Source organism: Kitasatospora kazusensis (assembly GCF_039529945.1).
GTDB lineage: Bacteria > Actinomycetota > Actinomycetes > Streptomycetales > Streptomycetaceae > Kitasatospora > Kitasatospora kazusensis.
Map to the genome: position 1 here is coordinate 114,370 of NZ_BAAANT010000010.1, position 54,914 is coordinate 169,283.

Genomic DNA, 54,914 nt, shown 5'->3' on the forward strand with positions numbered 1-54,914 from the left:
ATCGAGCTGGACCAGAACGGGTGGGAGCTGCGCCCGTACCAGCAGCAGGCCGTCGAGGGCTTCTGGCACGGCGGCAGCGGTGTGGTCGTGCTGCCCTGCGGCGCGGGCAAGACGCTGGTGGGCGCGGCGGCGATGGCGGAGGCCAAGTCGACCACGCTGATCCTGGTGACCAACACCGTCTCGGCCCGGCAGTGGAAGCACGAGCTGGTCAAGCGCACCTCGCTCACCGAGGAGGAGATCGGCGAGTACAGCGGGACGCGCAAGGAGATCCGCCCGGTCACCATCGCCACCTACCAGGTGATGACGACCAAGCGGAAGGGCACCTACGCGCATCTGGAGCTGTTCGACGCCCGGAACTGGGGCCTGGTGGTCTACGACGAGGTGCACCTGCTGCCCGCGCCGGTCTTCAAGTTCACCGCCGACCTCCAGGCCCGCCGCCGGCTCGGGCTGACGGCGACGCTGGTCCGCGAGGACGGCCGCGAGGGCGACGTCTTCTCACTGATCGGGCCCAAGCGCTTCGACGCGCCGTGGAAGGAGATCGAGGCGCAGGGCTACATCGCGCCCGCCGACTGCTGCGAAGTCCGCGTCACCCTCACCGACTCCGAGCGGCTCTCGTACGCGACCGCCGAGCCGGAGGAGCGCTACCGCTTCTGCGCGACCACGGCCACCAAGCGGCGGGTGGTGGAGGCCCTGGTCAAGAAGCACGAGAAGGACCAGACCCTGATCATCGGCCAGTACATCGACCAGCTGGACGAGCTGGGCGAGGTGCTGAACGCCCCGGTGATCAAGGGCGAGACCAGTAACGCCCAGCGCGAGAAGCTCTTCGAGGCCTTCCGGACGAAGGAGATCAGCGTGCTGGTGGTCTCCAAGGTCGCCAACTTCTCGATCGACCTGCCGGAGGCGACCGTCGCCATCCAGGTCTCCGGCACGTTCGGCTCCCGGCAGGAGGAGGCCCAGCGGCTCGGCCGGGTGCTGCGGCCGAAGGCGGACGGACACTCGGCGCACTTCTACTCGGTGGTGGCCCGCGACACCGTGGACCAGGACTTCGCCGCCCACCGGCAGCGCTTCCTGGCCGAGCAGGGGTACGCCTACCGGATCATCGACGCGGACGACATCCTCTGAGCAGCCCGGCGCGTACCGTCGGCGGACGTGCCGGCGGCGGACCCGCCCGGTAGGGCCCGCCCGGCGGCGGCCCGGGGTGCCGTGTGCACCGCGGGCCCGCCCGGGGCGTCGGCCGGATTCAGAGTCTGACGCCGTCCCGACCGAGGAAGACGACGCGGGCCGCGGTATCGAGGACGATCCCGGTGTTGCGGACGACCCGGGCGAGCGGGCCCAGCCTGGGGGTGTCGGTGGGGACGGCGGTGCTGCCGCCCGCCGTGCGGGTGATGGTCTTCGGTGCGCGCACCCGGGGGTTCGTGGCCGCTGCCGGGGGCGCCGTGATGTGTACGGTGCTCATGCCTCAACAGTAGGTTTTCGGCCACCCGGACACATCCACCCAAAGGGCCGTACGTACCGGGACCTAAGTCGTCCTTGCGGCGTACGGAAGCCCTGACTCCTTCCGGGGCACGCCCGGGGAACCGCCGGGGAAAACGATTCGCCTCCCGCGCGCGGCGGGTCTAGGATCGCCGGTCTGCCCCCTCCCGAACCGTGGTGCCGTCGCCGGCAGCCGGGGGAGGTCCTGACCGCTCGGTAACCGGCCAGGGTCCTTCACTGTGAGCTACGACGAGACCGCTGCCCCGGCGAGGGGCAGCCGGGAAGGTTCGCTGTGCACGCCCCCACCACCGACCCCCTGCAGCGCGAGCGCGACCACCTGGCCGCCTCCCGGGCCGCGCTGACCGCCATGCGCGAGGACGTCGAGTCGCTCGACCTGCGCGACGTCACCGGCACCTGGGTCTCCGCCGCCGTCCTCCAGCGCCAGGTCACCGACCGGATCGCCGCGCTGGCCGACCTCGCGCACACCCCGCTCTTCTTCGGCCGCCTCGACTACCTGCACGCGATCAGCGAGGACCTGGCCGAGGGAGGGACGGGAGAGCAGTTCTACATCGGCCGCCGGCACGTGCACGACGCGGCCGGGGACCCGATGGTGATCGACTGGCGCGCACCCGTCTCCCAGCCGTTCTACCGGGCCAGCCGCACCGACCCGCTGGATGTCGAGCGCCGCCGCCGCTTCGGCTACACCGGCGGCGAGCTGACCGCGTACGAGGACGAGCACCTGACCGACCCCGCCGAGGCGGACAGCGCCTCCGCCCTGCTCGCGGCCGAGATCGAGAAGCCCCGTGTCGGCCCGATGCGCGACATCGTGGCCACCATCCAGCCCGAGCAGGACGAGATCGTCCGCGCCGAGATCGGCGGCACGGTCTGCGTCCAGGGCGCACCCGGCACCGGGAAGACCGCCGTCGGCCTGCACCGGGTCGCCTACCTGCTGTACGCGCACCGCGAGCGCCTCGCCCGCACCGGCACGCTGGTGATCGGCCCGAACTCCTCCTTCCTCAGCTACATCGAGCAGGTGCTGCCCGCGCTGGGCGAGCTGGACGTGGCCCAGGCCACCGTGCAGCAGCTGGTGGCGCACGTCGAGGTCCGCGGCGAGGACCCCTCGGAGGCGGCCCGGATCAAGGGCGACGCCCGGATGGCCGAGGTGCTGCGGCGCGCCGTCCGCTCCGGGATCACACTGCCCACCGAGCCGTGCGTGGTCGTGCGGGGCTCCCGCCGCTACCGCGTGCCGGTACAGGAGCTGACCGGGATCATCGAGGAGCTGGCGGGCCGTGAGATCCGCTACGGCGCGGCCCGGGAGGCGCTGCCGCAGCGGATCGCGCACACCGTGCTGCTGAAGATGGAGCAGGGCGGCGAGGCGCCGGACGACCGCGTGCAGGACGCGGTGGCCCGCAACCCGCAGGTCAAGGCCGTGGTGAAGGAGTGCTGGCCGCCGGTCGACCCGGCCAAGCTGGTGCACCGGCTGCTCACCGACGCCGCCTTCCTCGCGGAGTGCGCGCAGGGGGTCCTCGATGCCGGGGAGCAGGCCGCGATCCTGTGGACCAAGCCCGGACGCTCGGTGAAGACCGCCCGCTGGACGGCCGCCGACGCCGTCCTGGTGGACGAGGCGACGGACCTGGTGCAGCGCACCTCCTCGCTCGGCCACGTCGTCCTGGACGAGGCCCAGGACCTCTCCCCCATGCAGTACCGCGCGGTCGGCCGCCGCTGCACCACCGGCTCGGCCACCGTCCTCGGCGACCTCGCCCAGGGCACCACCCCGTGGGCGACCGCGAGTTGGCAGGACGCCCTGCACCACCTCGGCAAGGCCGGCGCGCACGTCGAGGAGCTCACCAAGGGCTTCCGGGTGCCCGAGGAGGTCATCGCGTACGCCTCCCGGCTGCTGCCCGCGATCGCCCCGGGCCTCGCCCCCGCCACCTCGATCCGCGACCTGCCCGGGTCACTGGCCGTCCGTCACGTCCCCTCCCCCGACGACCTGGTCGAGTCGGTGGTCGAGGCCTGCCGCCTGGCACTCGGGCACGAGGGCTCCACCGGGCTGATCGCCGCCGACGCGCGGATCCCGCTGTTCGCGGAGGCCCTCACCGCGGCGGGGCTGGCGTTCCTCGCCCCGGGCACCGAGACCAGCGCGGAGGCCCGCCTCACCCTCGTCCCCGCGTCGCTCGCCAAGGGCCTGGAGTACGACTACGTGGTCCTGGACGAACCGGCCGCGGTGGTCGCCGGCGAACCGGACGAGCGGACCGGCCTGCGCCGCCTGTACGTCGCGCTGACCCGCGCGGTGTCAGGGCTGCAGCTGCTGCACTCCGAGGCGCTGCCGGTGCAGTTGGGGGCGTAGCCCCCGCCCCCTCGGTGCACCCTCCGCACACGGGCAACCACCTCAGGGCACGGGGAACGGCGCGCGCAACCGTGCACCTCCGTAGAGGGCCGGTCGCGCAGTTCCCCGCGCCCCCAAAGGTTCACGCGACACGTACGGGCAACCACCTCAGGGGCGCGAGGAACGGCGCGCGCAACCGCCCACCCCCGTAGGGGCTGATCGCGCAGTTCCCCGCGCCCCCAGGGGCCCGTGCGTGGCCTCAGTTGTCGAGGAGGGTGCGCCAGTGGGCGACCTTCGCGGTGTCGACCGGGGAGTCCCAGCCGGCGACGCGGACTGCGCCGCCGATGTGGAAGGCGTCGAACCCGGCGGCGCGCAGGTCTGGGACGTGCTCGGCCAGCAGGCCGCCGCCGACCAGGATCTGCTGCCGGTAGCCGGGCTCGCCGGACTTCGCCAGCTCGGCCGTCAGGACCTCGCGGCCGGCTGCGACCCCGGCGGCCGAGCCGGCCGTCAGGAAGGTGTCCAGGCCGGGCAGGTGGCCGACCGCCGCCCGGACGGCGGCGCGGTCGGTGCTGTGGTCGAGGGCCCGGTGGAAGGTCCAGCGGCAGCCGGCCACGGCCTCGGCGAGGGCGCCGGTCGCGGCCAGGTCGACCGTGCCGTCCGCGCCCAGGAAGCCGAGGACGAACTCCTCCGCGCCCTCGGCCCGCAGCTCGGCCACCCGGGTGCGCAGTTCGTCCAGGCTGCCGGGGGTGAAGCCGTCCCTGATCCGGAGCATCACGCGGAGCGGGAGGTCCACGGCGGCACGGATCTTGGCGAAGTCCTCCGCCGAAGGCGTCAGCCCGTCGGCGGCCATGTCCGTGACCAGTTCGAGCCGGTCGGCGCCGCCGGACTCGGCGGCCTGGGCGTCCTGCGCCGTCAACGCGATGACTTCGAAGATTGGTCTAGACATATCGGCTACCCTGCCACATCCGGCACCGCCGCCGCGAGCCCCCTCCCCCGATCAGCCCGCGCTCGGGGGCCGCCTGCGGTCCGGAACGTCCGGGTGCCACAGCCGCGCCACGCCGATCACCAGGACCAGGCCCCCCAGCAGGATCAGCGCGGCCGTCCCACTGCTCCCCGTGGTGCTCCTCAGCACGGGCAGCGACAGCATGAGCGCCGCCGGCAGACCGGCGAGCGCCGCCGCCGCCGGGAAGAGCCACCCCCGCAGCAGGGCCGGCAGCGCCACCACCAGCAGCGGCCCTTCGACGCCCGCGAACAGCAGTACCAGCAGGGACGAGTCGACGGGAAGCCGGAACGGGTAGGAGAAGAGCGCCGAGGTGAAGACCACGCCGCCCAGCAGTACCCCGGCCAGCACCGCCGCGGCCCGCCGCAAGGTCGCGGGGCCGAGCAGGTCACGGGGCGCGGTGAGCGCCATCGCCGTCCACAGCAGCTGCAGACCCGGGTACAGGAAGATGCCCAACAGCACCCGTACGAGCGGATTGTGGGGCCCCGTGTGGGCCACTCCGGCCATCACCTGGGAGCTCGTCACGGTGAGGGCGGCCAGCAGTACCAGCCCCTTGGCCGCCGGCCAGCGTCCGAACAGCGCGGTCACGACGGCCAGCAGCGCCAGCACATCGCCGGCGAGCCACAGCCATCCCTCAAGGGTCGGGGACAGGACGCCGGTGTTCCCGTGCACCAGCGCCCGCGCCGCCACGAACAGCTCGAAGAGCGGCACCCCGGCCGCCGCCCCGACGGCGAACGGCGCGACGACGGCCGCGAGCCGGGCGGGGATCCCGCTGGAGGCGAGACCCGTCCGGACCCGCAGGCCGTGACCCGCCAGGTCGGCCAGCTCGCGGGCGGTCGCCAGGCGGCCCGCACCGGCCGTGGCGTCGGCGAAGACCCCGGCGATCTCGTCCCCCCACTCCCGGCGGTGGGCGGCCGGGTGCAGCGCGAGAGCGAACCGCAGCGCGAGTCCGCCACCGGATCCGGTGGCGCTGGTGGTGGTGCCGGCGGTGCTGGGCTCGGTCATGCGAAGGCCCCCTTGGCCACGGTACGGACCTTCAGGCGTCGCTGGGCCTCGGCCGCCACCGCGCGCAGCCGCTCGGCCTCCGAGGCGAGGAGCTCGCGGCCGGCGTCGGCGAGGGCGTACGTCCGGCGGGCCCGGCCGTCGACGATCTCCTCGCTCTCGACCCGGATCAGGCCCTGCTTGAGCAGCCGGTCCAGAGCTCCGTAGAGGGTGCCGGTGCGCATCGTGACCCGGCCGCCGGAGATCGCGGCGATCTCCTGGATGAGCGCGTAGCCGTGCCTGGGGGCGTCGGCCAGCGCGGTGAGCAGGAGCAGCGTGGGCTCCTGCAGGGAGCGTTCTGTCATGTGGCTATATATATCGGCGAACTGCATATGCTGTCCATCGGAATCGGTGGACAGCGTCGTCCGGCGGTCCAGAATGATCCCCATGCCTGATGCCCTGCTCGACCGCTGGACCGCCCTGCTGCACCGCTGCGGCGCCACCGTCGACCCCGAGCCCTACGGACGCGACCTGCTGGGGCGCTGGGCCGAACCCCAGCGGAAGTACCACACCACCGGGCACCTGCTGGCGATGCTCGACCACGTCGACGCCCTCGCCGGGCACGCCGACGACCCGGACGCCGTCCGGCTGGCCGCCTGGTTCCACGACGCCGTCTACCGCCCGGACCGCTCGGAGAACGAGGAGCGCAGCGCCCGGCTCGCCCTGCGCGCCCTGCCCGAGGCGGGCCTCGGCCAGGCGCTCACGGAGGAGGTGGCGCGGCTGGTCCGGCTCACCACCGGCCACCACCCCGAGCCCGGCGACCGCAACGGCGAGGTGCTCTGCGACGCCGACCTCGCCGTACTGGGCGGCTCGCCCGAGGCGTACGCGGCATACGCGGCCGCCGTCCGGGCGGAGTACGGGTTCGTCCCGGAGGACGCCTTCCGCGAGGGGCGGGCGGCCGTGCTGCGCCAACTGCTGGACCTGCCCGCGCTCTACCGGACCCCGGACGCCCACGCCCGCTTCGACGCCGCCGCCCGGGCCAACCTGGCGGACGAACTCAGGCTGCTCTCGTAACCTTCCGCCGCCGCAGCCCGGCGGCGGTCAGCCGGGCCACCAGCTCCTTGCTGCCGACGGGCCGCGCGCCGAGCCGGACGGCGTCCTCGTACCACTTCGCCGGAATGTCGTAGTGGTCCCGCTCGAACGCCTTCTCCGGCGCGCCGAGCAGCAGCGCGAAGGCGTGCAGTTCCTCGTACGAGACGTCGCTCACCAGGTGCGACCAGAGCTTGCCGTGGCCCGGCCAGGTCGGCAGGTCGATCAGGATCACGCGAGCTGCCCGACGGGCGCCACCACGGTGGCCTCCTTACCGCACACCCAGTGCGGCTCCGGCCCGAGCTCGGGCTCGACGCTCAACGCGTGCGGATCGCCGTCGACCGCGCACTTCTCGCACAGCGGCCAGCGCCCGTACGCCTCCAGCAGCGCGTCCTGCACGTCCTGCGCGATCAGCCCGAGCACGTACTCCGTCCCGTCCGGCCACTGCTCCAGCCACCAGCGGCGGTGCGTCACGGCGTCCTCGACCAGCGACACCACCGTCGCATCGGCGACGTCGCGCGCGGTCAGGTCGGCGAGGATCAGCGCCCGGGCGCTGTGCAGGGCGGCTTCGATGGCAGGAGTGGACGACATCCACCTATTGTCCCGTGCCGGCGACGGTACGGAGGAACCGGACCAGGTCCTCAGGGTCGTCGCCACCATCCCCCTCAGGGGTGAAAGCGCCGTGAGGGCGGCCCCCGTAACGGGGACCGCCCTCACGATCAAGACTGACCGATCCTCGGAGGAGGATCAGAAGTCCATGTCACCGCCCGGCATGCCGCCACCGGCAGCCGCGCCGGCCTTCTCGGGCTTGTCGGCGATGACGGCCTCGGTGGTGAGGAAGAGCGCCGCGATGGAGGCGGCGTTCTGCAGCGCCGAGCGCGTGACCTTGGCCGGGTCGATGATGCCCGCGGCGATGAGGTCGACGTACTCGTTGGTCGCGGCGTTCAGGCCGTGGCCGGCGGGGAGGTTGCGCACCTTCTCCACCACGACACCGCCCTCGAGGCCGGCGTTGACCGCGATCTGCTTGATCGGGGCCTCCAGCGCCACGCGGACGATGTTGGCGCCGGTGGCCTCGTCGCCCTCCAGCTCCAGCGTGTCGAACACGACACCGGCCTGCAGCAGCGCGACGCCACCACCGGCGACGATGCCCTCCTCGACGGCGGCCTTCGCGTTGCGGACGGCGTCCTCGATGCGGTGCTTGCGCTCCTTGAGCTCCACCTCGGTGGCCGCGCCGGCCTTGATGACGGCGACGCCGCCCGCGAGCTTGGCCAGGCGCTCCTGGAGCTTCTCGCGGTCGTAGTCCGAGTCGCTGTTCTCGATCTCGGCACGGATCTGGTTGACGCGACCGGCGACCTGGTCGCTGTCGCCGCCACCGTCGACGATGGTGGTCTCGTCCTTGGTGATGACCACCTTGCGGGCGGTGCCCAGCAGGTCGACGCCGGCGTTCTCCAGCTTGAGGCCGACCTCCTCGGAGATGACGGTGCCACCGGTGAGGATGGCGATGTCGCCGAGCATGGCCTTGCGGCGGTCACCGAAGCCCGGGGCCTTGACGGCGACGGACTTGAAGGTGCCACGGATCTTGTTCACGACCAGGGTCGACAGGGCCTCGCCCTCGACGTCCTCGGCGATGATGACGAGCGGCTTGCCGCTCTGCATGACCTTCTCCAGCAGCGGGAGCAGGTCCTTGACCGAGCCGATCTTGGAGTTGGCGATCAGGATGTAGGGGTCCTCGAACGAGGTCTCCATCCGCTCCAGGTCGGTGGCGAAGTACGCCGAGATGTAGCCCTTGTCGAAGCGCATGCCCTCGGTGAGCTCAAGCTCCAGACCGAAGGTGTTGCTCTCCTCGACGGTGATGACGCCTTCCTTGCCGACCTTGTCCATCGCCTCGGCGATGAGCTCGCCGATCTGGGTGTCAGCGGCGGAGATGGAGGCGGTGGAGGCGATCTGCTCCTTGGTCTCCACGTCCTTGGCCTGCGCGAGCAGCTGGTCGGAGACGGCCTTGACGGCCTTCTCGATGCCGCGCTTCAGGGCCATCGGGTTGGCGCCGGCGGCGACGTTGCGCAGACCCTCGCGGACGAGCGCCTGGGCGAGCACGGTGGCGGTGGTGGTGCCGTCACCCGCGACGTCGTCCGTCTTCTTGGCGACCTCCTTGACGAGCTCCGCGCCGATCTTCTCGTAGGGGTCCTCGAGCTCGATCTCCTTGGCGATGGAGACACCGTCGTTGGTGATCGTGGGGGCGCCCCACTTCTTCTCAAGGACGACGTTGCGGCCCTTGGGGCCGAGCGTCACCTTGACGGCGTCGGCAAGCTGGTTCATCCCGCGCTCAAGGCCGCGGCGAGCTTCCTCGTCAAACGCGATGATCTTTGCCATGTGAAGTGGTCCTCCGGGACGCGATCGACTGCACCGGACCGAAGGGTGCCCGCGACGGACGGCCCTGGTGTGCGGGGGTCCTGTCCCCTACCGCTCCCGGGGGCCTCACCGACCCGGTCCGTTGTCACTCTCAAGCTGTGAGTGCTAACGCCAATGATTAGCACTCTCGGGTGGCGAGTGCAAGCCCAATCGCCGTTCCGGCACCCGGTCCGCCGGACAGCAGTGGGCCCGTACGACGGGTGTCGTACGGGCCCACTGGTGAAGCCTTGAGCACCAGCTCGTGACCGAGCCGAGGCTCCGCAGGTCGGAAGATCAGACCGCCGGCGCACGGACCATGTCCGCCTGCGGGCCCTTCTGCCCCTGGGAGATCTCGAACTCGACCCGCTGGCCCTCTTCGAGGGTGCGGTAGCCGTCCATCTGGATCGCGCTGTAGTGGACGAACACGTCCGCACCACCGTCGACCGCGATGAAGCCGTAGCCCTTCTCCGCGTTGAACCACTTGACGGTGCCCTGAGCCATTCCGAACTCCCCTTGTACTGTGCTGGCCCTTCACGGACCCGCAGGGATTGCGGGTCCAGAGGTCTGGTAGGCCGACCCGAGGGAACCCCCCCTGGGCGTGGCCGTGCAGGCCGCAGACTCACCGCAGGGCCCACCGGGAGACGGTGGATCAGCGGGTGAATGCGTCGACCGCGGCTGAATGTATCCGGACAGACGCCCTCTGCAACAGGCCCAACTCCGCGGAATTCCAGGCAGCCGCGAGGGGATATTCCGGGGTGAAAGCGGCAGACGCCAGCAATTCGCACCGGGCATAGCGGACGAACGGCGCATACGGCCGACAAATTTCTGACGCCCGCCTGACATCTTTTGCTTCGTACCTCTGTGCGGCCGTCTCATCGGCCGGACGAGCCTTGCGTATGCGATCCGCCGACGGCGCGGGTGGCACCGGGCGGGAAACGGCCCGGGCACAGTGACGCAGAGTGAAAGGCCGGCGGAGGGAGCGCGCCGACAAGTCGCACTCTACTCCCCATCGAGCGCGGCAATTCCCACCGACATACGACAGGCCGCCGCCACATCCGGACATATGCATTCCGGATATGACGGCGGCCCGCACCGCACTGAAAGCAACGCGCCGAATGCGGCAGCACACCGAAACGCGCTGCTCAACGGCTCCGCCGGGCGGCGGCCGAAAGCCGCGGCCCGAATCCGGACGCCCCGGCCGGGCCGAGCCCGCCCGGACACCCGGTCACCCGGTCCGCCCGGCCGGACCGGAGGATCCGGTCAGCAGCCGCCGGCCACCGCCGGGATAACGGAGATGCTGGCGCCGTCCTTGATCGCGGTCTCCAGGCCCTGGTCGAAGCGCACGTCGTCGTCGTTGACGTAGACGTTGACGAAGCGGCGCAGCTTGCCCGTGTCGTCCAGGATCCGGGCGGCGATGCCGGGATGGTTGGCGTCCAGGTCCTGGATGACGGCGGCCAGGGTGGCGCCCTCGGCCGGCACCTCGGCGACGCCGCCGGTGTAGGTGCGCAGGATGGTCGGGATGCGGACGTTGGCACTCATGCTGGGGCTCCTTGCGAGGTTGCGGGAGAGGTCAGGCGGACGCGAGGCCGGCGGCGCGAAAGGAGTCCAGCGTCGGGCGGATGGTGGCGGTCAGACCGGCGTCGGCGACCGCGTCGAGGGTCTTCAGGCCGTCGCCGGTGTTGATCGCGACGGTCTCCTTGGACGGGTCCAGCTGACCGGTCTCGACCAGCTTCTTCAGCACGCCGATGGTCACCCCGCCGGCCGTCTCGGCGAAGATGCCCTCGGTGCGGGCCAGCAGCCTGATCGCCTCGACCACCTCGGTGTCGGTGACGTCCTCGACGGCGCCGCCGGTGCGGCGGGCGATGTCGAGCACGTACGGGCCGTCGGCCGGGTTGCCGATCGCCAGCGACTTGGCGATGGTGTCCGGCTTGACCGGGCGGATCACGTCGATCCCGGCCTTGAAGGCGGCGGAGACCGGGGAGCAGCCCTCGGCCTGGGCGCCGAAGATCCTGTACGGGCGGTCCTCGACCAGTCCGAGCTTGATCAGCTCCTGCAGCCCCTTGTCGATCTTGGTGAGTTGGGAGCCCGAGGCGATCGGGATGACGATCTGCTCCGGCAGCCGCCAGCCGAGCTGCTCGCAGATCTCGTACGCCAGCGTCTTGGAGCCCTCGCCGTAGTAGGGGCGGAGGTTGACGTTGACGAAGCCCCAGCCCTCGCCGGCCGGGTCGCCGATCAGCTCGGAGCAGAAGCGGTTCACGTCGTCGTAGTTGCCCTCGATGCCGACCAGCTCGCCGCCGTACACCCCGGCCATCACGACCTTGCCCTGCTCAAGGTCGTGCGGGATGAACACGCAGGACTTGAAACCGGCCCGGGCGGCGGCCGCGCCCACCGCGCCGGCCAGGTTGCCGGTGGAGGAGCAGGAGAGGGTGGTGAAGTCGAAGGCGCGGGCCGCCTCGATCGCGCAGGCGACCACCCGGTCCTTGAAGGAGTGCGTCGGGTTGCCGGAGTCGTCCTTGACGTGCAGCTGCGCGGTGAAGCCGAGCTCGCGGCCCAGGTTGTCGGCCTTGACCAGCGGGGTCCAGCCCGGGTTCAGGTTGGGCTTGGAGGCCACGTCGGCGGGGACGGGCAGCAGCGGGGCGTAGCGCCAGATCGAGGCCGGACCGGCTTCGATCCGCTTGCGCAGCTCCTCGGCGCTCTCGCTGCCGAAGTCGTACGCGATCTCCAGCGGGCCGAAGCACTCGACGCAGGCGAAGCTCGGGCCGAGCGGGAACCGGGTGCCGCACTCCCGACAGGACAGCGCGGCCGCGGGGCCGAGGTCGACGGTCTTGGGTGCGACAGGGGTAGCGGTAGCCATGATGGCGGAGTCCTCTTCTCCTCATCTTCCCCGTGGCGCGGTCGCGCCACAGGACGGAATTGGCACCTGTCCCGCCCGGGTCGATGACCGCGGTGCGAGAAGGTTGCCGGGACTTCGACGGGCCGTTCCCTCAGTCCCTCTGGATGAGCTCTGTGAAGTTGTGGTCATGCGCTGGGACCGACCCCGACGTGCGAAGGTCCGACCGCAGTACGAAGACTGTATCCGAAGGCGCCGCGCTCCAACGGGACCGTCCGACCCGCGAGATGACAATGTCCAGGCGTGACGGCGCCGGAACACCGGACCGCCCGATCACCTTGGACAACTGACCGGGACCACCACCCGACACGGTGCGTCACCCGACCGAACGCGAACACAAGGAGCGAGACAGTGCCAGAAGAGCTGCCCCCGGCTCTCCTCCCCGAGGTGGCGTCCTGGCTGCGCCGCCGCTCCTGGACGGCGGCCGACCGCCCGGCCGCCGCCCTGCTGGCCGCCAAGCGGGCGGCGGGCCCGGCCGGCACGGTGAGCGTGGTGCTGCCCGCGCTGGACGAGGAGCCCACGGTCGGCGAGATCGTCCGGGTGATCCGGCGCGAGCTGATGGAACGGCTGCCGCTGGTGGACGAGCTGGTCGTGGTCGACTCCGGCTCCTCCGACCGGACGGCCGAGCTGGCCGCCGCCGCCGGGGCCCGGGTGGTGCACCGGGACGAGGTGCTGCCGCAGCTGCCCGCCGCACCCGGCAAGGGCGAGGTGCTCTGGCGCTCGCTGCTGGCCACCTCCGGCGAGATCGTCTGCTTCATCGACGCGGACCTGCGCGAGTTCGACCCGGCCTTCGTCTCGGGGATCGTCGGCCCGCTGCTCACCGACCCGGCGATCCAGCTGGTCAAGGCGATGTACGACCGCCCGCTGGAGACCGACGGCGCGGTCGTCCCAGCCGGCGGCGGCCGGGTCACCGAGCTGGTCGCCCGCCCGCTGCTGAACCTGCACTGGCCGCAGCTGGCGGGTTTCGTCCAGCCGCTCGGCGGCGAGTACGCGGCCCGCCGCTCGCTGCTGGAGAGACTGCCCTTCCCCACCGGCTACGGGGTCGAACTGGGCCTGCTGGTGGACGCCCTGGACGCGGTCGGGCTGGACGCGCTGGCACAGGTGGACGTCGGCGTCCGGCACCACCGCCACCAGGACGGCCAGGCGCTCGGGCGGATGGCCGCGACCATCTACCGGACGGCCCTGGAGCGGCTCGACCGCACCCACCGGCTCAAGGCCGAGGACGATCTCGTCCGCCCGCTGCTCACCCAGTTCACCCGCGACCCGGCCACCCGCGAGTTCACCGCCCACACCCACCCGGTCGGCGCACTGGAACGGCCGCCGATGGCGACCGTCCCGGAGTACCGGGACCGCTCCTAGGGCCTGCGGCAGGCGCGGCGGCCGCGAGCCGAGTGGTTTGCCCGGGGGGAGGCGAGGCAAAGTTGGGAACATGGCCGATCTCGCGACCGAACGTTCGAATCAGTCCGGTGCCGCCCCGATCCTGGTGGCCTCCAACCGTGGGCCGGTGTCCTTCAGCAGTGGGGACGACGGCTCGCTCACCCTGCGCAGAGGGGGCGGCGGGCTGGTATCCGGCCTCTCGGCGATCGACGACCCGTCCGCCGTCTGGGTCTGCGCGGCCCTCGGCGAAGCCGACCGTACGGCCGTCCGGCAGTCCCCCGACGGGCGGCTCGACCTCGGCGGCTTCGACGTCGGCGGACAGGCTGTCCGGATGCTGGACATCGACCCCGGCACCTTCGCCCGCGCCTACAACGGCGTCGCCAACTCGACCCTCTGGTTCGTCCACCACCTGCTGTACGACACCCCGGTCTCCCCGGTGTTCGACGACCGCTTCCGCCGCGAGTGGGAGTCCTACCGGGTCTACAACGCCGCCTTCGCCGAGGCGCTCGCCACCGAGGCCGCGCCCGGGGCGGCGGTACTGGTCCAGGACTACCACCTCTCGCTGGCCCCCGCACTGCTCCGGGACCTCCGCCCCGACCTGCGGATCGGGCACTTCTCGCACACCCCCTGGGCCCCGCCCGAGTACTACCGGATGCTGCCCGACGACGTCGGCGCGGCCGTTCTGACCGGCATCCTCGGCGCCGACCGGGCCGCCTTCCTGACCCGGCGCTGGGCCCTCGCCTTCGCGGACTGCTGCGAAGTCGTCCTGGGCGCCGAGGTCGACCGGACGGCGCTGACCGTCACGCACGGCGGCCGGACCACCCGGCTCGGCGTGCACGGACTCGGCGCGGACGGCGACTTCCTCCGCGAACGGGCCCGCCGGCCCGACGTGGACGCCCGGTTGGCCGCCCTGCGGGAGCAGGTCGGCGACCGGCGGACGGTCGTCCGGGTGGACCGCACCGAGCTCAGCAAGAACATCGTCCGCGGCCTGCTCGCCTACCGGCACCTGCTGCGCTCCCGGCCCGAATGGCTGGACCGCGTCGTGCACATCGCCTTCGCCTACCCCTCGCGCCACGACCTGCCCGAGTACCGCGAGTACACGGCCGCCGTCCAGCGGATCGCCCAGGAGATCAACGACGAGTTCGGGACGGCGAGTTGGCAGCCGCTGATCCTGCACGTCAACGACGACTTCCCGCGTTCGCTGGCCGCCTACCGGCTCGCCGACGTCGCGCTGGTCAACCCGATCAGGGACGGTATGAACCTGGTCGCCAAGGAGATCCCGGTGGTCTCCGACGACGGGTGCGCCCTCGTGCTGTCCCGTGAGGCGGGTGCCCACGCCGAACTCGCCGAGGACGCCCTCGTGGTGAACCCGTACGACGTCATCGCCACCGCCGACGCCCTGCACCGGGCGCTCACCATGCCCGCCGCCGAACGCGCCGACCGCACCAAGCGGCTGGCCGACGCGGCGACCGCGCTGCCGCCGCAGCAGTGGTTCCTCGACCAGCTCAACGCCCTGCGCTGAGCCGCCCGGCCAGCGCGGCCAGCAGCGCGACCACGCCGGCCGGGCCCGGGACCACCAGGTCCGCCCGGTCGGCGAGTTCGCGGACGGGGGCCTCGCCGCCGGTGCTGTCGGCGTTGCCCGCGCTGCACACCAGCAGGCCCGGCAGACCGTCCGCCCGGCGCTTCTCGACGGCCGCGAAGGCGGCGAGGTCGCCCAGGTCGTCACCGGCGTAGAGCACGGCCCCGCCAATATGTGCGGTGTGTCCGGCGGCTTCGCGGGGTTCGGCCAGGAAGGCGGTGAGGGCCGCTCCCTTGTCCACTCCCGGCGGTCGCAACTCCAGTACGTAGCGGCCGGGTTCGACCACCAGGCCGTGCGCGGCGGCCAGCTCGGCGAGCGGCGCCCGGAGCCGCTCCAGCGCCGCCTGCGGGTCGCCGGTACGGCGGGTGTGCACGCCGAAGGCACGGCCCTTGTCCTCCAGCCAGGTACCGGCCGGGGCACCGGCCCGCTCCAGTGCGGCGGGCAGCAGGGCGCGTACGGCGGCGACGCCGGGCGGCGGCTCCGGAGCGGACAGCGCGCCCGTCCGGGCCTCCCAGCGCTCGGCGCCGTACTGCCCGAGGACGGTCAGGTGCTCCAGGCCGGGCGCCGCCGCGAAGCCGCCGTAGCGCACGGCCAGTTCGGCCGGCCGGCCCGTCACCACCACGACCGCGCCGACCAGCGGCGCCAGCGCGCAGAGTGCGGCGACGGCCCCGGGGTGCGCGCGGGCCTGCTCGGGATCGGGGACGATCGGGGCCAGCGTCCCGTCGAAGTCGAGGGCGACCACCGCCTCGGCGGGCGCGGCCAGCAGCGCGGCGAGGCCTGCGCGGCCGGCGGCGGTACGGGGCGCTTCCAGCTCAGGGATACCCATGCTTGGACCCTACCCAGGTACGGCGGCTCCAACAGAGAAGCACCGGAGCGACCACCCCACGGCCGCGTGCGGCCCCTCTCGGCCCGTACGCCCCCCAGCGGCCCGAACCGCACAGGACCGGCTACCGCCGGAGGCGGTTGCCCTCGCGGAGGCGCCGCAGGCGGTTGATCAGGACCGGAGCGTGGGCGAGTGCCTCCTGGCGATCGAGCAGGCCGTTCAGGAGCTGGTAGTAGCGGGTCGCGGAGAGGTTGAGCTCCTCGCGGACGGCACGTTCCTTCGCGCCGGCCGTGCGCCACTGGCGGGCCTCCAGCGCGAGCACCGCGCGGTCCCGTTCGGTCAGCTCGGCCACACCGTCCACCTCCTCGGAGCTACGAGGTGTCATTCTGCCCGGCCGGTCCGACACACTCTGCCGACCCCGTCGGCCGGGCGGTCCGGCTACCGTCGGCTGCATGACCAACAGCACCGGCAGCTTCGCCCTGCACATCGCCGACGTCGAGCTCGAACCCGACCCGCCGGCCCCGTCCCAGATCGTCTCGGGCAGCCCCGAGATCTCCGGGAAGGTGCTCTGGGAGTCCCCCGACGGCCGGCAGCTGCGCGGGATCTGGCAGATCACCCCGGGCGTGGTGACGGACACCGAGGCGGACGAGATGTTCGTGGTGCTCAGCGGCCGGGCCACCATCGCGTTCGAGGGCGGCCCGACCCTGGAGGTCGGGCCGGGCGACGTCGCCGTGCTGCGCGAGGGCGACCGGACCACCTGGACGGTGCACGAGACCCTGCGCAAGGTGTACTCGATCAACCTCTGAGCCGCCTCGGCACCGGCCGCCCGCTACTTGCGGGCCTGCGCCGCCGTCCGGGAGGCCTGCTGCTGGAGGGTGCCGAGCACCTGCCCGCCGCCGTCCCGGACGGCGCCGCCGATGTCCTTCTTGATCATGCCGCTGACGGCGTCCCAGGCCGGGTCGCCGAGCGGGTAGAAGCGCGCGGTGGGGAGCGCCGCGAGGAACTGCTTGAGGTCGTCGTGCTTCCCGGCGGTCATCGCGGCCAGGGTGTCCTGGGTGACCGGCAGCAGGTTGTACTGCTCGTCGAACTTCAGGGTGTTCTGCTCCTGGTAGACGTAGGAGAGGAACTTCTTGATCTCGGCGCGGTGCCCGTTGGCCTTGAACGCCATCATCCAGTCGGCCACGCCCAGCGTGGCCGGCTTGGCCTGCGGGTTCTTCTGCGGCAGCGCGGACGTGCCGTAGTCGACCTTCGCGCTGACGGCCTTCTGGATCAGCGACGGGTGACCGTCGAGCATGGCGACCCGGCCGGCGGCGAAGTCGTCGAAGGCGGTCTTGCGGTCCACCGAGCCCGGGTCCCGGTAGGTCAGTCCGGCCTGCACGAGGTCGGTCCGCAGCCAGCTGAAGGTGTCCTGGTTCTGCTGGCTGTCGATGGTGTAGTTGCCGCCGTCGTCGGCGAGACCGCCGCCGCCGCTCATCGTCCACATCATCGCCTCGGCCTGGGCCTCCTCCGGCCCGAGCGGCAGCCCGTACGGGATCACGCCGGGGACGGCGGCCTTGATCAGCTGGGCGTCGCGGCGCAGGTCGTCCCAGCTCGCGGGCGGCTGGGCGATGCCCGCCTTCGCGAAGATCGCCTTGTTGTAGAAGAAGGCGCGGGAGGAGGCGACGAACGGGATGCCGTACTGGGTGCCCAACACCTGGCCCGCCTTGGCGAAGACGTCGATCAGGTCGGCCTGGGCGTCGATCGTCAGCACGTCGCCGACCGGGTAGAGCCGACCGGCGGCGACCTGGTCGGCGTAGCCGCCGGTCTGCACGACGTCGGGCGAGGAGCCGGACTTGATCATGTCGGCGACGTGCTTGTCGATGTCGGTCCAGGGGACCACCTGCACCGAGATCCTGATCTTGGGGTTGGCGGCCTCGAAGGCCTTCGCCAGGTCGTTCCAGTACGGGGTGGAGCTGGTCGCCTCGCTGTCGCCGTAGTCGGCGGCGACCAGCTTCAGGGTGACGGTGTCGCCGCCGCCGAGGCCGAGCACCCCGCAGCCGCTGAGCAGCAGTGCCGCAGCCACCGGGAGGGCGAGCGAGGACCGGCGAAACATGCGGGCAGGGGTGTTCAACGCGGTTACCGCCTTCGTGAGGGTGAGCGGCGGCAACACTCTCAGCGCCCGCGGGGGTGGTCCAGACCTCTCGGGGGGTAGTTACCGAAGTGCCGGGTCACGTTGCGCCGACTGCAACGGAATCCCGGCATTACCGGACAGAACGCCGGTCCCCCACAGGTCCGTTCAGACCTTGACCACCCGCACGCCGGCCTCCGTGAAGGCGGCGGCCAGCTCCTCGCCGATGCCCTCGTCGGTGACCAGGGTGCCGATCCGCTCCAGCCCGCAGATCCGGGCGAAGGCCCGGTTGCCGATCTTGGAGGAGTCCGCCGCCACCACCACCCGGCGGGCCCGCTCGGCGAGCAGCCGGTTGACGCTCGCCTCGCCCTCGTGGTGCGCGGTCGCGCCGTGCTCGACGTCGAGCGCGTCGACCCCCAGCACCGTCACGTCCAGTGCCAGTTCCGCCAGCACCAGGCCGGCCAGCGGCCCGATCAGCTCGTACGACTGCGGCCGTGCGACGCCGCCGGTCAGCACGATCTTCACCTGCGGGCGGACGGTCAGCTCGTTGGCGATGTTCAGCGCGTTGGTGACGATGGTCAGCCGCTGCCCGACGCCGCCCCCGGCCCCGGCCTCCGGCCGGTCGGCCGACTCGGGGCGCACGGCGAGCGCGCGGGCCACCTCGGTGGTGGTCGTCCCGCCGTTCAGGCCGACCACCTCGCCGGGCGCGATCAGCCCGGCCACGGCCGCGCCGATCCGCTGCTTGGCGTCGGCATTGCGGGCGGTCTTGTAGCGCAGCGGCAGGTCGTACGAGACGTTGTGCGCCACCGCGCCGCCCCGCGTCCGGGTGACCATCTGCTGCCGGGCGAGCTGGTCCAGGTCGCGCCGGATGGTCGCGGCGGAGACCGCCAGCAGCTCGGCGGCCTCCTCGACCTCCAGCTTGCCGTGTTCGGCCAGCAGCTCCAGCAGTGCGTTCCAACGCTCGTATCTGGACACGCCGCCCCTCCCGAACCGCCCGAACCACCGCCGGAGCACCGCGCCCAGCTTTCCATATCCGCACCGCCACCGGGCCGACCGGCGGCCCGGACCCGCGGCGGCCGACCGGGCCGCGCGCTCCGGACGGCCCGAGCGTGCCCGCCGGAACGCCCCCGGACCGGACCGGCCGACCCCCGCGCGGGCCCGTCCGAACGGTCCGGGCCCACTCGGCCGACCCCCGCGCGGGCCCGTCCGGACTCCCGGCCGGGCCCGTCCGCGTCGCCAACTCCCGTTCCGGGTATCAGGAAAGAAGGTTGCCGCAAGGTCCGCAAAACCCCCAGCCGCCGCCAAAGGCGACAAACCTCACCCTCATGGACCAGACCAATAGCGCAACTGGACTAGACCTCTTCGACCTGGTCAAGGGAAACTGTCCCCCGTGAAGCACGTCATCGCACTCGATGTAGGCGGAACCGGCATGAAAGCCGCGTTGCTCGCCCAGGACGGCTCCGTGCTGTTCGAAGCACGCCGACCGACCGGGCGGGAGCACGGCACGGACGCCGTGGTCACCGCCATCCTCGACTTCGCCGCCGACCTGGCGGACGAGGGCCGGAGCCGTTTCGGCTGCCCGCCCCTCGCCGCGGGCGTCGCCGTGCCGGGGACGATCGACGAGAGGAACGGCATCGCGGTCTTCTCCGCCAACCTCGGCTGGCGGGACCTCCCGATCCGGGGGCTCCTCGGCGAACGGCTCCGCGGCGACGGCACCGACCCGATCCCGGTCGCACTCGGCCACGACGTCCGCTCCGGCGGGCTGGCCGAGGGCCGGATCGGCGCCGGCCAGGGCGTCTCCCGCTTCCTGTTCATCGCGCTCGGCACCGGCATCGCCGGCGCCATCGGCATCGACGGACGGATCGAGGCGGGCGCCCACGGCTACGGCGGCGAGATCGGCCACGTGGTGGTCCGCCCCGGCGGACCGCCCTGCGGCTGCGGCGCCCGCGGCTGCCTGGAGACCCTGGCGTCGGCCTCGGCCGTCTCCCGGGCCTGGGCCGCGGCGATCGGCGACCCGGCGGCGGACGCGGCGGCCTGCGCCGAAGCGGTCGAGGCCGGGGACGAGCGCGCGCTGGCCGTCTGGCACGGCGCCGTGGACGCCCTCGCCGACGGGATCGTGCTGGCCCAGAGCCTGCTCGACCCCTCCACCGTGATCGTCGGCGGCGGGCTGGCCGAAGCGGGCGACACCCTCTTCACACCACTGCGCGCGGCGGTCTCCGAGCGGCTGACCTTCCAGATGCCTCCGAAGGTCGTTCCGGCCATGCTCAAAGACACCGCCGCTTCCCTGGGCGCGGGCCTGCTCGCCTGGGATCTGCTCTCCAAGGAGGTGACCGCGTGACAACCGCGGACCGTAACCGCACCGCACTGGCCGGAGCCCGGCTGGTCCTGCCCGACGGCGTCGTCGAGAACGGCCGGCTGGCCGTCGAGGGCGCCCGGATCGCGGCGCTGGGCGGTGAACGGCGGCCCGACGACCTCGACCTCGACGGCTTCACCGTCGTCCCCGGCTTCGTCGACCTGCACGTGCACGGCGGCGGCGGCGCCTCGTACGCCTCCGGGATCGCCGAGGAGGCTCTGCTGGCCGCCCGTACGCACCTGGAGCACGGCACCACCACGACCATGGCGTCCACCGTCACGGGCGAGATCGACGAGCTCTGCCACCAGGCGGCGGTGCTGTCCGAGCTGGTCGAGGACGGGGTGCTCGCGGGCATCCACTTCGAGGGCCCGTTCATCTCGCACAACCGCTGCGGCGCGCACCGCCCGGACCTGCTGCGCGACCCGGATCCGGCGCTGGTGCGCAAGCTGGTGGACGCCGCCCGCGGCCACGCGAAGATGGTCACCCTGGCACCGGAGCTGCCGGGCGGCCTGGAGTCCGTCCGGATGCTGGCCGAGCTCGGCGTCGTCGCGGCGGTCGGGCACACCGACTCCGACTACGCGAAGACGCTGGAGGCGATCGAGGCGGGCGCGACCGTCGCGACCCATCTGTTCAACGCGATGCCGAGCATCCAGCACCGCGCGCCGGGGCCGATCGTCGCGCTGCTGGAGGACGAGCGGGTCACCGTCGAGCTGATCAACGACGGCGTCCACCTGCACCCCTCGGTGCTCGACCTCGCCTACCGGACGGCCGGTGCCGAGCGGGTCGCGCTGATCACCGACGCGATGGGCGCGGCCGGGATGGGCGACGGCCTCTACCCGCTCGGCCCGCTCCAGGTCAGGGTCGAGGACGGCGTCGCCCGGCTGGTCGAGGGCGGCTCGATCGCGGGCTCCACCCTCACCCTGGACGTCTCGTTCAAGCGCTCCGTCACGCTCGGCGGGCTGTCGCTCGACCAGGCCGTGCGGTCGCTGTCCACCGTCCCGGCCCGGCTGCTCGGCCTCGCCGACTCCGTCGGCTCGCTGGAGCCGGGCAAGAACGCCGATCTGGTGGTCGTCGACTCCGCGACGTACGACCTGGTCGCCGTGATGCGGCGCGGCGAGTGGATCATCGGCGCGGACCGCTTCGGCCCGGCCGCCCGGGCCTGATCCCCCGGGCCTGATCCCGGGCTCCCGGCGGACGGGCGGCGGTCCTGCGCCCCGCCGTTCACCCGCCGGGAGCAGGGGTGGTCACCAGCCCGCGGGCTTCGCCCCGGACCCGCTGGCGTCGGTGATGGCCACCTGGTCGAGCAGGAAGCCGCACTGGTCGCTCTGGCCGCACGACACCGAGATGGTGTGCTTGCCCGGCGCGGTGACCGTCCCGGAGACCCAGGACGGGTACCAGGAGGCCTCCGGCGGTGAACCGGCCGAGTAGTTGTTGAGCTTTATCGGCGTGAAGGTCGGTGTCCCGTCCACGCTGACCGTCGCGGTCGCGTTCGCCCCGGTGTTGTTGAAGCGGAGCCAGATCTGGAAGCTGGTCGCGCCGGACAGGTTCACGTCCCAGGAGACCGTCGAGCCGACGGTGTTCATCCCGTCCACGTACGTCCCGCCGGCGGACTTCGCGCCCGCCACCTGGTTGGCCTTCCTGCTGCCCCCCGAAAGGGTCATGCCGGAGGCGTCCCCCACGGTGGTGCCGCCCGCCCAGCTTCCGGCGGCGGACGCGGACGGCGAGGCGGACGGCGAGGCCGGGGCGGACGCGGAGCCGTGGGTGGCCGGCGCACCGGAGTGCGGGGCCGACGCGGTGTCCTTCTTGCCCGGGTCGCCGCCGGAGAGGGCGATGCCGGCACCGATCGCGATCGCGGCGACCACCGCCACCGCGCCGATCACGGCGGCCTTGCCCCGGCCGCCGCTCGGACGCTCCTCGCCCGGCTGCGGGCGCGAGCGCTCGGCGTACCGGCTCTGCTGCGGCAGCGGGCCGGTGGGCTGGGCGTGCTGCGGCGCGTGCGGCTGCTGCCCGGCGTGCTGCTGCGGGGCCCCGGCGTAGGGCGGCTGGGCCTGCGGAGGCTGCTGGCGGTACTGCGGCTGGCCGTACTGCGCGCGGCCGACCTCCATCGGGCGGGCGTAGGAGTTGCGCGGCTGGCTGGCCGCGGCCTCGCCCTCCGCGGGGCGGTAGAGGTACGCGAACGGGTCGTCGTCCGCCGGGTCCTCGGGGGCCCCGTTACTGCCGGCCGTGGTCACGGTGGTCAACTCCCCAGCGCAGTGGTGGACTCTACGTACCGGGGAACCCTACCTTCCGCACCGGACAGCGCGGAAAGGCGGCCGGACGTGCGGGTCAGCCCGCCCTGCGGTGCGAACGCTCGCCCCGGGCGCCCCTGGCGGCGCCGCCCCGGGCCCGCTTCTCGTCGTACATCCGCTCGTCCGCGGCGTGCAGCACCTCTTCGATGCTCATGCCGCAGCCCGCCCAGCCGATGCCCAGGCTGACGCCGACCCGGGTCGTCCGGGTGTCGATCCGCATCGGCGGGATGATCGCGTTGCGCAGCCGCCCGGCCAGGTCCTTGGCCTCCTCCCGGCCGATGCCGTCCGCCAGCACCACGAACTCGTCGCCGCCGAGCCGCGCGACGGTGTCACCCTCGCGGACCACCTGCTGCAACCGCCGGGCCACCTCGATCAGCACCGAGTCGCCGGCCTGGTGCCCGAACCGGTCGTTGATCGACTTGAAGCCGTCCAGGTCGCAGAAGAGCACCGCGAGCCCCTTCTCCGTCCCGGGCCCGCCGCCCCCGCCGCCCCGGAACGGCGCCGTCCAGGGGTCGCCCGCCGCCGGATCGCCGGGGACCACCGCGTGCACGTGGTCCGGCAGCACGTCACCGCACCCGAGCGCGCGCTCGGAGTCCAGGAAGTCCGCCCGGCCCCACTCCAGCGCGACCTGCTCGGAGCCGCCAGGCGCCCCGTAACCGTGCGAGAGGCCGTGCGGGACACCCGAGCCGTCGAAGGCGCTGTGCGCGCTGTACGAGACGCCCTGAGGGGCGTACGCGGGCGTGGCGTGGGCGGACTCGGCGAACTCGGACTCCCCGTAGGCCGGAGCCGCGTACGCCGGGTCCCCGTAGCCGGACTCCCCGTACGGGGACCCGGCGTACGCGGGCGTGGCGCCGTGCGCGGCCGCTCCGCCCGGCCCCTGCGGCTGGGGACAGAGCCGGCGGCCCAGCCGGGCCCGCAGCTCGGCGCTGTTCGGCAGGCCGGTCAGCGCGTCGTGGCTGGCCCGGTGGGCGAGCTGGAGCTCGTGGCGCTTGCGGTCCTCGATGTCCTCGACGTGGGTGAGCAGGAAGCTGGGGCCCTCCGCGGCGTCGGCGACCACCGAGTTGCGCAGGCAGACCCACTGGTAGCCGCCGTCGCGGCGGGACAGCCGCAGCTCGGCCCGGCCGCCTTCGGCGCTGGTGCGCAGCAGCAGTTCCAGGTCGTCGGGGTGCACCAGGTCGGTGAAGCACTGCTGTCTCAGGGTCGCCCGGGGGCGGCCCAGCAGGCGGCAGAGGGCGTCGTTGACGCGGGTGAGCTGGCCGCGCCCGGAGCCGTGCAGCTCGGTGATCGCCATGCCGCTGGGCGCGTACTCGAAGGCCTGCCGGAAGCTCTCCTCGCTGGCCCGCAGGGCCTGCTGCTCCTTCTCCAGCCGGGCCAGCGCCCGCTGCATCTCGGCCCGCAGGCGGGCGTTGCCGATCGCGATGGACGCCTGCAACGAGAACATCTCCAACGCCTCGCGGGTCCACGCGCCGGGCCGCTTGCCGCTGCGCGGGCGGTCCACCGAGAGGACGCCCAGCAGGTCGCCGCCCGCGCTGTACATCGGGGCGAGCAGCCCGTCGGCGGGGTGCCAGTCGTTGGCGTACACCGGCAGCGGGCCGTCACCCGTCCAGGTCGGGATGTCCGCGCCGACGGCCCAGCCGCGGTCGTGCGGCAGGAACCGCAGGGTGCCCCAGTGGTCGCTGACGCCGAGCAGCCGGTCCCAGGACTCCCGGGAGCCGACCTGGCCCAGCAGGACCGACGGGCCGCCGAAGGCGCTCTCCTCGACCTCCCAGACGGCGGCCACCACCAGGTCGCCGTCGGCGCGGACCAGGCTGACGGCGGCCGCGTCGAAGCCCAGCCCGTGCACGGCGCCCTCGACCACGGCCTGCAGCGTGCCCGCCAGACTGCGGGCAGCGTTGAGGTCCGCCACGACCCGGTGCAAGGTGCGGAGGGTCGCCAGGCGGACGTAGGGCTCCGACTCGGCTTCCATGCGGGGGCTCCCCGGCTGCTTCGGATAGTTCTTGAATGGTTATCGTCCGATTGCCAGAAGAACTGAATCACAGGGAGCACAGCGATAGGCACGCTCGGTCAACAATCGGTCGCCACTTGTGAGCCAAATCACACGACGCACATACCCGCCTGTCCTGTTCCACCGCCCGATACCCGTTTCACGGCGATCTGCCCCGGTATTCCCGGCCTCCGGACGGCGCCGGACGGCGCCGGAGCGCCGTCGGCAGGCCGCCGGGCCCGGGGCTCCGGCCCCGAGGGTGAGCGGGCTCACGTCCGTGCGTGTCCGGAGGTGTCCTTTCGGCCACTGGTCCTACGACCACGGCCCGATGCAGGACCGGGCGCGGGCCGACTAGCGTGCGTCACGTGTACACGTCCTCGCAGCCCGCAGCCGCCCCCGTAGCCACGCCCGACGAATTCCGGGCCGCCCTCTCCCAGCTCGCCTCCGGCGTCGCGCTGGTGACCGTGCACGACCCCGAGGACGGGTCGGACGGCGAGGACGCGGGCATGACCGCCACCTCGTTCCTGTCGGTCTCGCTGGAACCGCCGCTGGTGCTGATCTCGGTGCGCGAGGACTCCCGGATGGACGAGCTGCTCACCCGGGTCGGCGGCTGGGCGGTCTCGCTGCTCGGCGAGGAGCACCGCACGCTCGCCTCCCGGTTCGCCATGAAGGGGCGCCTGAGCGACCGGCTGCTCTTCGCGGACACCCCGCACCACCGGGGCGAGTTCACCGGCGCGCCGCTGGTCGACGGGGCACTGGCCACCGTCGAGTGCGCCACCGAGCAGCGGATCGCGGCGGGCGACCACACGCTGCTGATCGGGCGGGTGCTGCAGGCCCGCGTCCCGGGCCCGGCGGGCAAGCCGCTGCTGTACTTCCGGGGCGGCTACCGCCACCTGGGCTGACGGAACGTCACTTCGACGGCGGGCTACTCCGAGGCCTGGCGCCCGCGCCCCTGCTTCAGCTCGGAGCGATGGCGCTTGTTGCGGAGCCGGCTCTCGACCATCCCCCTGGACGGCTTGGTGGCGCGCCGCGCCTTCGGCGGCGGCGCGGTGGCCTCGCCGAGCAGCGCGGCCAGCCGGGCCGCCGCCACCTCGCGGTTGCGCCACTGGGACCGGTGCTCGGAGGCGCGGACCACCAGCACCCTGCCGTCCACCAGCCGGCCGGCCAGCCGCTCCAGGGCGCGGTCCTTCCAGACCTGCGGCAGGGCTGCCGAGGCCGCGAGGTCGTAGCGCAGCTCGACCTGGGTGTCGGAGGTGTTGACGTGCTGGCCACCGGGGCCGGACGAACGGGAGAAGCGCCAGACGAGCTCGGCGTCCGGGACGGCCACCGACCCCCGAACGCGGATGGGCTCAGGCATGCCCCCATCATCCCGCGCCCGGCGGCCGCGGTCACGCGGTTATCCACAGCCGGTGGAAACCGGCCGTCCCCGCCGGTGGCGTCCGGAGCAGTGCCGTCCGTGGCGGCGCTCTCCACAGCGGTGCTCTCCACAGCGGTGCCGTCCACAGCGTGCCGTCCGCAGCCGGGGGAAGCGGCGGCGGGCACCCGGCGCCGGGTGCCGGACAATGGCGTACGTGATCGAGCTCGGCTACTCCCTCTCCAACCGCTTCCCCGACCCCCCGCAGACCGACTACCGGGACGCCTCGGTGCGGAGCCTGCGATACGACCTGTTCTGCGGCGACGTCTTCCTCGACGCGGACGGCCTGGACCTGTCCACCCACTGGGGGTGGGTGCCGGTGCTCGACTTCGCGTGGGCGCTCTGCGACACCGTCGAGGAGCTGGACCGCGACCCGCGCGGCAGCCGGTCCGCCACCGTGCAGACCTTCGACCTCGACTTCACCCAGAACACCGAGCTGCTGCGCTTCGCGCGCCGCTTCGGCCTGGTCGAGATCAGCGCCACCTGGCTGCCGGACGAGCCGCCCGCCGTGGTGCGCCACGAGGACCTCCGCCGGGAGGCCCGCGACTTCCTCCAGGACGTCGTCGCGGACCTCACCGACATGCACGACGGGCTGGCCGACAACCCGAACCTCTGGACGGTGCAGGGGCGCTTTCCCCGGATCTGATCACCGCCTCCGCCGGAGGTCTCCACACGTCCTTACGGAAATGCGACCGGCCCGGCCGGAACCAAGTCCCGGTTCACCCGCGTTCTTTCCGACATGAACGACGAAGGGAACACACCATGCCAGTGAGCCTCTCCAAGGGTGGCAACATCTCGCTGACCAAGGAGGCCCCGGGCCTGAGCGCGGTCACCGTGGGCCTGGGCTGGGACGTCCGGACCACGACCGGCGCCGAGTTCGACCTGGACGCCAGCGCCATCGTGCTCAACGCAGCCGGCCGGGTTCTCTCCGACGGCCACTTCGTCTTCTTCAACAACACCAGCACCCCGGACCGGACGGTCGTCCACACCGGCGACAACCGCAACGGCGAGGGCGACGGCGACGACGAGTCCCTGAACGTCAACCTCGCCGGGCTGCCCGCCGAGGCCGCCCGGATCGTCTTCCCGGTCTCGATCTACGACGCGACCTCGCGCTCCCAGAGCTTCGGCCAGGTCCGCAACGCGTACATCCGGGTGCTCAACGCGGCCGGCGGCGCCGAGATCGCCCGCTACGACCTCTCCGAGGACGCGGCGACCGAGACCGCCATGGTGTTCGGCGAGCTCTACCGCAACAACGACGAGTGGAAGTTCCGCGCGATCGGCCAGGGCTACGCCTCCGGCCTCGCGGGCATCGCCCAGGACTTCGGCGTCAACCTCTGACGACCCGAAAACGAAGGGGCGCGCGGAGTCTCCGCGCGCCCCTTCGCCGTACCCCGCGCCCTACTGGCGCAGGTTGGCCCGCAGCTCGGAGAGCTCCAGGCACTCGGTCTCGTCGTGCGGCGTCAGGTCGACCACCTCGGGCCGGGCGTGCTCCGGCCGGCTCCCGACCGGCTCCGGGGCCGTCGGCACCTCCGGGGCCGCCACCGCCGGGGCGGCCGGGGCGGCGTACCGGGCGCTCTCGGCCAGCGCCTCGTCGCCCAGCACGTCCGCCAGGTCGGCCCGCTCGCCCAGCTCCACCACACTGCCCACCGAGGGCGCCGGAGCCGCCGCACGGACGGCGGCACCCGCCGCACCGCTGCGGCCGAAGAAGCTGAAGTTCGGCGCGCGGTTCGCACCGCCGGCCTGCGGACGCGGACGCTGCCGCCCGGCCGGCACGATCGCGGCCGCCTGGGCACCGCCCAGCGGCTCCACCGAGGCCGCCAGCACCGGACGTACCGGCGCGGCCGCCACGGCCGCCCGGATCCCGGCCGGACCGGCCCCGGCGGCCGGAGCCGGCGGGGCGGCGGGGGTGACCTGGACGGGGACGGCCCGGGCGGGGGTGACCTGCGCGGGGGTGACCTGCGCAGGGGCGACCCGCGCGGAGGAAGCGGGCGCGGTGAGGGCGGGTACCGCGGGCGCGGGCGCCACCGGCAGGGCCGGGGCGGTCGCCACGACGGGAACGGCAGCGGGCGCGGGCCGGAGCGCGAGCTGCGCCCGGGCGGCGCTCTCGCGCCCTGCCTGCGCACGCTCGGCCTTCTGTTCGAGCCGGCGCAGCACCGAGGCCGCCCGTACGTACGCCGCCGGGCCGGCCGGGTACTTCGGGCGGGCCGCCGCCAGCGCACGCTGGGTGGCCTCGGCCTCCTTGAGCGCCTGGGCCGCGACCATCACGGCACGCTCCTTGAGCAACCGCGCGATCTCCGTCTCGGCCTTGGCCAACCGCGACTTCTCGGCCGTCAGCCGCCGGCCGAAGCGGGTCGCCCGCTCCTCGGCGACCTCGGCCGCGTACTCCGCCTCGGCCAGTTGCTCCTCGAAGCGCTCCTCGTCGCGCAGCCGCCGGGTGGCGGCCAGCTCGGCGGCGGTCCGCTCGGCGCGGTCGCGCTGGCGCAGCAGGACCCCCAGACCGGCGCCCACCAGGACCGCCGCGACACCGACCGATCGGGCGAGCGCCGGATCGGGGCTCGCGACCAGCGCCGCCACAGCGGCTACGACGAGCACGCCGGCGGCGATCAGCGGCACGGACCGGCCGAGGACGGAGGAATGACGATGGCGTCCACGTGACATGCGAAAGAAACTAGCGTGCGAATTGGGGCTCTGTCAGCCTCGGCCCCTTTTCGGGTCTTGACAGCCCGTCGGGACTACGGCGGGCGACCGGACCACGACCTGACGTTACGATAGCTGCCGGATTCGCCTCCCGAGCCCGCCAGTGAAGGTGATGCCCCGTGCCCGCCGCCACGCCCGCACCCACCGCCCCGGCGGCCGGCTTCCGGGTCCGCCCCGCCGAACTGGCCGCCGCCGGCCGGGCCGCCCGCGCCGCCGCCGAACACCTGCGCACCAGGGCCGCCGCCCACCCGGCGGCCGGAGGCGCCGTCGCCGGAGCCGCCGGGGATGCCGCCGGGAATGCCATCGGGGATGCCACCGCCGCGCCGCCCGGCCGACGGACGGCAGCGGCACTGCGGGACTGTGCGACGGCCTGGCAGCACGCGCTGGCCCGGCTCGCCGCCGAACTCGACGGCATCGGCGCGGATCTGCTGGCCACCGCCGCGAACTACCTGGAGGCCGACGCCGACCTGCACCGCGAGCTGCACGGCGGCCCGCACGACGGCCTGCACGGCGACCAGCTCCACGACCTGCACCGCGACCTGCCGTCCGGCCGCTGACCGGTGGACCGGAGCGCATTCGGAGCCGCCCGCCCCGCAGAGCTCGCCGCGGCCGCCGAGGCGTACGAGGCGCTCGCCCAGGTGCTGGCACGGCTTCAGGAGGACTGGCGACACACCGTCAGCGACCGGGTGGGCGGCTCCGGCTGGCAGGGCAGCGCGGGCGAGCTGGCGAACTGGGCGGTCAGCGCGGCCGCCGTCCGGCTGCACTCCGCCGAGGCGGAGCTGGAACTGCTCCACGACACCCTGCGGGAGGCGGCCGAGGTGACCGCGGCGGCGCACACCGAAGCGGACCCCGAAGCGGCGGACCGGGCGGACCGGGCACTGGCGGAGCGGCTGGCCCGCCACACCGGCCGGGCCGCCGACTGCGCACCCGCCGGAGCCCGGCGGGACCAGCGGGACCGGCCCGACCCTGCGCCGGACCGGCGCCGCATCCCCCCTGGCGAGGGGCGGACCACCGCGCCGGTGCACGGGTACGGACGGCTGCTGGCCGGCCCGGCGGGGCCGCTACCGGGCGGAGGCCGCCGGGCCGGTCGGGCGGGACGGGTCGTCGTGGTCCTCGGGGAGCTTGCAGACGTGCTGGAGCCAGAGCGCGGCGGCGATCACCGCGGCGCCGGTCAGCACGGCGAATCCGGCGGTGATGGCCTGCGACTTGCGGGCCCCGATGTCGAGCAGGCCGAGCAGGTGGACCCCGGCCCCGGCGTAGATGCCCGTCACCACCGACGAGACCAGCGCACTGGCCTGGGCCAGCACCACGGCCCTGGCGGCGCCGAGCGGATCGACCCGCTTGGCTCCGGGCTGCCGCTCCCGGGCGGCCTTCAGCCGGGAGCGGAGCGAGATCGCCGTGGCCAGCAGGACCACCGCGACCACCGCCAGCACGATGGGGGCGGCCGTGGGCACCCCGGGCAGCTGGCCCAGGGAGTCCCACAGCTTGGCACCGGCCCAGGAGAACACCCCGGCCACGGCGGCGATACCCAGGAGCAGGCGGAGGCGGAGCGGCTTCACGCGGACGGAGTCCTTCCCGAGGGACACGACGGCTACGACGGCTACGACGGTCGGCGGGCCCCGGCCGGAGCCGGGGAGCCGACCTGACGGGCCGCCACCGTCGGGCGGCCCTGCCAGGCCACCGTACCGGCCGGGTCCGTCCGGTCACCTACTCGTACGGCCGACCACCGGTCGGAAGTTCCCGTGGAGCCGGTCCCGGGGGCGCGAGGACTGCGCGCACGACCGGGAACCCCCGCCGGACAGCACCCCGCACCCCGCAGGGGCTTAGACCGACCGGCACATGGTGGGCGGCGTCGCGACGCCCACCATGTGCCGATCGGTCTTACTCGGGCAGCCGCAGCTGGATGTCCTCGCGCCGCCGGACGCTCTGCCCGGCGTCGTCGACGAGGCCCTTCAACAGGTCGGCGACCCGGCCCAGGCCCGGCAGCTCGCCGTCGGGGTCGGCGTCCGCCCAGGGGGCGAGCACGAAGGCCCGCTCGTGCGCGCGCGGGTGCGGCAGCAGCAGCACGGGGTCGTCACTGGTGACGCCCTCGTAGGCGAGGATGTCGACGTCCAGGGTGCGGGCGCCCCAGCGGACGGTGCGGACCCGGCCGAAGGCGTCCTCGATGGCGTTGGCGCGCTCCAGCAGGGAGCTGGGCGGCAGGGTGGTGCGCAGGACGACCACGGCGTTGTAGTAGTTCGGCTGCTCGTCCGGGCCGCCCAGGGCCTCCGTCTCGAAGACGGCGGAGACGGCGGTGATCCGCAGGCCGGGGGTGTCCGCGAGCGCGTCCACGGCGCCCTGCAGGGTCTCCAGGCGGTTGCCCAGGTTGCTGCCCAGGGCGACGACGGCGGTACGCGGGTTGTGCAGGGTGGAGTCGGCGCAGTCGACTCGGCGCTCCAGGTCGAACGTGGTCGGCGAGGCGGTCGGGTCGCTGGTGCTCATCGGTATCCCTCTACGGCAGGAGCGGTGGGACGGGGACGGTTCGCGCTCGTCATGCGCGGCCCCGGTGGATGGTGATGGTGACGTCGTCGAAGGGGACGGTGATCGGGGCGTCCGGCTTGTGCACGGTCACCTCGACCTCTTCGACGGCCTCGTGCTTCAGGCACTGGTCGGCGATCCGCTGGGCGAGGGTCTCGATCAGGTCGACCGGCTCGCCGGAGATGATCGCGGTGACCTCCTCGGCCACGACCCCGTAGTGCGCCGTGCGGGTGAGGTCGTCGCCGGAGGCCGCCGGACGGGTGTCCAGGTACAGCACCAGGTCGACCACGAAGGTCTGGCCCTCGATGCGCTCGCGCTCGAAGACGCCGTGATGGCCCCGGGCACGCAGGCCCCGCAGGGTGACGCGGTCCAGCAACTCACTTCTCCCACCTGGACGGGCCCCGCGCAGGGCAGGGCGATGGCGGGCCTCGTCGCCCGTCGGGTCGAATCTACCTGCGGCAACGGACAGACCCCGACCGTCCTACCCGGCATCCGGCCGCGCCACGCACGCCGAATCGGCGATTGACGTGAACGTTGGATGTCGGCGGGCCCAACTGCCGTGCGGGCACCGGGCGAGGCCTCGGAGCACCGCCGGGGGTCAGTCCTCTTCCTCGTCATCCCCGCTGGTCAGGACGGGTGAACCGTGGTGCGACCAGAGCCGCCAGCCGTCGGCGGTGCGCCGGAAGAGGTTGGTCGAGACGACCTTCCCGCCGACCAGCGGGCCGAGCTCGCCCTCCTCCTCGGCCTCGCCGCCGGAGAGGATGTTCTCCGTGCAGGTGACAAGGGCCACATCGCCCTGCACCTCGGCCTCGACATCGGTCAGGAAGAACTGGATGTACTCCGTGTTCATCATGATCAACATGTACGAACGGGTGACCTGGGCCCGCCCGCGCAGCACCGGCCAGCCCGGGTGCACGCAGACCACGCCGTGCTTGTCGTCGGCGTCCGCGGCGCCCAGCCAGATGGCCTCGACGGCCTCCAGGTCACCGTTCTCCAAGGCCTCGTAGAGGGCCTGGTTCGCCGCCAGGACGGCCTCCCGGTCCAGCTCCGGATCGGTCGCCGCCCGGTCGCTGCCACTCACCCTGCCGTCACCCGCCATGCTTCCTCCTTGGCCCCAAGCCGCTACCCCCTCCGCGCCGCCCGCTGCCAGGCGGCGACCACTCGTACGGCGTCGGCCGTGCCGGCCACGTCGTGGACCCGGACCGCCCAGGCGCCCGCCTGGGCCGAGAGCACCGAGACGGCCGCCGTGGCGTCGTCGCGCTGCCGGGCCGGCCGGAGCTCCCCGGTTTCCGGGTTGGCGAGCAGCGTACCCAGGAACCGCTTGCGCGAAGCAGCGACCAGGACGGGGCGGCCGAGCGCGAGCAGCCCGTCCAGGCCGCTCAGCAGGGCCCAGTTGTGCTCGGTGGTCTTGGCGAAGCCGAGGCCCGGGTCGAGGATCAGCTGCTCCTCCCGGACCCCGGCGGCGAGCAGCGCGGCGACCCGCTCGCCGAGTTCGGCGGTGACCTCGGCGACCACGTCCCCGTAGACGGCGAGGCTGTCCATGTCGGCGGACTGGCCGCGCCAGTGCATCACCACGAACGGCGCCCCGGCGGCGGCGACCACCCCGGCCATCGCGGGGTCGGCCAGGCCGCCGGAGACGTCGTTGACCAGCCGGGCCCCGGCGGCGACGGCCTGCTCGGCGACGGCCGCGCGCATGGTGTCGATGCTGACCACCACGCCGGCGGCGGCCAGCTCGCGGACCACCGGGATCACCCGGCGCAGCTCCTCGGCCTCGGTGACGCGCTGGGCGCCCGGCCGGGTCGACTCGCCGCCGACGTCGACCAGGTCGGCCCCCCGGGCCACCAGGCCGAGCCCGTGCGCGACGGCGGCGGCCGGGTCGAGCCAGAGGCCGCCGTCGGAGAACGAGTCGGGCGTCACGTTGACCACGCCCATGACCGCGCAGCGGTCGAGGTGCGGGAGGCCGGGAAGGTTGTTCATGAGGCCATTATCGAGCTGCGGGGTGAGCGGGAACGGCTGACGGAAAGCAGCTGACGGCTGACAGATTTCAAAATCTGTCAGCCGTCAGCTGTCATCCACTATCAGTTATCTGTCAGCTGCCGGCGGTCAGCGGTCACCTGCCAGCGGTCATCCGCCGACGGTCATCCGCCCGCCGCCCGCGCGACCCCCGCGCGGCTCACGCCGCCTCGGTCACCGCACCGACCCCGGCCGACTCCGGCATCAGGCCCTGCCGCTGCCGCTTCCGGCCGAACTTCGGCATGCCGAGCGTGATGAAGGCCTCCGCCTGCATCACGGCGAACCCGATCCGGGGCAGGTCCCGGGTCTGCGGGTAGACCAGGAACCGCGGCTCCCACTCCGGCTGGAACTTGGCGTTGAACTTGTACAGCGACTCGATCTGGAACCAGCGCGAGGAGAACACCAGCAGCCCGCGCCAGGCCCGCAGCACCGGACCGGCGCCGATCCGCTCGCCCCGCGCCAGCGCGGAGCGGAACATCGCGAAGTTCAGCGACACCCGCTTGACGCCGAGGGCCGGCACCTCCTGCAAGGCCGCCACGATCAGCAGCTCGTTCAGCCCCGGGTCGGCCGCCCGGTCACGCCGCATCAGCTCCAGCGAGATGCCGTCCTCGCCCCACGGCACGAAGTGCAGCACGGCCTTCAGGTCGTCACCCGTCGCGAACCCGGGCTCGCCCTCCTCCGGCGCCTTGTGCGCGGTGACCACGACGCAGTTGTCGTCACCCGGGTCGCCGAACCGCCCCAGCGCCATCGAGAAGCCGCGCTCGGTGTCCGTACCCCGCCAGCGGGCGGCGGCGTCGGCGACCCGGCGCTTCTCCTCCAGGGTCAGCTCACTGACCCGGCGGACCTTGCACGAGTACCCGTTGCGCTCGATCCGCTTCACCATCTGCCGGACGTTGCGCATCGCGCGCCCGGAGAGCGAGAAGGTGGAGGTGTCGACGATCGCCTCGTCGCCGAGCTCCAGCGCGTCGAGCCCCGCCTCGCGGGTCCAGACCTCGCCGCCGACCTCGCTGCAGCCGACCACCGCCGGCACCCAGGCGTGCTCGCGGGCCTCGGCCATGAAGACCTTGATCGCACCGGGCCAGGCCTCGACGTCGCCCACCGGGTCACCGGAGGCGAGCATCACGCCGGAGATCACCCGGTAGGAGATCGCCGCCTTGCCGGTCGGCGAGAACAGCACGCTCTTGTCCCGGCGCAGCGCGAAGTACCCCAGCGAGTCACGCGCCCCGTGCCGGTCCAGCAGCCCCCGGACCTTGACCTCGTCCTCCGCCGTCAGCTCCGGCTCGGGCTTCTCCGGCCGCAGCGCGAGGTAGGCGGTGGTCACCGCGGTCAGCAGGCCCAGCGAGGCCAGCGAGTAGTAGACCAGGTCACCGACCAGGTCACCGACCCGGTTGTTGCGGTAGTGGACCGGCCCTTCGATGGCGAACAGGCCGAGCACGACGTGCTGGAACCGGTCGAGCAGGCTCGGGTGCCCGATCTCGGAGCTCGGGTGGACGCTGACGATCAGCAGGCCGAGCAGCACGCTGAACAGGCCGAGGCCCACCAGGCTGACCAGCGCGCGCCAGCGGGTGCGCGGGTCGGCCTTGGCGTAGAACTCGCGGCGGTGCACCACGATCACGGCGAACAGCGCGAGCGAGACCAGCGCGGGCCCCAGCTGGTGCCAGCGCAGGATGTGCAGCGCGGCGCCGACCGGCAGCAGCACGCAGACCGCACGCCAGGCCCGCGCCTTGCGCCGGCGCAGGGCATGCGCCAGCAGCACCAGCATGATGCCGACCATCAGGGTGCCGGCCGCCGCCAGCGAGGTGGTGCCTCCCGGCAGTTGCCCGGTCCAGCTGCGCATCTTGGCGTGCCGCAGCTTGGGGAAGATCGCGCTGGCGATGTCCAGCAGCCCGATCAGCAGACAGGCGTACCCCACCGCGCCGGGAAGCCAGGCGCGCGGGACGGAAGCAGCTTGGTTGCGGAGCGTCTGCAGCCCTCGGCGACGGGGCTGCTCGGGTGACGACTCAGCGGACACGGGAACGCTCATGGAAGCTCAGCGTAGAGGCTGTCGCGGGACGTCCTGTCACTCCGAGGGAGGAGATGAGATGGACCTTCATGGCTATTCCTTCATCTGGCAATCCACTCGTCAAAAAGGGCACCGCGGAAGGTGATTCCCGGCGGCCCTGGTCGACGGCGGAACCTGGGGACAGGTAGCGCCGCACGGACGGAACGCCCAGCGGGACGGCTGAACGGCTGAACGGCGGCGGGTGGTCGATGGCGGTCCGATGCGACACGCGGCGCTACGGGACAGCGGCGCACGCGTTACACACGGTGGACGCCGCATTCTAGAGCCTCGGCCCAGCCCTCCGCAGCGGGCGGGACCGAACCCGGTCCCGCCCGGGGCCCACGCGGCGGACGCCCACCCGGCCCAGTCCCGCTGGCCGACCGCCCGCTGCCCGAACACGATGAATCCTGGCCCCACAGCTGCCCAAGGGAGGGCGACAGCATGGAACTGACCAGCCGGACGCTGGTGTACTCGCTGGTCGCACTGGCCGTCCTAGGTCTGGTCGCCACGCTCTGGCTCTGGCCCCGGCTGGCCCGGCAGCACCCGCTGACGATGCTCTGCCGGATCGCCCTGCTGACGGTGGTTCAGCTGGCCGTGGTGGGTGTGCTCGGCCTCGCGGTCAACAACTCCTACGGCTTCTACACGTCCTGGAACGACCTGATCCACCCGGGCGGCACCCCCCTCGCGCTGGTCGGCTCGGAGCACCCCAAGGGCGCGGCCCCCAAGTCCGGCGCACTGGTCCAGCCGACCTCCGAGGGCGGCCTGGAGACGATCAAGGACCTGCCGCAGGGCCGGCCGGAGGAGGTCGGCCGGGTCGACTCCGTCCGCGTCACGGGCACCGAGTCCGGCCTCTCCGACCAGGTCTTCATCTACCTCCCGCCCGAGTACTTCATCCCCCGGTACGCCCGGGAGCGCTTCCCCGTCCTGCTCACGCTGGCCGGCTACCCGGGCCCCTCACTGCACCTGGTCGAGGGCCTGCGGGTGCCGCAGACCGCATGGGACCTGGAACGCACCGGCAAGATGGCCCCCACCGTGATCGTGATGGCCCGGCCGACGGTGGCGCCGCCCCGCAACACCGAGTGCGTGGACGTGCCGGGCGGCCCGCGCGCCGAGACCTGGTTCGCCAAGGACCTCCCCGCCGCACTGCGGGCGAGCTACCGGGTCAGCCGGTCGGCGGCCTCCTGGGGCGTGCTGGGCTACTCCACCGGCGGGAGCTGCGCGCTGCGGCTCTCGATGCGCAACCCCGGCGTCTACCCCCAGGCCGCCGCGATGCACGCGGACTACACCGTGCCGAACGACCGCTGGACGGACGGCGACCTGTTCCGGGGCGACCAGACCGCCGCGCTGAACAGCGACCTCAACTGGCGGCTGCGCAACCTGCCGGCGCCGAAGGTCTCCCTCCTGGTGGTGAGCACCAAGACGGAGGAGGACTACGCGGCCACCCAGCAGTTCCTGGCCACCGCCCAGCAGGTCTCCGACGCCCATCCGGAGTTCAAGGCGGACTCGCTCTTCCTCGACGACGGCGGACACAGCTTCGAGACCTGGCGCCGCGAGCTGCCTGCGGCGCTGGAGTGGATGAGCGACCACCTCAAGCCCCCGCAGGACCGCGAGCCGCGGCAGTAGCCGCAGGCGACAGGCAACAACTCAGGGCAACCACAACAGGGGCGCGTGGGGGTACCTCCCGGCCGAAGGCTGGGGGAGAACTGCGCGCGCAACCGTGCACCTTCGTCGTGCCCTGATCGCGCAGTTCCCCGCGCCCCTGCAGGAACCCGCTCCCGGAGGGGTGTTCTCAGCGGGCCATGATGAGGCTCATGGCCTCCGCGCGTGTCGCCGGGTCGCGCAGCTGGCCGCGGACGGCCGAGGTGATGGTCTTGGAGCCCGGCTTGCGGATGCCCCGCATCGACATGCACATGTGCTCGCACTCGATCACCACGATGGCCCCGCGCGGCTCCAGGATCCGCATCAGCGAGTCCGCGACCTGGCTGGTCAGCCGTTCCTGCACCTGCGGGCGGCGGGCGAAGACGTCGACCAGGCGGGCCAGCTTGGAGAGCCCGGTGATCTTGCCGCTGGCGGCCGGGATGTACCCGACGTGGGCGACCCCGCGGAACGGCACCAGGTGGTGCTCGCAGGTGGAGAACACCTCGATGTCCTTGACCAGCACCATCTCGTCGTGGCCGAGGTCGAAGGTGGTGGTGAGCACGTCCTCCGGCTCCTGCCAGAGCCCGGAGAATATCTCCTTGTACGCCCGGGCCACCCGGGCCGGGGTCTCCAGCAGGCCCTCGCGGTCCGGGTCCTCGCCGACGGCGATCAGCAGCTCGCGGACGGCGTTCTCGGCCCGCTTCTGGTCGAACGTCCCGATGGTGGATTCACCGTCGAGAGTCACCGGGTCGATCATGCGTGCCTCGCTTGAGTCTCAAGGGTCAGGGCTGAGCAGCACGGATGCCGCGCCTCCAGGGTACAAACCCTGGTGACGCGGCATCCATTCCGTACCGTGCGTGCTGCCGCCGATCAGCTCTCGGAGGCGCTGTCCCCGGTGACGGGGGGCAGCTTCAGGATGTCCACCGTGGCGGTGTCCGTCGGGGCGGCGGCGCCGTTGGTGAGCGCCAGCTCCTTCGGGGACTGCACCGGCGGACGGGTGGACGGCGTGCGACGGGACGAGCCCGTCCAGGCCGGCCGGGCCGGGCGGCGGACGATGGTCGAGAAGACCTCGGCGATCTGCTCCTTGTTGAGCGTCTCCTTCTCCAGGAGCTCGAGGACCAGGTTGTCGAGCACGTCGCGGTTCTCGACCAGGATCTCCCAGGCCTCGTTGTGCGCGTTCTCGATGAGCTTCTTGACCTCTTCGTCGACCAGCCCGGCGACCTCTTCCGAGTAGTCGCGCTGGTGACCCATCTCACGACCGAGGAACGGCTCCGACTCGCTGGAACCGAACTTGATCGCGCCGAGCCGCTCGCTCATGCCGTACTGGGTGACCATCGCACGTGCGGTCGCGGTGGCCTTCTCGATGTCGTTCGAGGCGCCGGTGGTCGGGTCGTGGAAGACCAGCTCCTCCGCCGCGCGCCCGCCCAGCATGTACGCCAGCTGGTCGAGCATCTCGTTACGCGTGGTCGAGTACTTGTCCTCCTCGGGGAGGACCATGGTGTAACCCAGGGCCCGGCCGCGGGACAGGATGGTGATCTTGTGCACCGGGTCGGCGTTCGGGGAAGCCGCCGCGACCAGGGCGTGTCCGCCCTCGTGGTACGCGGTGATCTTCTTCTCCTTCTCCGACATGATCCGGGTCCGCTTCTGCGGTCCGGCCACGACGCGGTCGATCGCCTCGTCCAGCGTGAGGTTGTCGACCAGCTTCTTGTCGGATCGGGCCGTCAGCAGCGCCGCCTCGTTGAGGACGTTCGCCAGGTCGGCACCGGTGAAGCCGGGGGTGCGCTTGGCGACGGCCTTGAGGTCGACGTCCGGCGCGACCGGCTTGCCCTTCTGGTGCACCTTGAGGATCTCAAGGCGGCCCATCAGGTCGGGACGGTCCACCGCGATCTGCCGGTCGAAGCGGCCCGGGCGCAGCAGCGCCGGGTCCAGGATGTCCGGACGGTTGGTGGCCGCGATCAGGATCACGCCACCCTTGACGTCGAAGCCGTCCATCTCGACCAGCAGCTGGTTGAGGGTCTGCTCGCGCTCGTCGTGACCGCCGCCCAGGCCCGCACCACGGTGCCGGCCGACGGCGTCGATCTCGTCGACGAAGACGATCGCCGGAGCGTTCGCCTTGGCCTGCTCGAACAGGTCACGGACTCGCGAGGCACCGACACCGACGAACATCTCGACGAAGTCGGAACCGGAGATCGAGTAGAACGGCACCCCGGCCTCGCCCGCGACGGCACGCGCCAGCAGGGTCTTGCCGGTACCGGGCGGGCCGTAGAGCAGCACACCCTTGGGGATCTTGGCGCCGACGGCCTGGAACTTGGCCGGCTCCTGCAGGAACTCCTTGATCTCGTGGAGCTCCTCCACCGCCTCGTCCGCGCCCGCGACATCCGCGAACGTGGTCTTGGGGGTGTCCTTGGTGAGCAGCTTGGCCTTGGACTTGCCGAACTGCATGACCCGGGAGCCGCCACCCTGCATCTGGTTCATCAGGAAGAGGAAGACCAGGACGATGATGACGATCGGCAGCATCGAGAGCAGCAGGCCGACGAAGGTCGACTGCTTCTCGGGGCTGACGGTGTAGCCCTGGGGCAGCGAACCGTCGCCGACCTGCGTCTGCAGGGTCGCGGCGAGGTCCTTGCCCTGCGAGCCGATGTACGAAGCCTGGAACTTGCTGCCGGACGGCGTCTTGCCGGTACCGGCGGAAGGCAGCTTCTGGCCGTCCTTCAGCTGGATCTTGATGGTCTGTGAGTCACCCGTGGTGATCTGCGCCGACTGGACCTGCTTGGCATCGATCGCCGCGACGACCTGCCCCGTGTCCACCGTCTTGTAGCCATTGGAGTCCGAAACGACCTGCATCAGCACAACGACGGCGAGGACGGCCAGCACGATCCACATGATCGGCGCGCGGAAGTATCGCTTGACGTCCATCCATGCGGGGCGTTGCCGCCCCGTCCCTCCTGCCACTCAACGGCGCCGTTCGACTGTGGGGCCGTCGGCGCATCCGGATGTGCTCATGAGAAGAGCGGTTAATGGGACCGTACCGCAGCGGCCCCACCTGGCGGTGGGAGCACGACGGCACGACGTATTTTCCTACCCCCGCTCAACGGGCGGGGAGAGCGCACTGTTCCCGCCCGTCGCCCGAACGCCTCGCCGGGGTGGGGAGGCCGGCCGGGGGCCGGTCCGCTGCGGGACCGGCCCCCGGCCGGAAGTCCGGCTCCGGGACGGCTCTGGACCGGCTCCGGGCCAGCTCCGGACCGGTCCTCAGCCGCCGTAGACGTGCGGCGCGAGGGTGCCGATGAAGGGCAGGTTGCGCAGCTTCTCGGCGTAGTCGAGGCCGTAACCCACCACGAACTCGTTCGGGATGTCGAAGCCGACGTACTTGACGTCGATCTCGACCTTGGCCGCGTCGGGCTTGCGCAGCAGGGTGCAGACCTCCAGGGAGGCCGGGCCGCGCGAGCCCAGGTTGCCGAGCAGCCAGGAGAGCGTCAGGCCGGAGTCGATGATGTCCTCGACGATCAGCACGTCGCGGCCGGCGATGTCGGTGTCCAGGTCCTTGAGGATCCGGACCACGCCGGAGGACTTGGTGCCCATCCCGTACGAGGAGACCGCCATCCAGTCCATCGTGACCTGGGAGTGCAGGGCGCGGGCGAGGTCGGCCATGACCATCACGGCGCCCTTGAGCACGCCGACGATCAGCAGATCGCGTCCGGCGTAGTCCTGGTCGATCCGCTCGGCCAGCTCCAGGAGCTTGGCGTCGATCTCGTCCTTGCTGATGAGCACCTTCGCCAGGTCGGCGCCCATGTCCTTGTCGTCCACCGGGGATACGTCCTCAAACGTTCGGGGTCTGTTTCGGCGGCGGCCCTGCGACCGGCGGTTGCCCGCTAGTCGCTCTGACGCCGAAACACCAGCGTGCCACACCTTCGGGTGGCTTCCACTCCCCCGGGTAGGTGCAGGGGTCCCTGACCGCGCCAGCCGGTGACCAGCAGATCCACCGTCTCCAGGTGCCGGGCGAACAGGTCGCCCGCCGGGCAGCCCGCCCGCAGCGCGGCCCGGCGGAGCACCCGGCGGCGGACGGCGGAGGGCAGTTCGGCCAGTTTGGCGACGTCCAGGGCGCCTTCACCCGAGCGCAGGTCGCGCTCGGCGAGGGCGGCCCACTGGTCGAGGGCGTCGGCGTCGTCCCGGAACAGCCGGGCGGTGCGGGCCAGCGCCTCGACCACCCCGGCGCCGAGGTGCTTCTCCAGCACCGGCAGCACCTCGTGCCGGACCCGGGCGCGGGTGTAGGCAGGGTCGCTGTTGTGCGGGTCGTCCCAGACCGGGATGGACTGCGCGGAGCAGGCCCGGCGGGTGGCGGAGCGGTCCAGCTCCAGCAGCGGGCGGCGGTAGCGGCCCTTCTGCGCGGGCATCCCGGCCAGCGAGCGGGCGCCGGAGCCCCGGGCCAGGCCGAGCAGGACGGTCTCCGCCTGGTCGTCCCGGGTGTGCCCGAGCAGGACGGCGATCGCGCCGTGCCGCTCGGCGGCCGCGTCCAGCGCCGCGTAGCGGGCGTCCCGGGCGGCGTTCTCCGGCCCGCCCTGGTGGCCGACCCGGACGGTGATCGCCTCCACCGGGTCGAGCCCGAGTTCGCGCAGCCGGTCGACCACCTGCGCGGCGCGGACGGCGGAGCCGTCCTGAAGGCCGTGGTCGACGGTGACGGCCCCGACCCGCAGGCCGAGCTTGGGTGCCTCGAAGGCGGTCGCGGTGGCCAGCGCCATCGAGTCGGCACCGCCGCTGACGGCGACCAGGACCAGCGGGGAGCCGGGCGCGGCCGGAGTCCGGGGCAGGCCGGAGGGGTGCCGGCGGGCGTTGCCGATCAGCGTGGTGGCCTGGGCCGGCGCGGCGGCGGGTGCGGCTGCACCGGCGGGGACGGGCGCGGCGGCCGGGCGCGAGCGGGGGGCGCGGACGGGGGCGCCGAAAGTGGCGCCGGCCTCGACCGCGAGGTCGGTGAGCGTGCGGCGTACGGCGAGGCGTATCGCCGCGACAGCGGGGTGTGGGCCCACGGGGAAGCACTCCTTGGCGGAGGGAGGGAGCGGGGACGTACGGGGTGGGTGAGGCCGAACGGGCGTGACAGCTTGTCAGCTTTCTGTCACCGGGTGCTCACAGATGGTCGCAGAATCCGGGCTGCGGCTACGCCACCCGCGCCATCGGTACGACCACGGTCCCACGTACGGGTGAATGGAGAAACGTTCATTCGCCCCCCAGATGTACGGCTGAGCCACTCCTGCGGGTCGCGCGGGCGCGCCGCGCGCCGTCCGGCAGGCCGGCGCGCGGCGGGTCCGGGACGGGCGGCGGCGGGTGGGACGGGCTCGGCGGCGGGTGGGGCGGAGGGTGTCAGCCGATCACGCGGGAGACCCAGGAGGCCGGGTTGTGGATCTCGTCCTTGGTCGGGAGGGTGTTCGGGGAGGTCCACACCCGGTTGAACTCCGCCATGCCGACCCGGCCGACCACGTCGCGGACGAAGACCGAGCCGTCCTGGTACTGGCGCAGCTTCGCGTCCATCCCGAGCAGGCGGCGGAGCAGCAGGTCCAGCCGGCTCGCGCCCTGGTCGCGGCGCTGCTGGAACTTCTCCCGGATCTCCGCGACGCTCGGCACCACGGCCGGGCCGACGCCGTCCATCACCACGTCCGCGTGCCCTTCGAGCAGCGACATCACGGCGGTGATCCGGCCCAGGATCTCCCGCTGCACGGGTGACTGCACCACCTCCAGCAGCGTCCCGGCGCCCGGGCCGCCCCGGCCGGCGAGCCCGGGCAGGCCCCCGCCGATCGCCTCGCGGGCCCGCTCCAGCAGGGCGCCCGCGTCGACGTCGGTCTCGGTCAGGAAGGACTGCACCTCGGACTGGATGTGGTCGCGCAGCCACGGCACGGCGGTGAACTGGGTGCGGTGGGTCTCCTCGTGCAGGCAGACCCAGAGCCGGAAGTCGTGCGGGTCGACGTCGAGTTCACGCTCGACCTGGACGATGTTCGGCGCGACCAGCAGCAGCCGGCCGGGGCCGGGCGCCTGCGGGCCGCGCCTGGGCCGGTCGAACAGCCCCGCCGGGCTGTCCGGGGTGTCCGGCGAGCCGGGCAGCGCCAGGGCGGGGTCGGCGGGTGCGAAGGTCTCGTACTGGCCGAGCACCTTGGTGGAGAGGAAGGCCAGCACCGCGCCGAGTTCGACACCGGTCGCCTTCTCGCCGAGCGAGCCGAACACGGCCGCGCCGGGGCCGTCGGAGCGGCGGGCGGCCAGCTTGTCCACCAGCGGCTGGACGATGGTGCGGAAGCCCGCGACGTTCGCCCGCACCCAGCCCGGCCGGTCCACCACCAGGACGGGGGTGGCCGCCGCCGAGAGCAGGCTGGTGGAGCGCATGCCGGTGAACTCGCGGACGTGCTCCTCCGCTTCCAGCGCGTGCCTGCGCAGTTCGGAGACCACCTCGCGGGCCTCGCCCCGCGTCACCTCGGGGCCCGGCCGGGCCAACCGGGTCGCCGTCGCGACCGCGAGATTCCAGTCGACCATGTCAGCACCGCCGCTCGCGCTCGTCATGCCCTCACCGTACGTGCTGGGGCCCTCCGGGGGGAGACCCGTCGGGGCGGGGCCGGCTCTTCGAGGGCGGGTGCGGCGGCGGGGGCTTCCGGTTTCGCGCAGTTCCCCGCGCCCCTGGGGAACCGCTGCCCGAGGGGAGCTGCTGATCGGGGGGCTATCGGCAGGCGCAGGCTGCGAGGCGGGCGACGATGCGGTCGACGGCCGAGCGGGCGTCGACCGCGCCGGCGGTGGTCCTGGTCATCAGGGCGAAGACCAGGACGCGGCCGTCCGCGTCCACCACGGTGCCGGCCAGGGTGTTGATGCCGCTGAGGCTGCCGGTCTTGGCCCGGACCAGGCCAGCCGCGTTCTGGGCGCCGGAGGTGGCGCCGAACCTGGTGGCCAGCGTCCCGGTGAATCCGGCGATCGGCATCCCGGTCAGCACCGGGCGCAGTTCCGGGTGTTGCGGCGAGCCGGCCAGCGCCAGCACCTTCGCGAGGACCAGCGGCGGGATCAGGTCGCCGGTGTGCAGGCCGCTGCCGTCGTACAGGACGACGCCGTTCATCGGCACTCCGAGCCTGCTCAGGGTGTCCGTCACGGCCTTGACCGCGCCGTCGAAACTGGCCGGTTGGTGGGCCGCGAGGGCCGCCTGACGGGCCACCGCCTCGGCGAGGGTGTTGTCCGAGGTGGTGAGCAGCCGCTCGATCAGCCGGGCCATGGTCGGTGACTGCACCTGGCCGAGCAGCCGGGCGCCGGGCGCGGCCGTACCGGGCTTGGGCTTGCCCTGGACGGTGATGCCCTGGGCCTGGAGCAGCGTGGTGAAGACGTCGGCCGCCTGGCCCGCAGGGTCGAAGACCCGGGAGGGGGCCTCCTCCTGGTCCCTCGGCTCGGCCCTGCCTTCGTCCACCATCAGCGGGGTGACGGCCGCGATGTTGGTGGAGTCGTTCTGCGGGTGCAGGACGGGGCCGGAGTAGAGCGAGGTGTCGAAGTTCAGCTTGACCGAGGTGGTGCCGGCGGCCTTCAGGGCGGCCGCGGTCTGCCGGGCCAGCTCGATCATCGAGGCGGGCGCGGTGTCGGCGTCGACGGGCAGTGTGGCGACCCGGTACTGGTCCAGCGGGAGGCCGGTGAGGGTCGGGTCACCGCCGCCGACCAGGGTGATCTCACCTGGGCCCGGGCCCAGGACGGCCTTGGTGCTGATCCTGGTGTCCTGCGGGATCAGCGCGAGGGCGGCGACCGTGGTCAGCAGCTTGGTGGTGGAGGCCGGGGTGGCGGGCGTGTTCTCGCCCGATCCGAACAGCAGCTGCCCGGTGGCGGCGTCGGCCACGGCGAGGTTCAGGGTGCCGAGCGACTTGTCCTGGAGCAGCGGGCCGAGGTCCCGTTGCAGCCCCTGGGTGGTGGGCAGCGCCTCCGTACCGGCGACGGCGGCCGCGAGCACCGGGCCGTCCAGCGCGACGGCCTGGCGGCGGGCGGCGGGCGCGAGGCCCAGCGCGTCGTGCGAGACCTTGCCGGGGCTGCGGCTCGGGCCCGGCACCGGCTGGGCCAGCGCGTTCCCCGGCTCCAGCGTCAGCCCGGCGGCCGCGAGCGCCATCCCCAGCACTCCCGCAGCCGCAACCCTGCGCCTGCGACCCGCCCCTGTACCTTCCCGCACCGACCGGCCCCTTTCCTGAGCACACCCTGCCGTAGGAGACACTTGGATTCTGTCAGTACTACCTTGGAGGAACCGTTGGAGTTCGACGTCCTGATCGAGATCCCGAAGGGCTCGCGGAACAAGTACGAGGTCGACCATGAGTCCGGTCGCCTCCGCCTCGACCGGATGCTCTTCACGTCGACCCGCTACCCGGCCGACTACGGCTACGTCGAGAACACCCTCGCGGACGACGGTGACCCGCTGGACGCCCTGGTCATCCTGGAGGAGCCGACCTTCCCCGGTTGCCTGATCAAGTGCCGCGCCGTCGGTATGTTCAAGATGACCGACGAGGCCGGCGGCGACGACAAGCTGCTGTGCGTCCCGGCGTCGGACCCGCGCTGGAAGCACCTGCAGGACATCACCGACGTGTCGGAGTTCGACCGTCTGGAGATCCAGCACTTCTTCGAGGTCTACAAGGACCTGGAGCCCGGCAAGTCCGTCGAGGGCGCCGACTGGGTCGACCGTGCGGCCGCCGAGGCCGAGATCGTCGCCTCGATCAAGCGGCTGGCGGACTCCGGCCACTGAGCCGGGGACGCGCGGAAGGCCGGGGTGGCAGCTGCTCACCCCGGCCTTTGCGTTGCCCGGCGGGACCCGGTGGGGTTCAGTCCTCGTCGTCCAGCCGGAAGCCGGCCTTGAGTCCCACCTGGAAGTGCTCGATCCGCCCGTCCGCGATGTGCCCGCGCACCTGGACCACCTCGAACCAGTCGAGGTTGCGCAGCGTCCGGGCGGCCCGGTCGACGCCGTTGCGGATCGCGGCGTCGACCCCCTCGGTCGAGGAGCCGACGATCTCGGTCACGCGGTAGGTGTGGTCGGTCATGACTGTCTCCCTGAGTGGCGGCACGGCCCCCCGGTCCACCGTGCCGCACCCGGCCGGGCCCCGCACCCCGGGACGAGCCGTCGGAAGACCACCCCCACGGGTACGGCCTTCACCCGTCCGGCCGTCAGAATGCCGCGCGGACGGCTCCGACCACGGCGCCGCCGCCGTGCAGCGGCTCGGAGCCGATCCGGTCGACCGTGCCGTCGGGGGTCTCGACGCCGAGCCGGCGCAGGGCCTGCGCCAGCACCGGGCCGCGGGCCCGCTCGGCGCCGTCGTCGATCTTGAAGGCGACCGCCCGGCCGTCCGGCAGCGCGACCACCTGGACGGCTTCGGCGCCCATCTTGGCGAGCGCGCCGGGCACCGCCCGCATCAGCCAGGTGTCGGCGCGGCGGGTGCCCGCGACGTACTCGGGGTGGGCCCGCATCGCGTCCGCCACCCGGCGCTGCGGGGTGCCCGGCTCGGCGGCGAGCAGCCCCCGGAAGCCGCGGGCCAGGCCGGTGAGCGAGACGGCCAGCAGCGGTGCGCCGCAGCCGTCCGTACCGGCCGCCGCGACGGTCTCGCCGGTGGCCTCCTCCAGCGCCTCCCGGGCCAGCAGCTGGATCGGGTGCGCGGGGTCGAGGTAGCTCGCGGTGTCCCAGCCGTTGGCGACGCAGGCGGCGAGCCAGCCGGCGTGCTTGCCGGAGCAGTCCATCATGATCGGCTCACGCCGCCCGCCGCCGCCGAGCAGGGCCTCCGCCTCGACCGGGTCGAGCGGCAGGTCCGGCGGGGTCTGCAGGGCGTCCTCGGTGAGACCGGCGGAGGCCAGGATCCGCCGTACGGCGTCCCGGTGAAACGGTTCCGCGGAGTGGCTGGAGGCCGCCAGCGCGAGCAGCTCGCCCTCGATCGCCAGACCCGCCCGTAGGGTCGCCACGGCTTGGAAGGGCTTGGCGCAGGAGCGCGGGAAGAGCGGGGCGTCCGGGGTCCCGAGCGCGAACTCGACCGTGCCGTCGGCGGCGAGCTGCACCAGCGAGCCGCGGTGGTGGCCCTCGGTGAAGCCGGAGCGTATGACTTCGGCGAGAACGGGCAGGGCGGAGGACTGCGGCATCGGAATGCTCCACGGTGAGGGTGGCCGGGTCGGGGAGGGGCACGGCCCGCACCGCCCACCCGCGGGGTCAGCCGCCGGCGAGCAGGTCGTCGACCCGCGCTTCCCCTTCACGGTACCTGCGGGTGATCTCCGCGCTGCAGTCGTCCGCCGTCCGCTGCAGCCGCTGCCGCCGCTCGGAGACCCCCCGTTCGTGGACGGCGAGCCGCTCGACCGCGGCCAGCAGTTCGGCCGTCCGGTGCGCGTCCAGGTCGGCCAGCTGGACGTCGCCCATCAGCGCGTCGGCCTCCCGCTGGTAACTCTCGCCGCGCGGCGGCCCGACGGTGAGGTGCCGGGCCGGGCGCCGCACCGGGGAGGGCGTGTCGGCGAGGATGGCCGGCAGCCGGTCGAGCAGCCCGCCCAACCGGTCCGGGAGTGCCGCCGCGGGCTCCGTGGCCGGGGCGGGCCGCACCCGGCGCCGGTCCAGCTCGGCCCGCAGGATGTCCATCCGTCCGTGCAGCAGCCGGCGCAGGTACGAGAGGTCGGCCTCCTGCTCCTGTGCGTCGCGGCGGAGCAGCCTCAGCTGGTCCAGCCCGAGCTCGGTGAACCCGTACGACGGGTCGGACCGGGCGTGGGCCGTGCTGTCGTGGGCCGTGCTGTCCTGGGCCGTGCTGCTCGCGTCCATCAACCAACCACCTGCCGCTGTCCTGGTCACGCTGTCCGATGCCCCCGCCCCACGGCGACGGTCGCGCCGTGTGTTGTCCCCGTCGTGCCACCCCGCCGGGTGGTCCCCGGCCGAGCCCGTCCCTGTTCTGGTGCACGCCGGAACGCCCCCGTTGGTTCCCCTGCGGCGCCGGTACCACTCCCCCGGGCGATCCCGGCCGGAACACCTGTCCGGCCGGTTCGGCGACGGGGCGACGAGCCTTGGACCGACCGGCACATGGAGGTCGGTCCTGGTACCGCCCACAGCGTGCCACCCCGGCCCGTGCGGTGCACCGCTCGTGCACCCGAACGGCCCCCTGGCGAAGGGGGGTGGCTGATACGACCGGGACAACCCCCTGGCAGCACACCCGCGCCAGGGGCGCACCTGTCACCACCCCGGCGCGCGCGGAGGCCCCGCGCGCCTCCGGCAGAATGACGGCATGCGAGCAGTGGTGCAGCGGGTGGCCGAGGCCAGGGTGACGGTGGACGGCGAGACCGTCGGATCGATCGAGGGGCCGGGGCTCTGCGTCCTGGTGGGTGCGACACACGGGGACACACCTGCCAAGGCGGCCCAACTGGCCCGGAAACTCTGGACGCTGCGGCTCTTCGACGGCGACGGGGACGGGGTCGAGCGGTCCTGCTCGGACTTCGGCGCACCCCTGCTGGTGATCAGTCAGTTCACCCTGTACGGCGACGCCCGCAAGGGGCGCCGCCCGACCTGGAACGCCGCCGCGCCCGGGCCCGTCGCCGAACCGCTGGTCGACGCGGTGGTGGCCGAACTCCGCGCGCTCGGCGCGGACGTCGCCACCGGCAGGTTCGGGGCGGACATGAAGGTGGCGCTGGTGAACGACGGGCCGTTCACGGTGCTTGTCGAGGTTTAGGCAAGCGAGCAACCACAACAGGGGCGTCGGGACTGTGGGCGCAACCGTGTACGTACGTCGTGGCTGGTCGCGCACGCAGTTGATCAAGCAGGGCCCCGCGCCCCTGTCGGGCCGGCCCTTACTGAGGAACGATCACGTCCTGGGCGGCTGCGACCGTGCCGGCCAGCAGGACGGCGTCCAGGGGGACGTTGCGCTTGACGATGGCGAGGGCGATCGGGCCGAGTTCGTGGTGGCGGGCCGAGGAGGTGACGAAGCCCAGCGCCCGCCCGTCCGGGTCCGAGGCGAGCCGCACCTCGGTGCCGTGCGGGGGCAGCACCTCCTCGGTGCCGTCCAGGTGCAGGAAGACCAGCCGGCGCGGCGGCTTCCCCAGGTTGTGGACGCGCGCGACGGTCTCCTGGCCCCGGTAGCAGCCCTTCTGGAGGTGGACGGCGGTGCTGAGCCAGTCCACCTCGTGCGGAATGGTGCGGTGGTCGGTCTCGAAGCCCAGGCGCGGCCGGTGGCCCTCGATCCGGAGCGCCTCGTACGCCCAGATCCCGGCGGCCCTGCCGTACCCCTCGGTGCGCTTCACCAGCTCGGTCCGGGGCAGGAACAGGTCGCGCCCGTAGGTGAGTTCGCGGACGGCGGCGGCGCCGTCGGCGGCGGCCTCGGACCCGGCGGGCAGGTGCACCACCGCGTAGTCGGCGGTGGCGTCGGCGACCTCCACCCGGTACATGAACTTCATGCTCTCCAGGTACCCGATCAGCGCCTGCCCGGTGCCCGGCTCGACGTGCGCCCAGGTGGTCGTGCCGTCGTCCACCAGGTAGAGGGCGTGCTCGACATGGCCGTTCGGGGAGAGGATCAGCGCCTCGGTGGCCTGCTGCGGCGGCAGCGCGCTCACGTGCTGGGTGAGCAGCAGGTGCAGCCAGCTCAGCCGGTCCGGGCCGGTCACCGTCAGCACGTCGCGGTGCGAGAGGTCCACGAAACCCCGGCCCTCGGCCAGTTCGCGCTGTTCGCGGAAGATGTCGCCGTAGTGCGCGGCCACGCCTTCGTCGGCGCCCTCGGCCGCGACGGCACCGGGCAGGGACAGCAGCGGGCTCTTCGTACCGGTCATACCGGTCAGCTTACGGCTCCGCGGGCCGGCTCCGGCCGGCTCCCGCCGGGTCGGGTCCGGGGAACCGCTCCCGCCGGGTCGGATCCGGGGAACCGCTCACGGCGGCGGGCCTCAGGCGTCGGCGAGCTTCGCGGTGCAGTCGGCGCAGCGGCCGAAGATGGCGAAGTGCTTGAGGTCGGTGTCGAAGCCGTGCTGCTCGCGCAGGCTCTCGACCAGCGGGGCGGCGATCGCGGTGTCGGTCTCGGTGATCTGCTCGCAGTCCCGGCAGACCAGGTGCAGGTGGGTGTGCCGGCCGGCCAGGTGGTAGGTCGGGGCGCCGTGGCCCAGGTGCGCGTGCGAGACCAGCCCGAGCTCCTCCAGCAGCTCCAGCGTCCGGTACACGGTGGAGATGTTGACCCCGCTGGCGGTCAGCCGGACCTGCCCGAGGATCTCGTCCGGGGTCGCGTGGTCCAGCACGTCCACGGCTTCCAGCACCAGCTGGCGCTGCGGGGTGAGGCGGTAGCCGCGCTCGCGCAGGTCCGCCTTCCAGTCCGACGAGAGGTGCCAGTCAGTTGGAGTCTCAGTGTTCGCCACAGTCTGTCCCTGCCCGGATCGAGGTCGTGGGAACAAGTGTAGGGACCGGTCGGCCGACCGGTCCCTACCTCGGCGTCCGCGGTCAGGCGCGGCCCCGGCGTCTCAGCGGAAGAACGCGATGCCGTCGTCCGGCAGGTCCGCGATGTCCTGGATCAGCTTCGCCTGGTTGAGCACCTTCTTCAGCTGGCCCGACATGTACGGACGCAGCGGGACCTCGGGGGCGGCCTTCTCGCCGACCCAGAGCAGTTCCTCGTTGACCATGCCGTAGAGGCGCTTGCCACCGGTGTACGGGTCCGAGCCCTCGATCCGGGCGACGGCGTCGGTGGCGACGTCGATCTGCGGCTTGCCGTCGTGCAGCTTGCCGTACCAGATCTCGACCGTGCCGTCGTCGCGGACGGAGGAGATCTCGATCTCGCGCTCGCCGGTCGCGCCGTGCTGGTTGCTGGTCACCCGCCAGAAGGAGTGCTCGTTCTCCAGCGGACGGACCTTCTCGCCCTCGCCGTCCAGCACCCAGGTACGGGAGCGGAACTCCAGGAACGGCCGGCCGTCGTGCCGGAAGACGATCTCCTGGCCGAAGTTGCACTTCTCGGCGCCCGGGAAGTCGAAGACGCCGGCTCCCTCCCACGTACCGAGGAGGAAGGCGAGCGGAACGACGTCCTTGTGGAGGTCGGAGGGAATCTCGATCATGTTCCTGGTCACTGTCGTCGGTGTGGGGCCTGCGTCAACCGTACGGCAGGCTGGGTCAGCGCTGGCCCTGGTACAGCTTCATGACCGAGAAGACGGCGAACCAGGTGATCAGCACGGCCATCAGGGCCAGCAGACCGTCGAAGAACCATTCCAGGGTGGTCACGGGGCACTCCCAGTTGCGGCGGTAGGCGGGGGAAAAGCGGGGTGTACGACGCCGCTGAGTCTATCCGTCGGCCTCCGGCTGTCGCAGTGGGCGGTCCCGGTGAGCCCGGACACGTCAGGTACCCCGGCCCGGACACGCGGGTACCCGGCCCGGACACGCCCTAGGGTTGGGTCCATGGCGCCCATGTCGAAGAAGCTGGTCATCAAGGTCACCGCCGGAGCGGACGCGCCGGAACGGTGCTCGCAGGCGTTCACCGTGGCGGCGGTCGCGGTCGCCAGCGGGGTGGAGGTGTCGCTCTGGCTGACGGGCGAGTCCTCCTGGTTCGCGCTCCCCGGTCGGGCGGCGGAGTTCGAGCTGCCGCACGCGGCGCCGCTGCCGGACCTGCTGGAATCCGTGCTGGCCGCCGGGACGGTGACGCTGTGCACGCAGTGCGCGACGAGGCGCGGCATCGTGCAGGAGGACACCGTGCCGGGGGTCCGGATCGCGGGCGCCCAGGTCTTCGTCAGCGAGATCATGGCGGACGGGGTGCAGGCGCTCGTCTACTGAGCCGTACGCCGGGCCGCACCCCCGGCCGGGGGTGTCCGGGGTCGTCCGGGGTCGTCCGGCACGGGTACTACGGGCGCGGCTCGTGGTCCGGGTGGTCGCGGTCGTGGCCGGGGTCGTCCCAGCCCGGGTTGTCCCAGCGGGGGTCGTTCCACCAGTCGTCGTCCGGGTCCCGCTTGTTGGCGAAGACCGCCGCGAGCGGGGGGATGACCATGGCGAAGACGCACATCCCGATCGCCGCCGGTACCGAGACGAACCTGACGACGCTCCACGCCAGGACGAAGGTGCCGATGCAGCAGCCCATCATGACGAAGTAGCGCACGTGCCTCTGGTGTGCCTGCACGGTTCCACGGTACGGCCGAAGGCCCCTGCCTGGGCAGGGGCCTTCGGGACGTTCAGGGAGGGACGGTTCACCCGGCCCGGTCGTTCACCCGGTCGGGTCGTTCACCGGCCCGGCTGTTCACCCGGCCCGGCTCAGACCGCGATCGCGACCTCGGTCGGGCTGCCGCCCTGCGAGGCGACCACCTGACGGTCCACGGTCGCGCCGGGCACCAGGGCCCGCAGCGTCCAGGTGCCCGGACGGGCGAAGAACCGGAACTGCCCGGTGGCCGAGGTGGGGACCTCGGCGGTGAACTCACCCTTCTCGTCGAGCAGACGGACGTAGCCGTTGAGCGGCTCGCCGTCGCGGGTCACCGACCCCTGAATGATCGTTTCCTTCGCCACGTCAACTCCTGCCAGATCCGGGCCGCCGGCCTTCGCACCGCACATGTCTGTGTCTCCTCTTCGACTTACGGGTGGAGCCGGGGCTCAGTTGCCGAGCTCGATCGGCACGCCCACCAGGCTGCCGTACTCGGTCCACGAGCCGTCGTAGTTCTTGACGTTCTCCTGGCCGAGCAGTTGGTGCAGCACGAACCAGGTGAGCGCGGAGCGCTCGCCGATGCGGCAGTAGGCGATGGTGTCCTTCGCCAGGTCGACGCCCTCGGCCTGGTAGAGCTCGCGCAGCTCGTCGTCGCTCTTGAAGGTGCCGTCGTCGTTGGCGTTCTTCGCCCACGGGATGTTGCGGGCGGACGGGACGTGGCCCGGACGCTGCGACTGCTCCTGCGGGAGGTGGGCCGGGGCGAGCAGACGGCCGGAGAACTCGTCGGGCGAGCGGACGTCGACCAGGTTCAGCTTGCCGATCGCGGCCAGGACGTCGTCCCGGTAGGCGCGGATCGAGGTGTCCTGGGCCTGGGCCTTGTACTCGGTCGCGGCGCGCTCGGGCACGGCGGCGACCAGCTCGCGGGAGTCGAGCTCCCACTTCTTGCGGCCGCCGTCGAGCAGACGGACGTCGCCGTGGCCGTACAGCTTGAAGTACCAGTACGCGTAGCTGGCGAACCAGTTGTTGTTGCCGCCGTACAGCACCACGGTGTCGTCGTTGGCGATGCCCTTGGCGCTGAGCAGCGCCTCGAAGCCGGCCTGGTCGACGAAGTCGCGGCGGACCGGGTCCTGGAGGTCCTGCTTCCAGTCGATCCGGACGGCGTTGCGGATGTGGTTCTTCTCGTACGCGGTGGTGTCCTCGTCGACCTCGACGACGACAACCTTCGGGTCGTCCAGGTGTGCCTGGACCCAGTCGGCGTCTACCAGGACGTCACTGCGGCTCATGGTGATGTTCTCCATCCGGGGGCGGTTGGCGGAAGAGGCTGTTCAGGAGCTCGGCGTCCGTCCCGTCCGAACTTCTGTCCGAATGTCGAGACAGGGCGGTGTGCGGGTGGCGCCGTGCGGTTGATCGGGGTGTACCCGGGGTCGCCCGGCGGCCTGCCACGCAAGCGTGCCAGCTCAGACCACGGGCAAGGGGTGGGGCGGGCCGGAAATACCGGTCAGAACCGCCCTGTCAGCGCATTCGACACAGGCAGGAGGACACGCGGCACAGGTCTACCGCCCGCCGCTTCGTGAGATCCGCCTGTCGCTTCATGCCGACGATGCTAGGGACACCGGACGCCCCCTGTCATCAGGGTATCGAATAGTGAGACTGATTTCTTCGAATGCTGAGATTTTGCCCTCCCGTGTCCTGCGGCCGCCCGGGTCGGGCGTCCGGCGGCCCACGGAGAGGCGGCACAGGCGGGCACGGGGCAGCACGGAGCGGCGCGGAGCGGTACGGGAGCGCTCCGTGCGACGGCACTGGACAGAACGTCTCGCAGAGCGGGACAGCAGGGACAGGGGGCGTCCGGGACAGCCGGCGGGTCAGCCGATCAGCTTGAGGTTGCTGCCCTGGAAGCTGAGCAGCAGTCCGTCCGGCTGCGGGGCGGCCGAGGCCAGGCTCAGCCCGGCCGGCAGGTCGGTCAGCGTGAAGCTGCGCGGGCCGAGCGCCGCGTTCGCCTGGCCGCCCAACAGGGAGCCGATACCGGCGAGTTGGAAGCCGTCCGCCGCGATGGTGTTGCCGCTGCTGTGCACGTTGCCCTGCCCGAGCTCGACCCCGGCCACCGAGGCCTTGACCTTCCCCGGGCCGCCGTACGAGAGGTCGATCCGCTGGGCGCCCTGGATCAGCTTGGCCAGGTCCGGGTACGAGATCAGACCGCTGCCGGTGCCGCTGCGGACCGTCGCGCTGCGGTAGCCGTCGCCGAGCTCCACCCCGGACAGCCGGGCACTGAACGAGGTGAGCGCCGCCTGCTGCCTGCCGTCGCTCACCGTCGCGCCGGCCCCGGAGAGGCGTACGGAGTCGAACCGGCCCGCCAGCGCCTGGGTGAGGAACGGGAACCCGTCGATGGAGACGTCCGGCCGGGTGCTGAGCCGGCCGCTGGAGACCAGCTTGTCGGCGGCCTCGTCCTGGACGACGCCGACCGCGACCCGGTCCGCGCCGATCAGCAGCCCGGCGATGACCGCCAGCCCGATCGTCAGCTTCAGCCAGCCGCGCATCGTGTGCCCCTCAGATGGTCCGACGTACAGGCGTACAAACGTACAGACCTACGACGTGCGGAGCCGGGCCGTGGTTCCGGCCCGGCGGTCGCACGGCCGTGCCGCACAGGTGACGCACGGGTGACGCACAGCCGTATCGCGCCGGGCGGGCCGGGCCGGGCGGGTCAGTGCGGCAGCAGGCGCGAGGCCGTCCACACCAGCGGCGCCGCGACCGCGAGCGGGAGGGCGACCCCCGCCGTCAGGTGCACGAAGCGGGACGGGAAGTCGTACGACGCCACCCGGCGCCCGACCAGCGCGCCGACCGCTGCGAGCGCCCCGACCGCGACGG

General features: G+C 72.8%; 58 protein-coding genes and 1 riboswitch (2 of these 59 only partly in view). Of the genes, 16 read left to right on the forward strand and 42 right to left on the reverse strand.

From position 1 onward, the window contains the following. Positions 1-1,122 carry the 3' portion of a DNA repair helicase XPB gene (locus tag ABD330_RS11485; RefSeq protein WP_344463659.1) on the forward strand. Its footprint begins 516 nt before the window's first position, so only the last 1,122 of its 1,638 coding nucleotides appear in the window; the start codon falls outside the window, past its left edge; it ends in the stop codon at positions 1,120-1,122. 118 nt (positions 1,123-1,240) lie between these two features. On the opposite strand, the gene ABD330_RS11490 is transcribed toward ABD330_RS11485, so the two are convergent. Further along, a complete protein-coding gene (locus ABD330_RS11490) occupies positions 1,241-1,456 on the reverse strand; it encodes a hypothetical protein (protein WP_344463661.1) in 216 nt (71 codons plus the stop codon). 309 nt (positions 1,457-1,765) lie between these two features. Between ABD330_RS11490 and ABD330_RS11495 the strand changes: the two genes are divergently transcribed. After that, positions 1,766-3,820 carry a HelD family protein gene (locus ABD330_RS11495; RefSeq protein WP_344463663.1) on the forward strand — a complete coding sequence of 685 codons (2,055 nt, stop codon included), beginning with the start codon at positions 1,766-1,768 and terminating at the stop codon, positions 3,818-3,820. 238 nt (positions 3,821-4,058) lie between these two features. Here the strand turns inward: ABD330_RS11495 and ABD330_RS11500 are convergent, their stop codons facing one another. From ABD330_RS11500 to ABD330_RS11510, 3 genes are read right to left on the reverse strand one after another with little or no spacing between them, the layout of a single operon-like run. Continuing rightward, complete coding sequence (locus ABD330_RS11500) at positions 4,059-4,745, reverse strand: copper homeostasis protein CutC (RefSeq protein WP_344463665.1); 687 nt, start codon at positions 4,743-4,745, stop codon at positions 4,059-4,061. A 51-nt stretch (positions 4,746-4,796) separates the two neighbouring features. Next, positions 4,797-5,804, reverse strand: coding sequence for a hypothetical protein (locus ABD330_RS11505; RefSeq protein ID WP_344463667.1), 1,008 nt, complete (start codon positions 5,802-5,804; stop codon positions 4,797-4,799). After that, positions 5,801-6,145, reverse strand: coding sequence for a PadR family transcriptional regulator (locus tag ABD330_RS11510; protein ID WP_344463669.1), 345 nt, complete (start codon positions 6,143-6,145; stop codon positions 5,801-5,803). The genes ABD330_RS11505 and ABD330_RS11510 overlap by 4 nt, the downstream gene beginning before the upstream one ends. Positions 6,146-6,227: 82 nt before the next feature. Between ABD330_RS11510 and ABD330_RS11515 the strand changes: the two genes are divergently transcribed. Then, positions 6,228-6,854, forward strand: coding sequence for an HD domain-containing protein (locus tag ABD330_RS11515; protein WP_344463671.1), 627 nt, complete (start codon positions 6,228-6,230; stop codon positions 6,852-6,854). Here the strand turns inward: ABD330_RS11515 and ABD330_RS11520 are convergent. The 6 genes from ABD330_RS11520 to thrC form a co-directional block, all read right to left on the reverse strand. Then, positions 6,838-7,104, reverse strand: coding sequence for a DUF4031 domain-containing protein (locus ABD330_RS11520; RefSeq protein ID WP_344463673.1), 267 nt, complete (start codon positions 7,102-7,104; stop codon positions 6,838-6,840). The genes ABD330_RS11515 and ABD330_RS11520 overlap by 17 nt on opposite strands. Further along, positions 7,101-7,460: a hypothetical protein gene (locus tag ABD330_RS11525; RefSeq protein WP_344463675.1), complete on the reverse strand. Its 360-nt coding sequence runs from the start codon at positions 7,458-7,460 to the stop codon at positions 7,101-7,103. Before ABD330_RS11525 ends, ABD330_RS11520 begins: the two co-directional genes overlap by 4 nt. A 156-nt stretch (positions 7,461-7,616) precedes the next feature. Further along, positions 7,617-9,239: a chaperonin GroEL gene (gene groL, locus ABD330_RS11530; RefSeq protein ID WP_344463677.1), complete on the reverse strand. Its 1,623-nt coding sequence runs from the start codon at positions 9,237-9,239 to the stop codon at positions 7,617-7,619. Positions 9,240-9,551: 312 nt separating this feature from the next. Then, on the reverse strand, positions 9,552-9,758 hold the full coding sequence (locus tag ABD330_RS11535) for a cold-shock protein (RefSeq protein ID WP_035798772.1): 207 nt from the start codon (positions 9,756-9,758) through the stop codon (positions 9,552-9,554). A gap of 759 nt (positions 9,759-10,517) precedes the next feature. Further along, the gene (locus ABD330_RS11540; protein WP_344463680.1) at positions 10,518-10,796 is read right to left on the reverse strand and encodes a MoaD/ThiS family protein; all 279 of its coding nucleotides are present in this window, start codon (positions 10,794-10,796) and stop codon (positions 10,518-10,520) included. 31 nt (positions 10,797-10,827) lie between these two features. Then, positions 10,828-12,111 carry a threonine synthase gene (thrC, locus tag ABD330_RS11545; protein WP_344463682.1) on the reverse strand — a complete coding sequence of 428 codons (1,284 nt, stop codon included), beginning with the start codon at positions 12,109-12,111 and terminating at the stop codon, positions 10,828-10,830. Between the two features lie 18 nt (positions 12,112-12,129). Next, a riboswitch (SAM riboswitch) is annotated at positions 12,130-12,261 on the reverse strand. 237 nt (positions 12,262-12,498) lie between these two features. On the opposite strand from thrC, the gene ABD330_RS11550 reads away from it, so the two are divergent. After that, positions 12,499-13,506, forward strand: coding sequence for a glucosyl-3-phosphoglycerate synthase (locus ABD330_RS11550; protein ID WP_344463684.1), 1,008 nt, complete (start codon positions 12,499-12,501; stop codon positions 13,504-13,506). Positions 13,507-13,576: 70 nt separating this feature from the next. Then, positions 13,577-15,046 (forward strand): alpha,alpha-trehalose-phosphate synthase (UDP-forming), encoded by a 1,470-nt coding sequence (locus ABD330_RS11555; RefSeq protein WP_344463686.1) that lies wholly within the window; start codon positions 13,577-13,579, stop codon positions 15,044-15,046. Here the strand turns inward: ABD330_RS11555 and otsB are convergent. Together otsB and ABD330_RS11565 are read right to left on the reverse strand one after the other, a co-directional pair. Further along, positions 15,030-15,929: a trehalose-phosphatase gene (otsB, locus tag ABD330_RS11560; RefSeq protein ID WP_344463688.1), complete on the reverse strand. Its 900-nt coding sequence runs from the start codon at positions 15,927-15,929 to the stop codon at positions 15,030-15,032. The two genes, ABD330_RS11555 and otsB, sit on opposite strands and share 17 nt — an antisense overlap. Positions 15,930-16,050: 121 nt before the next feature. Then, positions 16,051-16,278, reverse strand: a complete 228-nt coding sequence (locus tag ABD330_RS11565) for a DUF3263 domain-containing protein (protein WP_425555502.1) — start codon at positions 16,276-16,278, stop codon at positions 16,051-16,053. Positions 16,279-16,378: 100 nt separating this feature from the next. Here ABD330_RS11565 and ABD330_RS11570 point away from each other — a divergent pair, with 100 nt between their 5' ends. Beyond that, complete coding sequence (locus ABD330_RS11570; RefSeq protein WP_344463692.1) at positions 16,379-16,732, forward strand: cupin domain-containing protein; 354 nt, start codon at positions 16,379-16,381, stop codon at positions 16,730-16,732. Between the two features lie 23 nt (positions 16,733-16,755). On the opposite strand, the gene ABD330_RS11575 is transcribed toward ABD330_RS11570, so the two are convergent. Continuing rightward, positions 16,756-18,018, reverse strand: coding sequence for an extracellular solute-binding protein (locus ABD330_RS11575; protein ID WP_344463694.1), 1,263 nt, complete (start codon positions 18,016-18,018; stop codon positions 16,756-16,758). A 183-nt stretch (positions 18,019-18,201) separates the two neighbouring features. Then, the gene (locus ABD330_RS11580; protein ID WP_344463696.1) at positions 18,202-19,008 is read right to left on the reverse strand and encodes a DeoR/GlpR family DNA-binding transcription regulator; all 807 of its coding nucleotides are present in this window, start codon (positions 19,006-19,008) and stop codon (positions 18,202-18,204) included. Between the two features lie 415 nt (positions 19,009-19,423). Here ABD330_RS11580 and ABD330_RS11585 point away from each other — a divergent pair, with 415 nt between their 5' ends. Beyond that, positions 19,424-20,371, forward strand: coding sequence for an ROK family protein (locus ABD330_RS11585; protein WP_344463698.1), 948 nt, complete (start codon positions 19,424-19,426; stop codon positions 20,369-20,371). Continuing rightward, the gene (gene nagA / locus ABD330_RS11590; RefSeq protein WP_344463700.1) at positions 20,368-21,549 is read left to right on the forward strand and encodes an N-acetylglucosamine-6-phosphate deacetylase; all 1,182 of its coding nucleotides are present in this window, start codon (positions 20,368-20,370) and stop codon (positions 21,547-21,549) included. Before ABD330_RS11585 ends, nagA begins: the two co-directional genes overlap by 4 nt. Before the next feature lie 81 nt (positions 21,550-21,630). Here the strand turns inward: nagA and ABD330_RS11595 are convergent, their stop codons facing one another. Then, the gene (locus ABD330_RS11595; protein ID WP_344463702.1) at positions 21,631-22,626 is read right to left on the reverse strand and encodes a carbohydrate-binding protein; all 996 of its coding nucleotides are present in this window, start codon (positions 22,624-22,626) and stop codon (positions 21,631-21,633) included. Between the two features lie 85 nt (positions 22,627-22,711). Continuing rightward, positions 22,712-24,640 carry a GGDEF domain-containing protein gene (locus tag ABD330_RS11600; protein WP_344463704.1) on the reverse strand — a complete coding sequence of 643 codons (1,929 nt, stop codon included), beginning with the start codon at positions 24,638-24,640 and terminating at the stop codon, positions 22,712-22,714. 374 nt (positions 24,641-25,014) lie between these two features. Between ABD330_RS11600 and ABD330_RS11605 the strand changes: the two genes are divergently transcribed. Further along, positions 25,015-25,560 (forward strand): flavin reductase family protein, encoded by a 546-nt coding sequence (locus tag ABD330_RS11605; RefSeq protein WP_425555504.1) that lies wholly within the window; start codon positions 25,015-25,017, stop codon positions 25,558-25,560. 23 nt (positions 25,561-25,583) lie between these two features. On the opposite strand, the gene arfB is transcribed toward ABD330_RS11605, so the two are convergent. Beyond that, positions 25,584-26,015, reverse strand: a complete 432-nt coding sequence (gene arfB, locus ABD330_RS11610; protein ID WP_344463708.1) for an alternative ribosome rescue aminoacyl-tRNA hydrolase ArfB — start codon at positions 26,013-26,015, stop codon at positions 25,584-25,586. A 214-nt stretch (positions 26,016-26,229) separates the two neighbouring features. Here arfB and ABD330_RS11615 point away from each other — a divergent pair, with 214 nt between their 5' ends. Together ABD330_RS11615 and ABD330_RS11620 are read left to right on the forward strand one after the other, a co-directional pair. Beyond that, positions 26,230-26,718: a hypothetical protein gene (locus tag ABD330_RS11615; protein WP_344463842.1), complete on the forward strand. Its 489-nt coding sequence runs from the start codon at positions 26,230-26,232 to the stop codon at positions 26,716-26,718. Between the two features lie 116 nt (positions 26,719-26,834). Beyond that, positions 26,835-27,410 carry a TerD family protein gene (locus ABD330_RS11620; RefSeq protein ID WP_344463710.1) on the forward strand — a complete coding sequence of 192 codons (576 nt, stop codon included), beginning with the start codon at positions 26,835-26,837 and terminating at the stop codon, positions 27,408-27,410. Positions 27,411-27,470: 60 nt separating this feature from the next. Here ABD330_RS11620 and ABD330_RS11625 read toward each other — a convergent pair whose 3' ends face one another. After that, positions 27,471-28,730 (reverse strand): hypothetical protein, encoded by a 1,260-nt coding sequence (locus ABD330_RS11625; protein WP_344463712.1) that lies wholly within the window; start codon positions 28,728-28,730, stop codon positions 27,471-27,473. A 158-nt stretch (positions 28,731-28,888) separates the two neighbouring features. On the opposite strand from ABD330_RS11625, the gene ABD330_RS11630 reads away from it, so the two are divergent. Then, on the forward strand, positions 28,889-29,326 hold the full coding sequence (locus ABD330_RS11630) for a hypothetical protein (protein WP_344463714.1): 438 nt from the start codon (positions 28,889-28,891) through the stop codon (positions 29,324-29,326). A 504-nt stretch (positions 29,327-29,830) separates the two neighbouring features. Here the strand turns inward: ABD330_RS11630 and ABD330_RS11635 are convergent. The 6 genes from ABD330_RS11635 to ABD330_RS11660 form a co-directional block, all read right to left on the reverse strand. Further along, a complete protein-coding gene (locus ABD330_RS11635; RefSeq protein WP_344463716.1) occupies positions 29,831-30,328 on the reverse strand; it encodes a DUF3180 domain-containing protein in 498 nt (165 codons plus the stop codon). Between the two features lie 322 nt (positions 30,329-30,650). Then, a complete protein-coding gene (gene folK / locus ABD330_RS11640) occupies positions 30,651-31,250 on the reverse strand; it encodes a 2-amino-4-hydroxy-6-hydroxymethyldihydropteridine diphosphokinase (RefSeq protein ID WP_344463718.1) in 600 nt (199 codons plus the stop codon). Positions 31,251-31,299: 49 nt separating this feature from the next. Beyond that, a complete protein-coding gene (gene folB, locus ABD330_RS11645; protein WP_344463843.1) occupies positions 31,300-31,659 on the reverse strand; it encodes a dihydroneopterin aldolase in 360 nt (119 codons plus the stop codon). 225 nt (positions 31,660-31,884) lie between these two features. Further along, positions 31,885-32,385, reverse strand: coding sequence for a nuclear transport factor 2 family protein (locus tag ABD330_RS11650; protein ID WP_344463720.1), 501 nt, complete (start codon positions 32,383-32,385; stop codon positions 31,885-31,887). Positions 32,386-32,408: 23 nt separating this feature from the next. Continuing rightward, the gene (folP, locus tag ABD330_RS11655) at positions 32,409-33,263 is read right to left on the reverse strand and encodes a dihydropteroate synthase (RefSeq protein ID WP_344463722.1); all 855 of its coding nucleotides are present in this window, start codon (positions 33,261-33,263) and stop codon (positions 32,409-32,411) included. Positions 33,264-33,459: 196 nt separating this feature from the next. Further along, positions 33,460-35,322, reverse strand: a complete 1,863-nt coding sequence (locus ABD330_RS11660; RefSeq protein ID WP_344463724.1) for a phosphatidylglycerol lysyltransferase domain-containing protein — start codon at positions 35,320-35,322, stop codon at positions 33,460-33,462. 459 nt (positions 35,323-35,781) lie between these two features. On the opposite strand from ABD330_RS11660, the gene ABD330_RS11665 reads away from it, so the two are divergent. After that, complete coding sequence (locus ABD330_RS11665; RefSeq protein WP_344463726.1) at positions 35,782-36,963, forward strand: alpha/beta hydrolase; 1,182 nt, start codon at positions 35,782-35,784, stop codon at positions 36,961-36,963. Between the two features lie 166 nt (positions 36,964-37,129). On the opposite strand, the gene folE is transcribed toward ABD330_RS11665, so the two are convergent. From folE to dacB, 6 genes are all read right to left on the reverse strand, one after another. Further along, entirely contained in the window at positions 37,130-37,735 is a 606-nt protein-coding gene (gene folE / locus ABD330_RS11670) for a GTP cyclohydrolase I FolE (protein WP_344463729.1), read from the reverse strand. A gap of 113 nt (positions 37,736-37,848) precedes the next feature. Continuing rightward, complete coding sequence (gene ftsH / locus ABD330_RS11675; protein ID WP_344463731.1) at positions 37,849-39,894, reverse strand: ATP-dependent zinc metalloprotease FtsH; 2,046 nt, start codon at positions 39,892-39,894, stop codon at positions 37,849-37,851. 333 nt (positions 39,895-40,227) lie between these two features. Continuing rightward, positions 40,228-40,782, reverse strand: a complete 555-nt coding sequence (hpt, locus tag ABD330_RS11680; RefSeq protein ID WP_280719125.1) for a hypoxanthine phosphoribosyltransferase — start codon at positions 40,780-40,782, stop codon at positions 40,228-40,230. A gap of 65 nt (positions 40,783-40,847) precedes the next feature. Next, a complete protein-coding gene (gene tilS / locus ABD330_RS11685; protein ID WP_344463734.1) occupies positions 40,848-41,999 on the reverse strand; it encodes a tRNA lysidine(34) synthetase TilS in 1,152 nt (383 codons plus the stop codon). A gap of 331 nt (positions 42,000-42,330) precedes the next feature. Beyond that, positions 42,331-43,515 carry a zinc-dependent metalloprotease gene (locus ABD330_RS11690; RefSeq protein WP_344463736.1) on the reverse strand — a complete coding sequence of 395 codons (1,185 nt, stop codon included), beginning with the start codon at positions 43,513-43,515 and terminating at the stop codon, positions 42,331-42,333. Between the two features lie 154 nt (positions 43,516-43,669). Then, the gene (dacB, locus tag ABD330_RS11695; protein ID WP_344463738.1) at positions 43,670-45,079 is read right to left on the reverse strand and encodes a D-alanyl-D-alanine carboxypeptidase/D-alanyl-D-alanine endopeptidase; all 1,410 of its coding nucleotides are present in this window, start codon (positions 45,077-45,079) and stop codon (positions 43,670-43,672) included. A 135-nt stretch (positions 45,080-45,214) separates the two neighbouring features. On the opposite strand from dacB, the gene ABD330_RS11700 reads away from it, so the two are divergent. Then, positions 45,215-45,703, forward strand: coding sequence for an inorganic diphosphatase (locus ABD330_RS11700; protein ID WP_344463740.1), 489 nt, complete (start codon positions 45,215-45,217; stop codon positions 45,701-45,703). A gap of 76 nt (positions 45,704-45,779) precedes the next feature. Here the strand turns inward: ABD330_RS11700 and ABD330_RS11705 are convergent, their stop codons facing one another. The 3 genes from ABD330_RS11705 to ABD330_RS11715 all read right to left on the reverse strand — a co-directional run bounded on the left by ABD330_RS11705 (position 45,780) and on the right by ABD330_RS11715 (position 47,740). Next, the gene (locus tag ABD330_RS11705; protein ID WP_344463743.1) at positions 45,780-45,995 is read right to left on the reverse strand and encodes a dodecin; all 216 of its coding nucleotides are present in this window, start codon (positions 45,993-45,995) and stop codon (positions 45,780-45,782) included. A 124-nt stretch (positions 45,996-46,119) separates the two neighbouring features. Then, positions 46,120-47,079 (reverse strand): asparaginase, encoded by a 960-nt coding sequence (locus ABD330_RS11710; RefSeq protein WP_344463746.1) that lies wholly within the window; start codon positions 47,077-47,079, stop codon positions 46,120-46,122. 67 nt (positions 47,080-47,146) lie between these two features. Beyond that, positions 47,147-47,740: an RsiG family protein gene (locus ABD330_RS11715; protein WP_344463749.1), complete on the reverse strand. Its 594-nt coding sequence runs from the start codon at positions 47,738-47,740 to the stop codon at positions 47,147-47,149. A gap of 457 nt (positions 47,741-48,197) precedes the next feature. Between ABD330_RS11715 and dtd the strand changes: the two genes are divergently transcribed. Next, complete coding sequence (gene dtd, locus ABD330_RS11720) at positions 48,198-48,638, forward strand: D-aminoacyl-tRNA deacylase (protein ID WP_344463752.1); 441 nt, start codon at positions 48,198-48,200, stop codon at positions 48,636-48,638. A gap of 118 nt (positions 48,639-48,756) precedes the next feature. Here dtd and ygfZ read toward each other — a convergent pair whose 3' ends face one another. The 3 genes from ygfZ to ABD330_RS11735 form a co-directional block, all read right to left on the reverse strand. Continuing rightward, positions 48,757-49,728, reverse strand: a complete 972-nt coding sequence (gene ygfZ / locus ABD330_RS11725; protein ID WP_344463755.1) for a CAF17-like 4Fe-4S cluster assembly/insertion protein YgfZ — start codon at positions 49,726-49,728, stop codon at positions 48,757-48,759. Positions 49,729-49,839: 111 nt separating this feature from the next. After that, complete coding sequence (locus ABD330_RS11730; RefSeq protein ID WP_344463758.1) at positions 49,840-50,301, reverse strand: Fur family transcriptional regulator; 462 nt, start codon at positions 50,299-50,301, stop codon at positions 49,840-49,842. Positions 50,302-50,403: 102 nt separating this feature from the next. Next, complete coding sequence (locus ABD330_RS11735) at positions 50,404-50,988, reverse strand: heme-binding beta-barrel domain-containing protein (RefSeq protein ID WP_344463761.1); 585 nt, start codon at positions 50,986-50,988, stop codon at positions 50,404-50,406. A 346-nt stretch (positions 50,989-51,334) separates the two neighbouring features. Here ABD330_RS11735 and ABD330_RS11740 point away from each other — a divergent pair, with 346 nt between their 5' ends. Then, positions 51,335-51,697: a DsrE family protein gene (locus ABD330_RS11740; RefSeq protein ID WP_344463844.1), complete on the forward strand. Its 363-nt coding sequence runs from the start codon at positions 51,335-51,337 to the stop codon at positions 51,695-51,697. 67 nt (positions 51,698-51,764) lie between these two features. On the opposite strand, the gene ABD330_RS11745 is transcribed toward ABD330_RS11740, so the two are convergent. The 6 genes from ABD330_RS11745 to ABD330_RS11765 form a co-directional block, all read right to left on the reverse strand. Beyond that, a complete protein-coding gene (locus ABD330_RS11745) occupies positions 51,765-52,037 on the reverse strand; it encodes a DUF3099 domain-containing protein (protein ID WP_344463765.1) in 273 nt (90 codons plus the stop codon). A gap of 131 nt (positions 52,038-52,168) precedes the next feature. Further along, the gene (locus ABD330_RS11750) at positions 52,169-52,462 is read right to left on the reverse strand and encodes a DUF1416 domain-containing protein (RefSeq protein WP_344463768.1); all 294 of its coding nucleotides are present in this window, start codon (positions 52,460-52,462) and stop codon (positions 52,169-52,171) included. Between the two features lie 39 nt (positions 52,463-52,501). After that, a complete protein-coding gene (locus ABD330_RS11755) occupies positions 52,502-53,335 on the reverse strand; it encodes a sulfurtransferase (RefSeq protein ID WP_344463771.1) in 834 nt (277 codons plus the stop codon). 229 nt (positions 53,336-53,564) lie between these two features. Beyond that, positions 53,565-53,645, reverse strand: a complete 81-nt coding sequence (locus tag ABD330_RS32475) for a putative leader peptide (RefSeq protein ID WP_425555508.1) — start codon at positions 53,643-53,645, stop codon at positions 53,565-53,567. A gap of 269 nt (positions 53,646-53,914) precedes the next feature. Beyond that, on the reverse strand, positions 53,915-54,586 hold the full coding sequence (locus ABD330_RS11760) for an LmeA family phospholipid-binding protein (RefSeq protein WP_344463774.1): 672 nt from the start codon (positions 54,584-54,586) through the stop codon (positions 53,915-53,917). Positions 54,587-54,750: 164 nt separating this feature from the next. Beyond that, positions 54,751-54,914: the 3' end of a hypothetical protein gene (locus ABD330_RS11765; RefSeq protein WP_344463777.1), read on the reverse strand. Its footprint extends 595 nt past the window's final position; 164 of the gene's 759 nt are visible here — the last part of the coding sequence; its start codon lies off the right edge, out of view; the stop codon is at positions 54,751-54,753.

Coding starts and splice junctions, on each gene's coding strand:
- ABD330_RS11650 (WP_344463720.1), bottom strand. CDS start 32,385: ATGGCGGGTGACGGCAGGGTGAGTGGCAGCGACCGGGCGGCGACCGAT.
- ABD330_RS11755 (WP_344463771.1), bottom strand. CDS start 53,335: ATGAGCCGCAGTGACGTCCTGGTAGACGCCGACTGGGTCCAGGCACAC.
- dacB (WP_344463738.1), bottom strand. CDS start 45,079: ATGGCGCTCGCGGCCGCCGGGCTGACGCTGGAGCCGGGGAACGCGCTG.
- ftsH (WP_344463731.1), bottom strand. CDS start 39,894: ATGGACGTCAAGCGATACTTCCGCGCGCCGATCATGTGGATCGTGCTG.
- ABD330_RS11600 (WP_344463704.1), bottom strand. CDS start 24,640: ATGGAAGCCGAGTCGGAGCCCTACGTCCGCCTGGCGACCCTCCGCACC.
- thrC (WP_344463682.1), bottom strand. CDS start 12,111: ATGGCTACCGCTACCCCTGTCGCACCCAAGACCGTCGACCTCGGCCCC.
- dtd (WP_344463752.1), top strand. CDS start 48,198: ATGCGAGCAGTGGTGCAGCGGGTGGCCGAGGCCAGGGTGACGGTGGAC.
- ABD330_RS11490 (WP_344463661.1), bottom strand. CDS start 1,456: ATGAGCACCGTACACATCACGGCGCCCCCGGCAGCGGCCACGAACCCC.
- ABD330_RS11510 (WP_344463669.1), bottom strand. CDS start 6,145: ATGACAGAACGCTCCCTGCAGGAGCCCACGCTGCTCCTGCTCACCGCG.
- ABD330_RS11555 (WP_344463686.1), top strand. CDS start 13,577: ATGGCCGATCTCGCGACCGAACGTTCGAATCAGTCCGGTGCCGCCCCG.
- ABD330_RS11620 (WP_344463710.1), top strand. CDS start 26,835: ATGCCAGTGAGCCTCTCCAAGGGTGGCAACATCTCGCTGACCAAGGAG.
- ABD330_RS11505 (WP_344463667.1), bottom strand. CDS start 5,804: ATGACCGAGCCCAGCACCGCCGGCACCACCACCAGCGCCACCGGATCC.
- ABD330_RS11540 (WP_344463680.1), bottom strand. CDS start 10,796: ATGAGTGCCAACGTCCGCATCCCGACCATCCTGCGCACCTACACCGGC.
- ABD330_RS11740 (WP_344463844.1), top strand. CDS start 51,335: ATGTCGAAGAAGCTGGTCATCAAGGTCACCGCCGGAGCGGACGCGCCG.
- folK (WP_344463718.1), bottom strand. CDS start 31,250: ATGAGCACCAGCGACCCGACCGCCTCGCCGACCACGTTCGACCTGGAG.
- ABD330_RS11570 (WP_344463692.1), top strand. CDS start 16,379: ATGACCAACAGCACCGGCAGCTTCGCCCTGCACATCGCCGACGTCGAG.
- folP (WP_344463722.1), bottom strand. CDS start 33,263: ATGAACAACCTTCCCGGCCTCCCGCACCTCGACCGCTGCGCGGTCATG.
- ABD330_RS11665 (WP_344463726.1), top strand. CDS start 35,782: ATGGAACTGACCAGCCGGACGCTGGTGTACTCGCTGGTCGCACTGGCC.
- ABD330_RS32475 (WP_425555508.1), bottom strand. CDS start 53,645: ATGAAGCGACAGGCGGATCTCACGAAGCGGCGGGCGGTAGACCTGTGC.
- ABD330_RS11525 (WP_344463675.1), bottom strand. CDS start 7,460: ATGTCGTCCACTCCTGCCATCGAAGCCGCCCTGCACAGCGCCCGGGCG.
- ABD330_RS11500 (WP_344463665.1), bottom strand. CDS start 4,745: ATGTCTAGACCAATCTTCGAAGTCATCGCGTTGACGGCGCAGGACGCC.
- ABD330_RS11515 (WP_344463671.1), top strand. CDS start 6,228: ATGCCTGATGCCCTGCTCGACCGCTGGACCGCCCTGCTGCACCGCTGC.
- ABD330_RS11710 (WP_344463746.1), bottom strand. CDS start 47,079: ATGCCGCAGTCCTCCGCCCTGCCCGTTCTCGCCGAAGTCATACGCTCC.
- arfB (WP_344463708.1), bottom strand. CDS start 26,015: ATGCCTGAGCCCATCCGCGTTCGGGGGTCGGTGGCCGTCCCGGACGCC.
- ABD330_RS11625 (WP_344463712.1), bottom strand. CDS start 28,730: ATGTCACGTGGACGCCATCGTCATTCCTCCGTCCTCGGCCGGTCCGTG.
- otsB (WP_344463688.1), bottom strand. CDS start 15,929: ATGGGTATCCCTGAGCTGGAAGCGCCCCGTACCGCCGCCGGCCGCGCA.
- ABD330_RS11660 (WP_344463724.1), bottom strand. CDS start 35,322: ATGAGCGTTCCCGTGTCCGCTGAGTCGTCACCCGAGCAGCCCCGTCGC.
- folE (WP_344463729.1), bottom strand. CDS start 37,735: ATGATCGACCCGGTGACTCTCGACGGTGAATCCACCATCGGGACGTTC.
- ABD330_RS11705 (WP_344463743.1), bottom strand. CDS start 45,995: ATGACCGACCACACCTACCGCGTGACCGAGATCGTCGGCTCCTCGACC.
- ABD330_RS11735 (WP_344463761.1), bottom strand. CDS start 50,988: ATGATCGAGATTCCCTCCGACCTCCACAAGGACGTCGTTCCGCTCGCC.
- ABD330_RS11715 (WP_344463749.1), bottom strand. CDS start 47,740: ATGGACGCGAGCAGCACGGCCCAGGACAGCACGGCCCACGACAGCACG.
- ygfZ (WP_344463755.1), bottom strand. CDS start 49,728: ATGACCGGTACGAAGAGCCCGCTGCTGTCCCTGCCCGGTGCCGTCGCG.
- ABD330_RS11535 (WP_035798772.1), bottom strand. CDS start 9,758: ATGGCTCAGGGCACCGTCAAGTGGTTCAACGCGGAGAAGGGCTACGGC.
- ABD330_RS11760 (WP_344463774.1), bottom strand. CDS start 54,586: ATGCGCGGCTGGCTGAAGCTGACGATCGGGCTGGCGGTCATCGCCGGG.
- groL (WP_344463677.1), bottom strand. CDS start 9,239: ATGGCAAAGATCATCGCGTTTGACGAGGAAGCTCGCCGCGGCCTTGAG.
- ABD330_RS11750 (WP_344463768.1), bottom strand. CDS start 52,462: ATGTGCGGTGCGAAGGCCGGCGGCCCGGATCTGGCAGGAGTTGACGTG.
- ABD330_RS11575 (WP_344463694.1), bottom strand. CDS start 18,018: ATGTTTCGCCGGTCCTCGCTCGCCCTCCCGGTGGCTGCGGCACTGCTG.
- ABD330_RS11690 (WP_344463736.1), bottom strand. CDS start 43,515: ATGACGAGCGCGAGCGGCGGTGCTGACATGGTCGACTGGAATCTCGCG.